This is a genomic window from Xanthomonas sp. WHRI 7945 (assembly GCF_035026585.1).
In genome coordinates this window covers 403110-457340 of the sequence record NZ_JAYIQP010000001.1, presented here as the reverse complement: position 1 = coordinate 457340, position 54231 = coordinate 403110, and the positions used below count along the sequence as shown (strand labels likewise).

General features: G+C 69.8%; 58 protein-coding genes and 2 pseudogenes (2 of these 60 running past the window's edge). 44 read left to right on the top strand and 16 right to left on the bottom strand.

Features of this window, described 5'->3' with window-relative positions; translation table 11 throughout:
- The 3 genes in view from murL to VDQ83_RS01835 are tightly spaced (each overlapping or abutting the next) and all read right to left on the bottom strand, a layout consistent with a single transcriptional unit that may run on beyond the window.
- Positions 1–996: the 5' portion of a UDP-N-acetyl-alpha-D-muramoyl-L-alanyl-L-glutamate epimerase gene (gene murL / locus VDQ83_RS01845; RefSeq protein WP_455433640.1), read on the bottom strand. It extends 360 nt beyond the left edge of the window; 996 of the gene's 1356 nt are visible here — the first part of the coding sequence; the start codon lies at positions 994–996; its stop codon lies off the left edge, out of view.
- Positions 993–1451: a hypothetical protein gene (locus tag VDQ83_RS01840; protein WP_455433639.1), complete on the bottom strand. Its 459-nt coding sequence runs from the start codon at positions 1449–1451 to the stop codon at positions 993–995. The genes murL and VDQ83_RS01840 overlap by 4 nt, the downstream gene beginning before the upstream one ends.
- Positions 1435–4044, bottom strand: a complete 2610-nt coding sequence (locus VDQ83_RS01835) for a bifunctional aspartate kinase/diaminopimelate decarboxylase (protein WP_455433638.1) — start codon at positions 4042–4044, stop codon at positions 1435–1437. The genes VDQ83_RS01840 and VDQ83_RS01835 overlap by 17 nt, the downstream gene beginning before the upstream one ends.
- A 175-nt stretch (positions 4045–4219) precedes the next feature.
- On the opposite strand from VDQ83_RS01835, the gene VDQ83_RS01830 reads away from it, so the two are divergent.
- Positions 4220–5098 carry a PhzF family phenazine biosynthesis protein gene (locus VDQ83_RS01830; protein ID WP_455433637.1) on the top strand — a complete coding sequence of 293 codons (879 nt, stop codon included), beginning with the start codon at positions 4220–4222 and terminating at the stop codon, positions 5096–5098.
- 122 nt (positions 5099–5220) lie between these two features.
- On the opposite strand, the gene VDQ83_RS01825 is transcribed toward VDQ83_RS01830, so the two are convergent.
- Both VDQ83_RS01825 and VDQ83_RS01820 read right to left on the bottom strand, forming a co-directional pair.
- Positions 5221–5874 (bottom strand): glycine zipper 2TM domain-containing protein, encoded by a 654-nt coding sequence (locus VDQ83_RS01825; protein ID WP_455433636.1) that lies wholly within the window; start codon positions 5872–5874, stop codon positions 5221–5223.
- A 261-nt stretch (positions 5875–6135) separates the two neighbouring features.
- Positions 6136–6567 (bottom strand): OsmC family protein, encoded by a 432-nt coding sequence (locus VDQ83_RS01820; RefSeq protein WP_309918203.1) that lies wholly within the window; start codon positions 6565–6567, stop codon positions 6136–6138.
- A 595-nt stretch (positions 6568–7162) separates the two neighbouring features.
- Between VDQ83_RS01820 and VDQ83_RS01815 the strand changes: the two genes are divergently transcribed.
- From VDQ83_RS01815 to VDQ83_RS01795, 5 genes are all read left to right on the top strand, one after another.
- On the top strand, positions 7163–7561 hold the full coding sequence (locus VDQ83_RS01815; RefSeq protein ID WP_263395203.1) for an HU family DNA-binding protein: 399 nt from the start codon (positions 7163–7165) through the stop codon (positions 7559–7561).
- A 153-nt stretch (positions 7562–7714) separates the two neighbouring features.
- The gene (locus VDQ83_RS01810) at positions 7715–8416 is read left to right on the top strand and encodes a tellurite resistance TerB family protein (protein ID WP_309918200.1); all 702 of its coding nucleotides are present in this window, start codon (positions 7715–7717) and stop codon (positions 8414–8416) included.
- Positions 8417–8419: 3 nt separating this feature from the next.
- Positions 8420–8980 (top strand): M23 family metallopeptidase, encoded by a 561-nt coding sequence (locus tag VDQ83_RS01805; protein WP_455433635.1) that lies wholly within the window; start codon positions 8420–8422, stop codon positions 8978–8980.
- A 107-nt stretch (positions 8981–9087) separates the two neighbouring features.
- Positions 9088–9387, top strand: coding sequence for a DUF3861 domain-containing protein (locus tag VDQ83_RS01800; RefSeq protein ID WP_263395206.1), 300 nt, complete (start codon positions 9088–9090; stop codon positions 9385–9387).
- Positions 9388–9665: 278 nt separating this feature from the next.
- A complete protein-coding gene (locus VDQ83_RS01795; RefSeq protein ID WP_455433634.1) occupies positions 9666–10262 on the top strand; it encodes a DUF1439 domain-containing protein in 597 nt (198 codons plus the stop codon).
- A gap of 360 nt (positions 10263–10622) precedes the next feature.
- Here the strand turns inward: VDQ83_RS01795 and VDQ83_RS01790 are convergent, their stop codons facing one another.
- Both VDQ83_RS01790 and VDQ83_RS01785 read right to left on the bottom strand, forming a co-directional pair.
- Complete coding sequence (locus VDQ83_RS01790) at positions 10623–11168, bottom strand: type 1 glutamine amidotransferase domain-containing protein (protein WP_455433633.1); 546 nt, start codon at positions 11166–11168, stop codon at positions 10623–10625.
- An 89-nt stretch (positions 11169–11257) separates the two neighbouring features.
- The gene (locus tag VDQ83_RS01785) at positions 11258–11725 is read right to left on the bottom strand and encodes an SET domain-containing protein (protein ID WP_179566169.1); all 468 of its coding nucleotides are present in this window, start codon (positions 11723–11725) and stop codon (positions 11258–11260) included.
- A gap of 174 nt (positions 11726–11899) precedes the next feature.
- On the opposite strand from VDQ83_RS01785, the gene VDQ83_RS01780 reads away from it, so the two are divergent.
- The 14 genes from VDQ83_RS01780 (at position 11900) to VDQ83_RS01715 (ending at position 26455) form a co-directional block, all read left to right on the top strand.
- The gene (locus VDQ83_RS01780) at positions 11900–12358 is read left to right on the top strand and encodes an SUF system Fe-S cluster assembly regulator (protein WP_179566171.1); all 459 of its coding nucleotides are present in this window, start codon (positions 11900–11902) and stop codon (positions 12356–12358) included.
- 16 nt (positions 12359–12374) lie between these two features.
- Positions 12375–13817: a Fe-S cluster assembly protein SufB gene (gene sufB / locus VDQ83_RS01775; RefSeq protein ID WP_185815763.1), complete on the top strand. Its 1443-nt coding sequence runs from the start codon at positions 12375–12377 to the stop codon at positions 13815–13817.
- Positions 13818–13990: 173 nt separating this feature from the next.
- The gene (gene sufC / locus VDQ83_RS01770; protein WP_455433632.1) at positions 13991–14758 is read left to right on the top strand and encodes a Fe-S cluster assembly ATPase SufC; all 768 of its coding nucleotides are present in this window, start codon (positions 13991–13993) and stop codon (positions 14756–14758) included.
- Entirely contained in the window at positions 14755–16017 is a 1263-nt protein-coding gene (gene sufD / locus VDQ83_RS01765) for a Fe-S cluster assembly protein SufD (RefSeq protein ID WP_455433631.1), read from the top strand. The genes sufC and sufD overlap by 4 nt, the downstream gene beginning before the upstream one ends.
- Positions 16014–17261 carry a cysteine desulfurase gene (locus tag VDQ83_RS01760; protein ID WP_455433630.1) on the top strand — a complete coding sequence of 416 codons (1248 nt, stop codon included), beginning with the start codon at positions 16014–16016 and terminating at the stop codon, positions 17259–17261. Before sufD ends, VDQ83_RS01760 begins: the two co-directional genes overlap by 4 nt.
- A gap of 103 nt (positions 17262–17364) precedes the next feature.
- Positions 17365–17901 carry a GNAT family N-acetyltransferase gene (locus VDQ83_RS01755; RefSeq protein ID WP_455433629.1) on the top strand — a complete coding sequence of 179 codons (537 nt, stop codon included), beginning with the start codon at positions 17365–17367 and terminating at the stop codon, positions 17899–17901.
- Positions 17898–18230: a non-heme iron oxygenase ferredoxin subunit gene (locus VDQ83_RS01750; protein ID WP_263395212.1), complete on the top strand. Its 333-nt coding sequence runs from the start codon at positions 17898–17900 to the stop codon at positions 18228–18230. Before VDQ83_RS01755 ends, VDQ83_RS01750 begins: the two co-directional genes overlap by 4 nt.
- 290 nt (positions 18231–18520) lie before the next feature.
- A complete protein-coding gene (locus VDQ83_RS01745) occupies positions 18521–20827 on the top strand; it encodes a catecholate siderophore receptor Fiu (protein ID WP_455433628.1) in 2307 nt (768 codons plus the stop codon).
- Positions 20828–20896: 69 nt separating this feature from the next.
- Positions 20897–21589, top strand: a complete 693-nt coding sequence (locus VDQ83_RS01740) for a Fe2+-dependent dioxygenase (protein ID WP_455433627.1) — start codon at positions 20897–20899, stop codon at positions 21587–21589.
- 144 nt (positions 21590–21733) lie between these two features.
- Positions 21734–22375, top strand: a complete 642-nt coding sequence (locus VDQ83_RS01735) for a PepSY-associated TM helix domain-containing protein (RefSeq protein WP_263395215.1) — start codon at positions 21734–21736, stop codon at positions 22373–22375.
- A 52-nt stretch (positions 22376–22427) separates the two neighbouring features.
- Positions 22428–22940, top strand: a complete 513-nt coding sequence (locus VDQ83_RS01730; RefSeq protein WP_263395216.1) for a DUF2271 domain-containing protein — start codon at positions 22428–22430, stop codon at positions 22938–22940.
- Between the two features lie 29 nt (positions 22941–22969).
- Positions 22970–23776, top strand: a complete 807-nt coding sequence (locus VDQ83_RS01725; RefSeq protein WP_455433626.1) for a DUF4198 domain-containing protein — start codon at positions 22970–22972, stop codon at positions 23774–23776.
- Between the two features lie 67 nt (positions 23777–23843).
- On the top strand, positions 23844–24827 hold the full coding sequence (locus VDQ83_RS01720) for an FAD:protein FMN transferase (protein ID WP_455433625.1): 984 nt from the start codon (positions 23844–23846) through the stop codon (positions 24825–24827).
- A complete protein-coding gene (locus VDQ83_RS01715; protein ID WP_455433624.1) occupies positions 24824–26455 on the top strand; it encodes a sulfite reductase subunit alpha in 1632 nt (543 codons plus the stop codon). The genes VDQ83_RS01720 and VDQ83_RS01715 overlap by 4 nt, the downstream gene beginning before the upstream one ends.
- 406 nt (positions 26456–26861) lie before the next feature.
- On the opposite strand, the gene VDQ83_RS01710 is transcribed toward VDQ83_RS01715, so the two are convergent.
- The 3 genes from VDQ83_RS01710 to VDQ83_RS01700 form a co-directional block, all read right to left on the bottom strand.
- The gene (locus VDQ83_RS01710) at positions 26862–27572 is read right to left on the bottom strand and encodes a response regulator transcription factor (protein ID WP_455433623.1); all 711 of its coding nucleotides are present in this window, start codon (positions 27570–27572) and stop codon (positions 26862–26864) included.
- A gap of 121 nt (positions 27573–27693) precedes the next feature.
- The gene (locus tag VDQ83_RS01705; protein ID WP_455433622.1) at positions 27694–28305 is read right to left on the bottom strand and encodes a HutD/Ves family protein; all 612 of its coding nucleotides are present in this window, start codon (positions 28303–28305) and stop codon (positions 27694–27696) included.
- A 612-nt stretch (positions 28306–28917) separates the two neighbouring features.
- Complete coding sequence (locus tag VDQ83_RS01700; protein WP_263395222.1) at positions 28918–29325, bottom strand: ComEA family DNA-binding protein; 408 nt, start codon at positions 29323–29325, stop codon at positions 28918–28920.
- A gap of 133 nt (positions 29326–29458) precedes the next feature.
- Here VDQ83_RS01700 and VDQ83_RS01695 point away from each other — a divergent pair, with 133 nt between their 5' ends.
- The 4 genes and pseudogenes from VDQ83_RS01695 to murU all read left to right on the top strand — a co-directional run.
- Positions 29459–30949 (top strand): M20 family metallopeptidase, encoded by a 1491-nt coding sequence (locus VDQ83_RS01695; RefSeq protein WP_455433621.1) that lies wholly within the window; start codon positions 29459–29461, stop codon positions 30947–30949.
- Positions 30950–31139: 190 nt separating this feature from the next.
- Positions 31140–31409 (top strand): GlsB/YeaQ/YmgE family stress response membrane protein, encoded by a 270-nt coding sequence (locus VDQ83_RS01690; protein WP_039956005.1) that lies wholly within the window; start codon positions 31140–31142, stop codon positions 31407–31409.
- A 72-nt stretch (positions 31410–31481) separates the two neighbouring features.
- Positions 31482–32510 (top strand): aminoglycoside phosphotransferase family protein, encoded by a 1029-nt coding sequence (locus tag VDQ83_RS01685; RefSeq protein ID WP_455433620.1) that lies wholly within the window; start codon positions 31482–31484, stop codon positions 32508–32510.
- Positions 32507–33199 (top strand): annotated as a pseudogene (murU, locus tag VDQ83_RS01680) (N-acetylmuramate alpha-1-phosphate uridylyltransferase MurU); the annotation flags it as partial. The gene VDQ83_RS01685 and the pseudogene murU, both read left to right, overlap by 4 nt.
- A 131-nt stretch (positions 33200–33330) precedes the next feature.
- Here the strand turns inward: murU and hda are convergent.
- Genes hda through VDQ83_RS01665 form a run of 3 tightly spaced genes read right to left on the bottom strand, consistent with a single transcriptional unit; the run spans position 33331 to position 36331 of the window.
- On the bottom strand, positions 33331–34050 hold the full coding sequence (gene hda / locus VDQ83_RS01675) for a DnaA regulatory inactivator Hda (protein WP_455433619.1): 720 nt from the start codon (positions 34048–34050) through the stop codon (positions 33331–33333).
- On the bottom strand, positions 34047–35216 hold the full coding sequence (locus VDQ83_RS01670; protein WP_455433618.1) for an AI-2E family transporter: 1170 nt from the start codon (positions 35214–35216) through the stop codon (positions 34047–34049). Before VDQ83_RS01670 ends, hda begins: the two co-directional genes overlap by 4 nt.
- Positions 35213–36331, bottom strand: coding sequence for a DUF2066 domain-containing protein (locus VDQ83_RS01665; protein ID WP_455433617.1), 1119 nt, complete (start codon positions 36329–36331; stop codon positions 35213–35215). The genes VDQ83_RS01670 and VDQ83_RS01665 overlap by 4 nt, the downstream gene beginning before the upstream one ends.
- A gap of 128 nt (positions 36332–36459) precedes the next feature.
- On the opposite strand from VDQ83_RS01665, the gene purM reads away from it, so the two are divergent.
- The 6 genes from purM to VDQ83_RS01635 all read left to right on the top strand — a co-directional run bounded on the left by purM (position 36460) and on the right by VDQ83_RS01635 (position 40809).
- Positions 36460–37485 (top strand): phosphoribosylformylglycinamidine cyclo-ligase, encoded by a 1026-nt coding sequence (gene purM, locus VDQ83_RS01660; RefSeq protein WP_455433674.1) that lies wholly within the window; start codon positions 36460–36462, stop codon positions 37483–37485.
- 5 nt (positions 37486–37490) lie between these two features.
- Positions 37491–38114 (top strand): DUF2238 domain-containing protein, encoded by a 624-nt coding sequence (locus tag VDQ83_RS01655; protein ID WP_455433616.1) that lies wholly within the window; start codon positions 37491–37493, stop codon positions 38112–38114.
- Between the two features lie 10 nt (positions 38115–38124).
- Entirely contained in the window at positions 38125–38565 is a 441-nt protein-coding gene (locus VDQ83_RS01650) for a hypothetical protein (RefSeq protein ID WP_263395230.1), read from the top strand.
- Between the two features lie 3 nt (positions 38566–38568).
- The gene (purN, locus tag VDQ83_RS01645) at positions 38569–39222 is read left to right on the top strand and encodes a phosphoribosylglycinamide formyltransferase (protein ID WP_455433615.1); all 654 of its coding nucleotides are present in this window, start codon (positions 38569–38571) and stop codon (positions 39220–39222) included.
- A 67-nt stretch (positions 39223–39289) separates the two neighbouring features.
- Positions 39290–40123 (top strand): DUF3108 domain-containing protein, encoded by an 834-nt coding sequence (locus VDQ83_RS01640; RefSeq protein WP_455433614.1) that lies wholly within the window; start codon positions 39290–39292, stop codon positions 40121–40123.
- A 2-nt stretch (positions 40124–40125) separates the two neighbouring features.
- A complete protein-coding gene (locus VDQ83_RS01635) occupies positions 40126–40809 on the top strand; it encodes a DUF3108 domain-containing protein (protein WP_263395233.1) in 684 nt (227 codons plus the stop codon).
- A gap of 198 nt (positions 40810–41007) precedes the next feature.
- Here VDQ83_RS01635 and VDQ83_RS01630 read toward each other — a convergent pair whose 3' ends face one another.
- The 3 genes from VDQ83_RS01630 to VDQ83_RS01620 are packed head-to-tail and all read right to left on the bottom strand — an operon-like array spanning position 41008 to position 42892.
- Positions 41008–41343: an EF-hand domain-containing protein gene (locus VDQ83_RS01630; RefSeq protein ID WP_455433613.1), complete on the bottom strand. Its 336-nt coding sequence runs from the start codon at positions 41341–41343 to the stop codon at positions 41008–41010.
- Complete coding sequence (gene murA / locus VDQ83_RS01625; RefSeq protein WP_263395235.1) at positions 41340–42614, bottom strand: UDP-N-acetylglucosamine 1-carboxyvinyltransferase; 1275 nt, start codon at positions 42612–42614, stop codon at positions 41340–41342. Before murA ends, VDQ83_RS01630 begins: the two co-directional genes overlap by 4 nt.
- 47 nt (positions 42615–42661) lie before the next feature.
- Positions 42662–42892, bottom strand: a complete 231-nt coding sequence (locus VDQ83_RS01620; protein ID WP_185815732.1) for a BolA family protein — start codon at positions 42890–42892, stop codon at positions 42662–42664.
- 53 nt (positions 42893–42945) lie between these two features.
- Between VDQ83_RS01620 and VDQ83_RS01615 the strand changes: the two genes are divergently transcribed.
- From VDQ83_RS01615 to mgtE, 14 genes and pseudogenes are all read left to right on the top strand, one after another.
- The gene (locus tag VDQ83_RS01615; protein WP_263395236.1) at positions 42946–43947 is read left to right on the top strand and encodes a KpsF/GutQ family sugar-phosphate isomerase; all 1002 of its coding nucleotides are present in this window, start codon (positions 42946–42948) and stop codon (positions 43945–43947) included.
- A 90-nt stretch (positions 43948–44037) separates the two neighbouring features.
- Positions 44038–44586, top strand: coding sequence for a KdsC family phosphatase (locus VDQ83_RS01610; protein ID WP_263395237.1), 549 nt, complete (start codon positions 44038–44040; stop codon positions 44584–44586).
- Positions 44583–45149 (top strand): LPS export ABC transporter periplasmic protein LptC, encoded by a 567-nt coding sequence (gene lptC, locus VDQ83_RS01605; protein ID WP_455433612.1) that lies wholly within the window; start codon positions 44583–44585, stop codon positions 45147–45149. The genes VDQ83_RS01610 and lptC overlap by 4 nt, the downstream gene beginning before the upstream one ends.
- Positions 45127–45738, top strand: coding sequence for a lipopolysaccharide transport periplasmic protein LptA (gene lptA, locus VDQ83_RS01600; RefSeq protein ID WP_455433611.1), 612 nt, complete (start codon positions 45127–45129; stop codon positions 45736–45738). Before lptC ends, lptA begins: the two co-directional genes overlap by 23 nt.
- The gene (gene lptB, locus VDQ83_RS01595; RefSeq protein ID WP_263395240.1) at positions 45738–46457 is read left to right on the top strand and encodes an LPS export ABC transporter ATP-binding protein; all 720 of its coding nucleotides are present in this window, start codon (positions 45738–45740) and stop codon (positions 46455–46457) included. The genes lptA and lptB overlap by 1 nt, the downstream gene beginning before the upstream one ends.
- A 43-nt stretch (positions 46458–46500) precedes the next feature.
- On the top strand, positions 46501–47955 hold the full coding sequence (locus VDQ83_RS01590) for an RNA polymerase factor sigma-54 (RefSeq protein ID WP_455433610.1): 1455 nt from the start codon (positions 46501–46503) through the stop codon (positions 47953–47955).
- A gap of 63 nt (positions 47956–48018) precedes the next feature.
- On the top strand, positions 48019–48336 hold the full coding sequence (gene hpf, locus VDQ83_RS01585) for a ribosome hibernation-promoting factor, HPF/YfiA family (protein ID WP_003478125.1): 318 nt from the start codon (positions 48019–48021) through the stop codon (positions 48334–48336).
- A gap of 22 nt (positions 48337–48358) precedes the next feature.
- The gene (locus VDQ83_RS01580; protein ID WP_455433609.1) at positions 48359–48814 is read left to right on the top strand and encodes a PTS sugar transporter subunit IIA; all 456 of its coding nucleotides are present in this window, start codon (positions 48359–48361) and stop codon (positions 48812–48814) included.
- A gap of 2 nt (positions 48815–48816) precedes the next feature.
- On the top strand, positions 48817–49767 hold the full coding sequence (hprK, locus tag VDQ83_RS01575) for an HPr(Ser) kinase/phosphatase (protein WP_263398494.1): 951 nt from the start codon (positions 48817–48819) through the stop codon (positions 49765–49767).
- Positions 49764–50642, top strand: a complete 879-nt coding sequence (rapZ, locus tag VDQ83_RS01570) for an RNase adapter RapZ (RefSeq protein ID WP_263395243.1) — start codon at positions 49764–49766, stop codon at positions 50640–50642. The genes hprK and rapZ overlap by 4 nt, the downstream gene beginning before the upstream one ends.
- Before the next feature lie 201 nt (positions 50643–50843).
- Positions 50844–51236: a PTS sugar transporter subunit IIA gene (locus tag VDQ83_RS01565; protein ID WP_263395244.1), complete on the top strand. Its 393-nt coding sequence runs from the start codon at positions 50844–50846 to the stop codon at positions 51234–51236.
- On the top strand, positions 51229–51498 hold the full coding sequence (locus VDQ83_RS01560) for an HPr family phosphocarrier protein (RefSeq protein ID WP_009591660.1): 270 nt from the start codon (positions 51229–51231) through the stop codon (positions 51496–51498). The genes VDQ83_RS01565 and VDQ83_RS01560 overlap by 8 nt, the downstream gene beginning before the upstream one ends.
- Before the next feature lie 58 nt (positions 51499–51556).
- A pseudogene (gene ptsP / locus VDQ83_RS01555) lies at positions 51557–53263 on the top strand (phosphoenolpyruvate--protein phosphotransferase); the annotation flags it as partial.
- A gap of 300 nt (positions 53264–53563) precedes the next feature.
- Positions 53564–54231 carry the start of a magnesium transporter gene (gene mgtE, locus VDQ83_RS01550; RefSeq protein WP_263395246.1) on the top strand. 691 nt of this gene lie beyond the right edge of the window, so only the first 668 of its 1359 coding nucleotides appear in the window; its start codon is at positions 53564–53566; its stop codon lies off the right edge, out of view.

Genomic DNA, 54231 nt, shown 5'->3' with positions numbered 1-54231 from the left:
CTTCGGGCAGACCCCGCACCAGCGGTGCGCCGGGCGTTCGCCGAGGATGTGGAAATTGCGGTTGCAGCTGGAGAAATGCGCGTCGTAGTGGTCGTTCTTGGCGAACTGCCGCGCCACCGCCAGCTCCGACAGCGGGCGCAGCAACGAGTAGTAGCGCAGGTCCACGGCCACGTAACGCTGCACGTGGGCGCCGAACGCCTGCTCGAACGCCCAGCCCTTGGACCATTGGTGGTTGACCTCGCCGGTCCCGGCGATCTGGCTGCCGTAGCTGGCCGAATGCTCGTTGGAGAACACCACCTGGCCGGCGTCGTGCAGCAGCGCGGCGAACACCAGGATCGCCGAGTTCACCGCGGTCACCGGGATATGCCCGTTCCACGCACCCTGCCGGTTCAGTTCGAACAGCTCCGGCGCCAGCGCGCGGCCGATGTTCAAGGTCGGCAGCGCGGTGCGCTCGGCGCAGGCGCGAATCAGCTGCGAACCGCCGATCCAGGCCACGGTCTGCTCCACGCCGGCCGCGCGCAGCGCCTCGATGCTGACCAGCGAATCCTTGCCGCCGCCGATCGCGACCAGGGCATGCGTGCGCAGGCCGAGCGCCGCAGCGTCCTGCTGGTTGCCCGCGCTCACCGGAAAACGGATCCGCTCGCGCAGATCCAGCCCATTGCGGTAGGCGAACTCGCCCAGCCCGTGCAGGTACACGCTGTCCAACAGCGCGGCGGTCTCGGCATCGATCGCGTAGTCGTCGATGACGATGCGCGGCGGTACCGCGGCCTTGTAGTAGCTGACCCCGGCGATCAGGTGCAGCAGGCGCAGCGCGCGCTGCACCGCATGCGCGCGCGCCGCATCCAGCACGAACGGCGCGCCGGGCACGGTGATCGTCTCCACCAGTTCCGGGCCATGGTCGAAGGCATAGACCAGATGCGCGACGCCGCTGTCGGCGTCGAACGCGCAGCGCACGAAGCGGAAGGTGGTGATCTGCTGTTTGTCGAAAGCGGTCATGGACTACCTGCAAGAACGCGCGTGCGACGCAAGTAGCGTCGGCACAGGAAAAATTCGATCATGGAAAACGGCAACGCCGCCCATAGCCATGGCAGGCAGCCGAACAGGAGCGCCAGCGGAAACAGCTCCCAGTTCGAACTCCCGTGCGTGGCATCGGCGGACGCCGCGAACACCACCACGAGATATAACGTCAGCGCCGGCACATAACTGCATGCACCCAGCAGCACCGTGCGCAATGCCATCGCGCCCGCACGGCCGGCAGGCCACCGGCCTTGCCAGCGCCACGCCAACCATGCGCCCGCCCCTGCTGCGATCAGCGCAGGCAGCAGCCATTTGAGGCTGTCGGCCCACTGCAACGGCAGGCTCGTGCCCGTCTGATCGGCCGCGGTGGCCAACATCATCGCCGCGCCGCCGGCGACGGCACTGAGCGCGATGAACTCAGCCTGCAGGCGCATCGATCACATCCTCCCGCGGCAGCTCGCGCTGGTTGTAGGTGCTGGCCATCGCGTAGCCGTAGGCGCCGGCGTCGGCGATCAGCATCACGTCGTCCGCCGCGGTGGCGGCCGGCAGCCGGCGACGCCTGCCGAACACGTCGCTGGATTCGCAGATCGGGCCGACCACGTCGAACACCGCATCGGCGTCGCGATCCAGGCGGCTGAGGTTGGCGACGTCGTGCCAGGCGTCGTACAGCGCCGGGCGCACCAGCGCGTTCATGCCCGCGTCCAGGCCGACCCGGCGGATGCCGTCCTTGTCGATCACCTGGGTGGCGCGGGTCAGCAGCACGCCGCACTCGGCGACCAGATAGCGGCCCGGCTCGACCGCCAGGCGGAACGCCGGATGCACCGCCTTGACCTCGGCCAGGCCCTGCGCCCAGGCGTCCAGGTCGAACGGCTCGTCGTCGGCGCTGTACGCGATCGGCAGGCCGCCGCCGATGTCGATGACTTCCACGCTGCCGATGCGGCGCGCGAAGCCGGCCAGCTCGTCGCACATGCGCCGCCAGTGCTGCGCCGTCTCCACGCCGCTGCCCAGGTGCGCGTGCACGCCGACGATGCGGATGTCCAGGGTGCGCGCGACCTCGACGAATTCGTCCACCCGCGTGGCCGACAGCCCGAACTTGGACGCCTTGCCGCCGGTGTTGACCTTTTCGTGGTGGCCATCGCCGTGGCCCAGGTCGATGCGCAGCCACAGGCTGCGGCCGCGGAACAGCTCCGGCCAGCGCTGCAGCAGTTCGACGTTGTCGACGGTGACGGTCACGCCCAGCGCGAACGCGGCTTCGTACTCGGCCTTCGGCGCGAAGCTGGGCGTAAACAGCACCCGCCGCGGCGACAGCTCCGGCAAGGTGTCGAACACCCGGCGCAGTTCGCCGTGCGACACGCATTCCAGGCCGAAGTCTTCGGCGACCAGCGCCTCCAGGATCGCTGGATGCGAATTGGCCTTGATCGCGTAGTAGCGCTGGTCGATCGGCGCGATCGCCTTCAGCGCGCGGGCACGCTCGCGCAAGGTCGGCAGATGGTAGACATAGCGCGGCGTGCCGGCCTGCGCCAGGCGCAGCAGGTGCGCGCGCTCGGCGTGCCACCACGGCGTGGGCCGCGCGCGCACGCTGCCGGTGATCTCGCGCCAGCGCGGCCCGAACACCTCGGTCTCCTCCACCGGCATCGCGCCGCTGTCGATCAGCTCGGCGTGCAGGATCGGCAGCAGGCCGTCGGCATCGGCCTCGTCGATGACGAAGGTCAGGTTCAGGTCGTTGGACGACTGCGAGATCATGTGCACGCGCTCCTTGCCGAACGTGGCCCACACGTCCGAGAGCTTGTGCAGCAGCGAACGCATGCCGCGCCCGACCAGGGTGATCGCCGCGCACGGCACGATGATCTTGACCCGGCAGATCTCCGCCAGGTCGGCCGACAGCGCCGCAAGCACATCGGTATTGACCAGGTTCTCGCTCGGGTCCAGCGACACGGTGACGTTGGTCTCGGCCGAGCCGATCAGGTCCACCGACAGGCCGTGCTTGGCGAAGCGCGCGAACACGTCGGCCAGGAAGCCGACCTGCTGCCACATGCCGATGCCTTCCATCGACACCAGCACGATGCCGTTGCGGCGGCTGATCGCCTTGACCCCGGGCACGGTGCGCGCGTTGCCGTCGATGCTGGTGCCGGGCAGCTCGGGGCGCTCGGTGTCCAGGATCGCCATCGGCACGCCGCCGTCGCGGCACGGCTTGATCGAGCGCGGGTGCAGCACCTTGGCGCCGGTGGTGGCGATTTCCTGCGCCTCGTAATAGTCCAGCCGGGTCAGCAGGCGCGCGTCCGGCACTTCGCGCGGGTTGGCGCTGAACATGCCCGGCACGTCGGTCCAGATCTCCACCCGGCTGGCGCCGAGCAGCGCGCCGAAGTAGGCCGCCGAGGTGTCCGAGCCGCCGCGGCCGAGGATCGCGGTGCCGCCGTCCTGATGCCGCGAGATGAAGCCCTGGGTGATCAGCATCCGCGCCGGCTGGGCGACGAAGCGTTCGCGCCAGGCGGCGTCGGATTGCCACTGGCAGGACACCGACAGGCGCTTGGACCACTCGCTCTGGTTCGGCTGCGGCGGCAGTGCGTCCAGCCACTGGCGCGCGTCCATCCAGCCGACATCCAGGCCGCTGGCGCGCAGGTAGGCCGCGCCCAGCGTCGAAGACAGCAACTCGCCCTGGCCCAGCACCTCGGCCTGCCAGTCCAGCGTGCGGGCCGCCGCGCGCGGATCGTCCAGCAACCCGCGCAGCGCCGCCAGGCGTTCGCCGAGCACGGCGTCCGCATCCAGCTCCAGTTCGCCCAGGAACTCGCGGTGGCGCTGCTCCAGCGCGGCCACGCGCTGCGCGCTGTCGGCGCTGCCGTCGGCGATCGCGGTCAACTCGTTGGTCACCCCCGACAGCGCCGATACCACCACCAGCACCCGCGCGCCGGTCTCGTCGGCGCGTTTTTTCGCCAGCGTTCCGATCGTGTCCCAGCGATGACGACGCGACACCGAGGTGCCGCCGAACTTGAGGACGATCCAACGATCGACGTGGGGGGAAGATGACATTTCGTGTGTGGGGGTCTGGTGGAGGGAAAGAGGCCCGGAACGCCGGGCGGAACCTGCGATTCTATGTCATGCGCAACGCTCCTGCGCCTGCCGGGAACGCCCATTGCGCGCCGATGCCCGGCATGCGTGTGCGCCCGATTGCTAAGCTGCGCTCCCCCGCACCCGAGCCCCTGCCATGACCGCGCGCCGTTTCCTGCAACTGGATGTGTTCTCCCCGCGCCCCGGCGCCGGCAACCCGCTGGCGGTGGTGCTGGACGCGCAGGGCCTGGACGACGCCGCGATGCAGGCGATCGCGCGCTGGACGCGGCTGCCGGAGACCACCTTCGTGTTCCCGGCCACGCAGCCGGGCGCCAGCTACGGCATCCGCATGTTCAGTCCGCAGAAGGAGGTGCCGTTCGCGGGCCACCCCAGTGTCGGCACCGCGCACGCGGTGCTGGAGGCCGGCATCGCCGCGCCCCGCGACGGCCTGCTGGTGCAGGAAGGCATCGCCGGGCTGCTGCCCCTGCGCGTGGACGTGGCCGACGGCGTGCGCAGCATCGCGATCCGCACCCCGCGCGCACAGGTCGCGGAGATCGCCGCCGCCGCCGATCCGCGCCTGGCCGCCGCGCTGGCCGGCTGGACGCTGGGCGCACAACCGCCGGTGCGCATGGATGGCGGCCGCTGCTGGTGGCTGGTCGAGATCGCCGACGAGGCCGCACTGCGCGGCCTGGCGCCGGACTGGGAGGCGATCGCCGCGCTGGCCGAAAGCACCGCCAGCATGGGCGTGTTCGCCTACGCCCGGGCCGACGGCCGCGCCTACGACCTGGCGGTACGCGCGTTCGTCGGCAACGGCCGGCGCTTCGAGGACGCCGCGTCGGGCGCCGCCAACGCGGTGCTCGCGGCATGGCTGGACCATCGTGCCGTGCTGCCCGGCCGCGGCGGCCGCTACGTGGTCAGCCAGGGCCGCGAGGTCGGCCACGACGCCTTGCTGACGCTGCGCGTGGACGACGCGGGCGAGGTCTGGTCGGGCGGCCAGGTGCAGACCGTCATCGACGGCCATATCGACTGGCGCTGAGCCGATGGGAAAGGCCGCCAGTCTGCAGCGGCAGGCATGGCGGCCTTGGGAGCGTTGGCCGCGACCTCGCGATGGTCGCGGCAGACTGGAGAGGGACGCCTTCGGCGAGGCGTCTTGGCCGATCAGTCGGGCAGCACGTCGACGCGGACCCGGATACGGTCGCCCGGACGCTGCGCGCTGCGGGTGTGGTAGTAGCGGCCGCCGTATTCGTAAGTCACGTCGTAGCCGTCCACCCGGTCGTAGTTTTCGCTGCGGTACGCGACCGGTTCGCAGACGCTGACCGAGCCGGTCTGCACGGTGGTGCGGGCGTTGCTGTCGTAGATCGAACGGCCGGCCAGGCCGCCGACCATGGTGCCGACCGCGGTCCCGACGAAACGCCCATTGCCGCCGCCGACGCGGCTGCCCAGCAACGCACCGGCGATGCCGCCGACCACCGTGGCCGCGCTACGTCCGCCATCGGTGCCGCGGTAACCGTCGCCGCCGTAACCATCGTTGTAGTAGCCGTCGCCGCGGTAGCCGTTCTCGACATAGCTGCCGGAGGCCGGACGCTCGTAGCAGCGCTCGGTGGTCTCGCGCGGACCGCGCACCGGCACGATGATCGGATCGGCACGCACCACGCGGGCGTAATCGTAGGTGCCGCTGCCCGAATAGCCGCCACCGCTCGAATAGCCGCGGTCGCGATAGTCGTCGTAGCGGCCGTAATCCTGCGCGGCGGCGGAGCCGACCACGCCCACGGCGAGCGCGGCGGTCAGAAGACGGGTCGAGAGCTTGTTCATGTCGAAGATTCCAGGCGCGTGGATCGCGCAACCGCATGCTCGGTCCGCGCCGGTGAAACACGACTGAATTGGGACCGGCGCACGGCGACTGTTTAGCGCGGCGACAGCTGACGCCGGACACGCGCCACGCGATGCCCTTGCGCGTGGCGCGACTGGAACCGTTCCCATGGCAGCGACGGGAACGCCGCCGCGCCTGGCGGTAACGCAGGCGCGGCGCGATGCCGCTTCGAAAAACGCCCGGCGAGCGCCGGGCCGGAATGCTCAGCCCAGTTCCGCTTCCAGGCTGATCGGTACGGCGCTCAGCGCCTTGGACACCGGGCAGTTCTGCTTGGCGTCGTCGGCGATGGCGCGGAACTGCGCCGCCTCGATGTTCGGCACTACCGCCTTGACCTTGAGCCGGATCTGCGACAACTGCGGGCCGCCGTCCATCGACAGGTCGACCTCCGCGCGCGTGTCCAGCGAGGTTGGCGGGAAACCGGCGTCGCTCAGCTTGGCCGACAGCGCCATGGTGAAGCAGCCGGCATGCGCGGCGGCGATCAGTTCTTCCGGGTTGGTGCCCTTCTCGTCGCCGAAGCGGCTGCTGAAGGCATAACGGGTGTTTTCCAGCAGCCCGCTCTGCGGCGTGCTCAGCTGGCCCTTGCCGGACTTGAGGTCGCCTTCCCAATGCGCGGTGGCGTGACGCGAAATGCCCATGCGGTGCTCCTGTCGGTGGATGAGGCGGGCACCATAAGGCAGAACGCGTTACGGCCTTGTGCGGCGCAGCGAGCCGAGCGCTGAGGCTGGCAACGCGCAATTCCTGCGCAAAGGCCCTCCGTTCCGCTGCCGGTTCGCACCTGCGCGCAAAAGCATGCCGACCTGCTGCGCGTCTATCACCCCTCCCCGCTCGCGGCACGCGTGCATACAGCGACCACGCCGACCGCGCTGAAGCCTCGATCGCGATCGCACGCATCGCGCCATCGAACCGGACAGCCAACGACAGACCCGGTTCGCCGAGCGCTGGAAAGGACGCCACGCATCCCGATGTCGGGCATCGCCAAGCGGCTCCGGCAGCGTTGCGGCAGCCCATGATCGCGGCGCGAACAGGCGGATCGAGGCGGACCTTGCGGCGGTGCATCGCCGCTTTTCCGGGCGAAAGCCGCCCGGCGAGGCAAAAAAAACCCGGCATGTGGCTTTTTTCCGTGTTTTTTGCCGTTTGCCTATTGGCGCGGCGTAGCACATGCCCTACATTTCGCCATGCCGACGGGGTCGGCGCGACCCAACCACCAATCGTTTACGGAACCAGGACATCATGGCAAAGACCGCGAAAAAGGCTGCCCCGAAAAAGGCAGCGAAGAAAGTAGCCACCAAGACCGCCGCCAAGCCGGCCGCTCCCAAGCCGATCAAGGAAGCCCTGAGCAAGTCGGCCCTGGTCGCCCACATCGTCGAAGCCAGCGGCGTCGTCGCCAAGGACGTGCGCGCGGTGATGGCCTCGCTCGAGCAGGCTGTGGCCGGTTCGGTCAGCAAGAAGGGCGCCGGTTCGTTCACCCTGCCGGGCCTGCTCAAGATCACCGCCGTCAGCGTGCCGGCCAAGCCGAAGCGCAAGGGCATCAACCCGTTCACCAAGGAAGAGCAGTGGTTCGCCGCCAAGCCGGCCACCACCAAGCTGAAGGTGCGCCCGCTGAAGAAGCTCAAGGACGCCGCGCTCTGAGCAGCGACGCCTGATCCAGGCAAGCACACCCGACGAGACGGCCCACGCCGTCTCGTTTTTTTTTGCGCGCTCGCCGCCACCAGCGGCGGGATTGACAGGCCGCTAAGGCGGCGCCCGCTATACCTGCGCCTCCCATCGACAGGAAATGCGTGCATGAAGCTACAGGGCTTTCTCGACCAACTGCTGCAATCGGCGCAGGGCGCCGCCGGCCAGGCCATGGCCAAGACCGGTGCGTCCGCCGCCACAGGCTCCCCCGGCAAGGGCGGCGGCCTCGGCGGCATGCTCAATGCCGACTTCGGCAAGGGCGCCCTGAGCGGCGGCGCGCTCGGCCTGCTGCTGGGCAAGAACCGCACCACGCGCAAGCTGGCCACCTACGGCGGCCTGGCCGCGCTCGGGGTGATGGCCTACCGCGCATACGGCGACTACAAGCGCCAGCAACTTGGCGCCGTCGCGCCGGAAGAACCGCAGACGCTGGACCGGCTGCCGCCGCTGGAAGTGGAACAGCACAGCCAGGCCATCCTGCGCGCGCTGGTCGCCGCGGCCAAAGCCGATGGCCATATCGACACGCGCGAGCGCGAATTGATCGAAGGCGAGTTCACCCGCCTCAACGGCGACGAGGAGGTGCAGCGCTGGCTGCATGCGGAACTGGAGAAGCCGTTGGATCCGGCCGAGGTGGCGCAGGCAGCGACGACGCCGGAAATCGCCTCGGAGATGTACCTGGCCAGCCTGCTCGCCGCCGACGAACAAAGCTTCATGGAGCGCAGCTACCTGGACGAACTGGCACGCCAGCTCGGCATCGACGACGGACTGAAGCAGCACCTGCAACGACAGGCCGCGGCCCAGGGCGACCAGTAAGCGATGACGGCGGCGCCCTCGCCCGCGCGGCGGCTGCGCCGCTGGTTGCTGCGCATCGCGATGCTGGCCTGCGTCGCGCTCGCGCTGGCCTGGGCCTGGCGGCAGCCGTGGGCGCTGCGCGCGCGGGTCGGCTGGGAATTGGCGCGACAGCCGCCACCGAGCGCCCTGCACATGCCGGTGCAAGGCGTGGACCCGCGCCGCGTCGCGGCCACATTCGGCGCACCGCGCGGCCGCGATCGCCAGCACGCCGGCGTAGACATCTTCGCCAAGCGCGGTACGCCGGTGCTGTCCGCTACCCGCGGCATCGTGGTCGCAGTCATGGACCGCGGCCTCGGCGGCCGCCAGGTCTGGGTGATGGGGCCGGCCCGGCAACGCCACTATTACGCGCACCTGCAGGAGTGGGCGCCCGGCCTGCAGGTCGGCGACCTGGTCGAGGCCGGCGACCCGCTCGGCAGCGTCGGCGACAGCGGCAATGCACGCGGCACGCCGCCGCACCTGCACTACGGGGTCTACGCCGAGGGCGGCGCCTACGATCCACTGCCGCTGTTGCGCGCAGCGCACTGAACCGGTCACGGAACAAGCCGCTGGAACAGAGCGTCGCGGCCATCCCTCTCGTGGCGACGGCGGACCGCGCCTATCTTGGGTTCACCACCCGCCCCCTGCGCACGCCCATGACCGCCCCCCAACGCTACCGCATCACCGTCACGCCGATCGAGGCCGACGGGCTGCAATGCCACGGCCGCTGCACCATCGAATTCGAGGCCCGCTGCCGGCAGGACTGGATGCGCCTGCTCGAGGCGGCGCAGCGCCATCCCGGGCTGCACGGCGACGAACGCGCCGCGCTGACCGTCGGCACGCAACTGCTGCGCGGGTTGAGCGAGCGCAGCGACAGCGAGGCCCAAGCGCTGCTGGCACCGCTGCGTCCGTCGCTGGACGCGATCCTGGCGCGGCTGGCGCCAACCGTCGCATGACGGACCCTGCCCGCGCGTGCCAACTCTTGCCTGACCAGGTTCGCCAGGCTGGCAGCAGTGCGCGGACGCCCCGGCTCGACGCTTGCCGTACGTTGCGCCTGTCGCGTCTCGGGACAGCTGCGGGCAACGCCGAGATCTTCCGTTAGCATTCCCAGCGCGTGGCGGGCCGATGCAGCGCCACGGCACGCACGATCCGCCTCCATCGCCCCTCTTTCGCTAATCGCGCATTCACCCGCTGCGGTTATGTTGACCCTCTGACTCTGCCAAGGCGCCCCACCATGAAGCTTCGCCTGCCGACCCTGCGCGCCGTCGCGCTGCTGACTCTCGCCGCCGCGGCGCAACTGCAGGCCGAACCCATGATCCAGGGCAAGCAGGTCAGCGTCGGCGCCGCCGATGTGCAGCAGTACCTGGACGGCAGTTTCCCGCAGACGCACAAGGCGCTTGGCGGCCTGATCAAGATGACCATCCGCGATCCCAAGCTGTCGCTGCCGCCGGGCGACCGGCTGAAGATGCAGTTCGACCTGAGCATGGCCACCGGCGGCGGCGCGCCGACCCCGTTGGGCACGGTGCTGTTGACCAGCGCGCTGCGCTACGAGCAGCAGACCCAGGGCTTCCACCTGCAATCGCCGACCATCGACGACTTCCGCCCGGCTGCCAACGGCGGCAAGCTCGACGCCAACACCCGCGAACTGCTCAACGTGTGGCTGGACGACTACGCGCGCAAGGAACCGATCTACAAGCTGGACCCGGCGCTGGCCGGGGTGATGGGCAACGTGCAGATCGAATCGGCGGCGGTGGAGAACGGCAAGCTGGTGGTGCACTTCAACCAGGACATCGGCAAGCTGGTGCCGGCTGGGGCGTTGTCCGGGCAGTGATGCTGTGCTGCTGCAGGTGATGCGATGACGTTGCGCGCCTCGGACCAGCGCGAGGAAAGAACTGCGCCCTGGTTTGCTGCGAGTCGCGCAAGGCGTCTTGGCCGCGACGATCGACAGTTCTGCCGGAACCGAATCGGTAGCGGACAGCCTCGGGCTGCGGATGCTGTCGCGGCTGAAGCCGCTCCTACAGTGCACCCGGTGAGCTGGCCGCACTCCCTGTAGGAGCGGCTTCAGCCGCGACACTTCTCTCGACTCGATCGATCCGACTGCCTCATTCCCCGGTCGGGGCTGAAGCCCCTCCTACAGAAAAGCGGCGGCCCGAAGGCCGCCGTTTATCGTTGCGCACGCTGGGCGCCAGACTCAGCCCAGCGCCTTGGCCACCGCCGCAGCGAATGCGGGAATGTCGTCCGGCTTGCGGCTGGTGATCAGATTGCCGTCGACCACCACTTCCGCGTCCTGCCAGCGCCCGCCGGCATTGCTCAGGTCGGTCTTCACCGATGGCCACGAGGTCACCTGCTTGTCGCGCACCAGGCCGCTTTCGGCCAGCAGCCAGGGGCCGTGGCAGATCGCCGCGACCGGCTTGCCGGCGCTGGCGAACGCCTGGATGAAGCGGATCGCGGACGCCTCGGTGCGCAGGTTGTCCGGATTGATCACGCCGCCCGGCAGCACCAGCGCGTCGTAGCCGCCGGCATCGGCCTGCTCCAGGCGCTTGTCGACCGGCACGCTGTCGCCCCAGTCCTTCTTGTTCCAGCCGCGGATGCTGGACGCATCGCCGGGCGCGATCACATCGACCTGCGCGCCCCACGACTCCAGCAACCGCTTGGGCTCCTGCAACTCGGACTGCTCGAAGCCGTCGGTGGCCAGGACCGCGACGCGCTTGCCGGACAGGGAAGATGCTGTGCTCATGGGAAACTCCTCTACAGGGGGAGCGTCACCCTAGGAGCGCCGCGGTTGCAGCGTCGTGAGCCGCGCGTCTAGGCCACGTGCAGGCGCGCTCAGCGCTTGGGCTGCAGCATGGTGCCGGTGCAGTTCTTCGAGCCGCAGCGGCATTCCCAGATCTTCTTCAGCCGCGGCGTGTGCCGCTCGCCCAGGGTGATGCCGTAGTTGTAGGTCAGCTCCTCGCCCGGCTTGATCGCGCGCAGCGTCTCGATCACCACCTTGTCCTGGCGGCGGTCGTCGCCTTCGGCCTCGATGATCACCGCCTCGCAGTTCGGCGCGCAGCTGTGGTTGATCCAGCGCGCGTCGTTGCCCTCGTAGTTGGCGTCGATCACGTAGTCGTCGCTGAGCGTGAACAGGAAGGTGTGGCCGGTCTCGACATCGCCGGCCTCGTCGCGGTCCACTTCGGCATGGGTGCGGCGGCGGCCCTTGTACTCGATGACCCGCTCGCCTTTCTTGAGCGGCAGTACGGCGAACACGCCATTGCCATGGATACGGGACTTGCGGGCGGCGATCTTGCGGGGCATGCGGCGGTCCGGAACGGGAAAGCGGTGATTCTGGCGCACATCGGCGGCGATCCCAAGCCCCGCCGATCGCTACCGGCGATGGCGCCGATAGAAAGCATCATGAACGAGCGGCTTGGACGCCGCCGCCGCAAAAGAGTACAATTTCGGTCCGCATTGAAATCCGGCTGTTTCCGCATGCTCCGCGTCACCAAGTTGACCGATTACGCCACCGTCGTGCTGACCGTGCTTGCCGCGCGTCCGGGCGAGGTGCTGAGCGCGACCGAGCTGGCCGAGCAGTCCGGGCTGGAGCCGCCCACCGTCAGCAAGCTGCTCAAGCCGCTGGCCCAGGCCGGGCTGGTCGAAGGCCTGCGCGGGGTGCACGGCGGCTATCGGCTGGCGCGGCCGGCCGACGCCATCACCCTGATCCAGATCGTCGAGGCGATGGAAGGCCCGCTGGCGATCACCGAATGCAGCCACCAGGAAAGCCAGTGCAGCATCGCCCAGAAATGCGGCGTGCGCTCCAACTGGCGGCTGATCAACGACGTGGTCGCCGACGCGCTGCGCGGCGTGACCCTTGCGCAGATGCTGCACCCGCTTCCCTCTTCCGGCGAAACCAGACGGCGCCCGATCGCCGTGCGTTTCGCGACCACCTGACCTGTAGGCAGCCCCCATGGCCACCGAAAACGCTGAAATCCTGGAACGGCTGGGACGTCGCTACGACGCCGGCTTCATCACCGACATCGAATCCGATTCGTTCCTGCCAGGCTTGAACGAGGACGTCGTGCGCGCCCTGTCCGTCAAGAAAGACGAGCCGGAGTGGATGACCGAGTGGCGCCTGGCCGCTTACCGGCACTGGTTGAAGATGCCGATGCCGCACTGGGCCAAGCTCAACATCGCGCCGATCGACTTCCAGGCGCTGAGCTACTACTCCGCGCCGAAGGGTCCCAAGTACGCCTCGCTGGACGACGTGCCGAAGGAACTGCTGGACACCTACGACAAGCTCGGCGTGCCGCTGCACGAGCGCGCCAAGCTGGCCGGCGTGGCGGTGGACGCGGTGTTCGACTCGGTCTCGGTCGGCACCACCTTCCGCAAGGAACTGGCCGAGAAGGGCGTGATCTTCTGCTCGATGTCCGAGGCGATCAAGGAACACCCGGAGATCGTCAAGCAGTACCTGGGCAGCGTGGTGCCGGTCGGCGACAACTACTTCGCCGCGCTCAATTCGGCGGTGTTCTCCGACGGCAGCTTCGTGTTCATTCCCAAGGGCGTGCGCTGCCCGATGGAACTGAGCACCTACTTCCGCATCAATGCCGGCCACACCGGCCAGTTCGAGCGCACCCTGATCGTGTGCGAGGACAAGGCCTACGTGTCCTACCTGGAAGGCTGCACCGCGCCGATGCGCGACGAGAACCAGCTGCATGCGGCGGTGGTCGAGCTGGTGGTGCTGGAAGACGCGGAGATCAAGTATTCGACCGTGCAGAACTGGTACCCGGGCGACGAGAACGGCGTCGGCGGCATCTACAACTTCGTGACCAAGCGCGGCGAATGCCGCGGCGCGCGCAGCAAGATCACCTGGACCCAGGTCGAGACCGGTTCGGCGATCACCTGGAAGTACCCCTCGTGCGTGCTGCTCGGCGACGACTCGGTCGGCGAGTTCCACTCTGTGGCGCTGACCCACCACCGCCAGCAGGCCGACACCGGCACCAAGATGATCCACATCGGCAAGCGCACCAAGAGCAAGATCGTCAGCAAGGGCATCAGTGCCGGCCGTGGCCAGAACACCTACCGCGGCCTGGTCAAGGTGGAGCGCAGCGCCGAGGGCGCGCGCAACTACACCCAGTGCGATTCGCTGCTGATCGGCAAGCAGTGCGGCGCGCACACCTTCCCGTACATCGAGGTCAAGCATCCCACCGCCACGGTCGAGCACGAGGCCACCACCTCCAAGATCAGCGACGACCAGCTGTTCTACTGCCGCGCCCGCGGCATCGACCAGGAAAACGCGGTGTCGATGATCGTCGACGGCTTCTGCAAGCAGGTGTTCCGCGAACTGCCGATGGAGTTCGCGGTGGAAGCCAAGAAGCTGCTGGAAGTGTCGCTGGAAGGCAGCGTCGGCTGACGCCTTACCCTTCTCCCATCGGGAGAAGGTGGCGCGAAGCGCCGGATGAGGGTACGCGCGAAGCCTCGCGCCCCCCCGAACTCCCACGAGACGCTTCGCGCCCCGACCCTCACCCCAACCCCTCTCCCGGCGGGATAGGGGCTATACAAGAATTCTGACGGACCATCATCTCCATGCTCAATATCGAAAACCTCCACGCTTCCGTCGCCGGCAAGGACATCCTCAAGGGGCTGTCGCTGCAGGTGGAGCCCGGCCAGGTGCACGCCATCATGGGCCCGAACGGCGCCGGCAAGTCCACGCTGGGCAACATCCTCGCCGGCCGCGACGGCTACGAAGTGACCCAAGGCAGCGTGCGCTTCGAAGACCGCGACCTGCTCGAACTGGAACCGGAGGAACGCGCCGCGGCCGGCCTGTTCCTGGCCTTCCAATACCCGGTGGAGATTCCCGGCGTCAACAACACCTATTTCCTGCGCGCCGCGCTCAACGCGCAGCGCAAGGCGCGCGGCGAGACCGAACTGGATTCGATGCAGTTCCTGAAGCTGGTGCGGCAGAAGCTCGCCGTGCTGCACCTGAAGGACGAACTGCTGCACCGCGGCGTCAACGAAGGCTTCTCCGGCGGCGAGAAGAAGCGCAACGAGATTTTTCAGCTGGCGGTGCTGGAACCGAAGCTGGCGATCCTCGACGAGACCGACAGCGGCCTGGATATCGATGCGCTGAAGACCGTCGCCGAAGGCGTCAACGCGCTGCGTTCGCCCGAGCGCGCGTTCCTGGTCATCACCCATTACCAGCGCCTGCTCGACTACATCAAGCCGGACGTGGTGCACGTGCTGGCCGACGGCCGCATCGTGCAGAGCGGCGGTCCGGAACTGGCGCTGGAACTGGAAGCGCACGGCTACGCATGGTTGAAGGACCGTGTGGCGCCGGAGGCGACGGTCCGATGAGCGCGCTGCTCGACTCCCTGGCGGCCGCCTTCCACGGCGACGGCGCGCGCCGTGCGCCGCTGGAACAGGCGCTGCGCGAAGGCCTGCCCGGCCCGCGCAGCGAGGCGTGGAAGTACACCTCGCTGCGCGCGCTGGAGCGGCGCAGCTTCAGCCCGGCACCGAGCGCGGCCCCGATGGTGGACGCGTCCATCGTCGCCGGCATTCCCGCGCCGCGGCTGGCGTTCGTCAACGGCCGCGCCAGCGATGCGCTGTCCGATCTGGGCGGGCTGCCGGACGGCGTCGAGCTGCAGCGCCTGTCCACGATCCTGCGCAGCGGCGACGATGCGATGCGCTTCCTCGGCCGCCGCTTCGAGCGCAGCGACGAGGTGTTCGCGCAGCTCAACGCCGCGCTGGCCGACGAAGGCAGCGTGCTGCGCGTGGACGCCGGCGTGCGGGTCGCGGTGCCGTTGCACCTGGTGTTCGTGTCCACCGCCGGCGCCGGCGACCATGCCTGGCACCATCGCCACCTGATCGAATTGCGCCAGGACGCGGCGCTGTCGCTGGTCGAGCATCACCTGCACCTGGGCGAGGCCGCGCACCTGAGCAACACCCTGGCGCATGTGCATCTGGCCGCCGGCGCGCAACTGGCGCACGCGCGGGTGCAGGCGGACGCGTCCGGCGTCACCGCGCTGCTGCGCACCGATGCGGTGCTGGCGCGCGACGCGCAGTACCGGCGCATCGACCTGGAACTGGGCGGCGCGCTGTCGCGGCACGAGCTCAACGTGCGCCTGGAAGGCGACAACGCGCGGCTGGTCGCCAACGGCGTGCTGCTGGGCAACGGCCGCCGCCAGATCGACACCCGCCTGGGCATCGAGCACATCGCCCGCGACACCGCCTGCGAACTGCTGTGGCGCGGCGTGGCCGCGGCGCGCAGCCGCGTCGTGTTCCATGGCGGCATCCACATCCGCCAGGGCGCCGACGGCAGCGATGCCAACCTGTCCAACAAGAATCTGCTGCTGTCCGCCGACGCCGAGATCGACACCCAGCCGGTGCTGGTGATCGACGCCGACGAGGTCAAGGCCGCGCACGGTGCCACCGTCGGCCAGCTCGACGCAAACGCGCTGTTCTACCTGCGCTCGCGCGGGCTGCCGCGCGAGCGTGCGCAACAGCTGCTGACCGCCGCGTTCTGCCACGAACCGCTGCGCGTGCTGGATGCGCCGCTGGCCGAGTTCCTGGTCGCGCGCCTGGACCAGGCGCTGGTCGCCGCAGGCGTGGCATGAGCAGCGCGGCCCCGCTCGACACGGCGCCGGCGCCGGACTGGGACAAGATCCGCAGCGACTTCCCGCTGCTGATGCGGCAGGTGCACGGCAAGCCGCTGATCTATTTCGACAACGCCAACACCGGGCAGAAGCCGCTGCAGGTGATCGCCGCGCTGGACGAGTTCTACCGCCGCTACAACGCCAACGTCAGCCGCGCGGTGCACGCGCTCGGCACCGAGGCCACCGACGCCTACGAAGGCGCGCGCAGCAAGCTGGCGCGCTTCCTCAACGTGCGCGCCGACGAGCTGGTGCTGTGCAGCGGCACCACCTTCGCGATCAATCTGGTGGCCTATTCGTGGGCGCTGCCGCGGCTGAAGGCCGGCGACAGCATCCTGGTGTCGCGGATGGAGCATCACGCCAACATCGTGCCGTGGCAGCTGGTCGCGCAGCGCACCGGCGCCACCGTCAAGGTCGCCGAGATCACCGCCGACGGCGCGCTGGACCTGGACGCGCTGCGCAAGGCGATGACCCCGGACGTGAAGCTGCTGGCGCTGACCCACGTCTCCAACGTGCTGGGCACGGTCAACCCGGTGCGCGAAATCTGCCGCGAGGCGCGCAAGCGCGGCATCGTCAGCGTCATCGATGGCTCGCAGGCCGCGCCGCACCGCGCCCTGGACGTGGCCGCGATCGGTTGCGATTTCTACGCCATCACCGGGCACAAGATGTGCGGACCCACCGGCACCGGCGCGCTGTGGGCGCGGCGCGAGCATCTGCAGGCGATGCCGCCGTTCATCGGCGGCGGCGAGATGATCAAGGAAGTCAGCTTCGACGGCACCGTGTTCAACGATCCGCCGCACAAGTTCGAGGCCGGCACCCCGAACATCGCCGGCTTCGTCGGCCTGGGCGCAGCGGTGGACTACCTGACCGCGCTGGGCCTGCAGCACGTGGAAGCGCGCGAGACCGAACTGCTGGCGCATTTCACCGAGGAACTGCACAAGATCGACGGGCTGCGCATCTTCGGCACCGCCCCCGGCAAGGCCGCAGTGGTGTCGTTCCTGGTCGAGGGCGCGCACGCCCACGACCTGGCCACGCTGCTGGACCTGGAAGGCGTGGCGATACGCTCGGGCCAGCACTGCGCGCACCCGCTGCTGCAGTTCTACGGCGTCGCCGCCACCTGCCGCGCCTCGCTGGCGTTCTACAACACGCATGCGGAGATCGAGCGCTTTGTGGAGGCGTTGCGGAAGGTGAGGAAGTTGTTGGGCTGATGAGCGGGGATTGGGCATTCGGGATTGGGGATTCGTAAAAGCGCCGCCTTGGCGAATCCCCAATCCCACTCCCGAATCCCGGCCGCCAGGCTAAAATCCCCCCATGCACACCCTCACCTTCCGCACCGCCACCGTCGCCGACATCGACGCCATCGCCGCCCTGGTCACCTCGGCCTACCGCGGCGACAGCAGCCGCGTCGGCTGGACCACCGAGGCCGATCTGCTCGACGGCAACCGCATCGACCACGAGGTGCTGCGCGCCGACATCCTGCGTCCGCGCAGCCTGGTGCTGCTGGCCGAGCGCGACGGCGCGCTGATCGCCTGCGCGCACATCGCCGACGACAATGGCGCCGGCTATTTCGGCATGTTCTCGGTGCAGCCACAGGCGCAGGGCGGCGGCCTGGGCAAGATCGTGCTGGCCGAGGCCGAGCGCATCGCCTGGCAGGAATGGCGCCTGCCGGTCATGCAGATGACGGTGATCGACGCGCGCGAGGAACTGATCGCGTTCTACGAGCGCCGCGGCTACCGCCGCACCGGGATCAAGAAGCCCTTTCCTTACGGCGACGCGCGCTTCGGCGCGCCCAAGCGCGACGACCTGCGCTTCGAGCTGCTGGAGAAGCCGCTGGGCGACGCCGCATGAGCGAGACCTGGACCTTCGTCTGCGCCGACGGCGCGCTGCTGCCGGGCGAGATGGCCACGGTGTGGGACGAAGTCACCGCCACGCCGATCGTGGTGTTCAATTTCGACGGCACGTTCTATGCGCTGGAAGACCGCTGCAGCCATGAGGACTACGAACTGTCCCCCGGCAGCTTCGATGCCGCCGCCGGCAGCATCGAATGCGTGCTGCACGGCGCCCGCTTCGACATCCGCGACGGCCGCCCGTTGTGCGCACCGGCCTATAGCCCGGTGCCGAAGTTCCCGGTGAAGTCCGAGCACGGCGGGATCTGGACCCGCGACGACCGCGACTGACCAGGCGCCTGGCCAAACGACGGAATCTCTTTCCTTTCATAAAGTTAGAGACAGAAAAGGCCATGGTGCGGCCGGTATCGGAAGCGACCGCTTCCCCTCGCCATGCGGCGCAATACACGAAAGGTATTGCAAACAATTCGCATTTGCGCGGAAATAGGCGGAATGTCCACGTCAAAGTGACCAGCGGCGACCCGCCATCTGGTCACCCCCGACCTTGCGTACGACCTGCCCTCCGGGCACGGCTGCGTGCGCTGCGGACCACCCTTTCTTCCTGCATAGCCGAACCGTCCATGACCTCTCCGATCAAGAGCCGCAAGCACGCCGTTTCTCGCCAGGTGTCCGCGCAGACCCTCACCGCCGCCGCGCTGCTGGGCGGGCTGAGCCTGCTGTCCTCCCACGCGCTCGCCGCCGATGCCGCGGCGGCCGACCAGCCGACCACCCTCGGCAAGGTCGACGTCGAGGCGCAGCGCGCCAAGCGCTACCTGGTGGAAGCGCCGGCCTCGCCCAAGTTCACCCAGCCGCTGATCGACACCCCGCAGACGATCAACGTGATCAGCAAGGACCTGTTCAACGAGCAGGGCGCCACCACGCTCACCGAGGCGCTGCGCAACAGCCCGGGCGTGGGCACCTTCTACGTCGGCGAGAACGGCAACACCACCACCGGCGATGCGATCTACATGCGCGGCTTCGACAGCTCCAGCAGCATCTTCGTCGACGGCGTGCGCGACCTGGGCTCGATCTCGCGCGACGTGTTCAACATCGAGCAGATCGAAGTCGCCAAGGGCCCGGCCGGTACCGACAACGGCCGCAGCGCGCCGACCGGCGCGATCAACCTGGTGACCAAGGAAGCGAACCTGACCGACTCGGTCAGCGGCGCGCTGTCCGGCGGCACCGACGACCAGCGCCGCGTGACCGCGGACTGGAACCAGACCCTGGGCGCCAGCAGCGCGCTGCGGGTGAACGTGGTGGGCCAGGACAGCGACGCGATCGGCCGCGACCAGGTCAACAACAAGCGCTGGGGCCTGGCCACCTCGCTGGCATTCGGCCTGGGCAGCGACACCCGCTATTTCCTCGACCTGCTGTACGTGAAGCAGGACAACGTGCCCGACGGCGGCGTGGCGACCATCGGCCTGCCCGGCTATTCCTCGCCCGACCCCGCGCGTCCGTGGCTGTCCACCGCCCCGCGCGTGGACAGCGAGAACTTCTACGGCACCCGCTACGACCATGACGACGTGACCGCGAAGATGGCGACCTTCCGCTTCGAGCACGACTTCTCCGACACGGTCAAGCTGACCAATACCGCGCGCTGGGGCCGCAACGAGCAGGACTACCTGCTGTTCGCGTTCATGCCCAACACCGCCAACCTGCGCACGCCGAACCCGGCCGACACCTCGACCTGGACGGTGGCGCGCAGCCTGCCCACCTTCAAGGACCAGCAGTACACCATCGTCACCGACCAGTTGAACCTGCGCGTGGACTTCGCCACCGGCGCGGTGCAGCACAACCTCAGCACTGGCGTGGAAGCCACGCGCGAGGAACTGGAGAGCTGGGGCCACAACATCGTCGACCGCGCCGCCTGGCTGGCCGCCAACCCGGCCAACCTGTACGCCCCGGACTGGAACACCACGCCGCTGGTCACCGCGCGCAACGGCGCGCACAGCAAGGGCACTACCACCACGTTCTCGGCCTACGCCTTCGACACGCTGAAGTTCGGCGACAGCTTCCTGGTCACCGCCGGGGTGCGCGCGGACCGCTACAAGACCGACTTCGACAGCCTGACCTGCACCACCGCCACCTCCACCGCGGTGCCCTGCACCACCGCGGTCGGCGTGGACGCGGACATCTCCGATACGCTGTTCAGCTGGAAGCTCGGCGCGGTCTACAAGGCCGCCGAGAACGTCAGCCTGTACGCCAACTATGCGATCTCGCAGCAGCCTCCCGGCGGCAGCGCGCTGGAGCTGAGCGCCTCGGCCAACAACGCCAACAACCCGCGCTTCGATCCGCAGAAGGCCAAGACCGCCGAAATCGGCACCAAGTGGAACTTCCTGGACGACGGCCTGTTCGTGACCATGGCGCTGTTCCAGACCGACGTCAGCAACGAAATCGCACAGGGCAGCGACGGGCTCTATTACCAGACCGGCGAGAAGCGGGTGAAGGGCGTGGAGCTGTCGGCGGTCGGCAAGATCAGCGACAACTGGGCGATCTCCACCGGCTACACCAAGCTCGACGCGCAGGTGCTGGAAGGCGCCAAGGTGTCGCAGGACGGCAGCACCGACCTGGCCTATACGCCGGACAGCGCGTTCACCGCGTGGACCACCTACACCCTGCCGTTCGGCCTGACCGTCGGCGGCGGCGCCCGCTACTCCGGCGAGATGAAGCGCGGCACCGACGGCGCGGTCGGCACGCCGGCGTTCGTCAAGTCGTATACCGTATGGGACGCGGTCGTGACCTATCCGATCAACGACCACTTCGATCTGCGCCTGAACGTGTACAACGTGTTCGACAAGGACTACGTCGCGGCCATCAACAAGAGCGGCTTCCGCTACACGCCCGGCGCGCCGCGCTCGGCGATGCTGACGGCCAACATCAAGTTCTGACCGCGGCTGCGCCCACCGACGGGCAACGTCCGCCTTCCGCACGGAGGGCGGACGTTGCCGGAGCGACCCATGCTGCTGCACATCCCCGACATCCTCGGCGCCGACGAGCTCGCGCGCTTCCGCCAGGCGCTCGACGGCGCCGACTGGACCGACGGCCGCGAGACGGTCGGCGCCCAGGGCGCGCAGGTCAAGCGCAACCGGCAACTGCCCGACGCCTCGCCGCTCAAGCACGAACTCGGCCAGGCGGTGCTCAACGCGCTGGCGCGCAGCCCGCTGTATTTCGCCGCCGCGTTGCCGCTGCGCACGGTCCCGCCGCGCTTCAACCGCTACGAGGGCGGCGGCGAGTACGGTTTCCACGTCGACGGCTCGGTGATGACCCTGGCCGCCACCGCCACGCAGCCGGCGCTGACCCTGCGCACCGATCTGTCCTGCACCCTGTTCCTGTCCGCGCCGGAGGAGTACGACGGCGGCGAACTGGTCATCAGCGATACCTACGGCGAGCATGAGGTGAAACTGCCGGCCGGCGACCTGATTCTGTATCCGTCCAGCAGCCTGCATCGCGTGCTGCCGGTCACCCGCGGCGCGCGCCTGGCCTCGTTCTTCTGGGTACAGAGCCTGGTGCGCGACAGCCACCGCCGGCAGTTGCTGCTGGAACTGGACACCTCGATCCAGGCGCTGACCGCGGCCGACGCCGACAGCGCGTCGCTGCTGCGGCTGAGCAACGTCTACCACAACCTGCTGCGCGACTGGTCCGAGACCTGACGCGGACGGTCAACGCACGCGGTGCCGATGCGTTGATGGTCTGGCGCGGACCATTCCCGGACGCGCAGGCGGCAGCGGCCGCATACGTAATTGCGACAAATTCTCATCTAGAATGCATTCCGCCCACTCCACCCGACTGCCGCGTTGTCCGACTCCTCCTCTCCCGACCTGGCCACGGCGCAGCAACGCCGCGGCTTCTGGCTGCGCACGCTGCACCAGTGGCACTGGATCAGCTCGGCGCTGTGCCTGATCGGCATGCTGCTGTTCGCCGCCAGCGGGCTGACCCTCAACCACGCCGCGCGCATCGAGGCCAAGCCGCAGGTGCTCAACCGCACCGCGCAGCTGCCCGCAACGTTGCTGCAGCGGCTCGGCGGCCAGGCCGATGGCGATGCGCCGCTGCCGCGTCCAGTGTCGGCCTGGCTGGAGCGCGAACTGGGGTTGAGCCTGGGCCGGCGCCCGGCCGAATGGTCGGCCGACGAGGTGTACCTGGCGCTGCCCGGTCCCGGCAGCGACGCCTGGCTGAGCATCGATCGCGGCAGCGGCGCGGTCGAGTACGAACGCACCGACCGCGGCTGGATCTCCTACTTCAACGACCTGCACAAGGGCCGCAATACCGGCCCCGCGTGGGGCTGGTTCATCGACCTGTTCGCGGTGGCCTGCCTGGTGTTCTGCATCACCGGGCTGTTCCTGCTGCAGCTGCATGCGCGGCAGCGGCGCATGACCTGGCCGCTGGTCGGGCTGGGCCTGCTGATCCCGCTGCTGATCGCCCTGCTGCTGATCCACTGAGTTGTTTCGCCGATCTTCCCGAACCGTTCCTCTCACCACCCTGGAGCCCCGCATGCGCGTCACCCTGACCATCGCCCTGAGCGGCCTGCTGTCGATGCCCGCGTATGCGGCCACGCTGGAACTGGACGTGGAGATTCCCAAGCTCAACGTCGCCGAATATCACCGTCCCTACGTTGCGATCTGGGTGGAGGGCGCCGACCAGCAGGTCGCGCGCAACCTCGCGGTCTGGTACCAGTCCAAGGACACCGCCGAAGGCCACGGCACCAAGTGGCTGCCGGACCTGCGCCAGTGGTGGCGGCGCAGCGGCCGCACCCTGCAGATGCCGGTGGACGGCGTCAGCGGCCCGACCCGCCCGGCCGGCAAGCACGCGCTGGCCTTCACCGACGCGCAGCAGCTCAAGGGCCTGGCGCCGGGCCAGTACACGCTGGTGGTCGAGGCCGCGCGCGAGGTCGGCGGCCGCGAACTGCTGAAGATCCCGTTCGCCTGGCCGGCCAAGGCCGCCACGACCGGCAGCGCGCAAGGCAGCAGCGAACTGGGCGCGGTGCGCCTGAGCGTCAAGCCGTGATCCCCTTTTCCCTCGCAAGGAGCAAGTCCATGAAGCGTTCTCTCGTGCTGGCGCTGGCCATCGCCGCGGTCCTGCCGTTCTCCGCCCTCGCCCACAAGGCCTGGCTGCAACCCTCGCAGACCGTGCTCGCCGGCGAGCGGCCGTGGATCACCGTCGATGCGGCGGTCTCCAACGACCTGTTCTATTTCAACCACGTGCCACTGCGCCTGGACACCCTGGCCATCACCGCGCCCGACGGCAGCGCGGTGCAGCCGCAGAACCCGGCCACCGGCAAGTACCGCAGCGTGTTCGACCTGGAACTGGTGCAGACCGGCACCTATCGCCTGGCCCTGGTCAACGACGGCCTGTTCGCCAACTGGAACGAGAACGGCCAGCGCAAGCGCTGGCGCGGCAACGCCGCCAGCTTCGCCAGCGAAGTGCCGAAGGACGCCAAGGACCTGCAGGTGTCGCAATCGCTGGGCCGGGTGGAGACCTTCGTCACCAACGGCGCGCCCAACCAGACCGCGCTCAAGCCCAGCGGCAAGGGCCTGGAACTGGTGCCGGTGACCCATCCCAACGACCTGTTCGCCGGCGAGAAGGCCAGCTTCAAGCTGCAGATCGATGGCAAGCCGGCCGCGGGGCTGGCGGTGGAGATCGTGCGCGGCGGTACCCGCTACCGCAACGCGCAGGACGAACTGAAGCTCACCACCGACGCGCAGGGCGGCTTCAGCGTGACCTGGCCGGAAGCGGGCATGTACTGGCTGCAGACCACCAGCGAGGACACCAAGACCTCGCTGCCGCAGGCCAAGCAGCGCCGGCTCAGCTACGTGGCGACGTTGGAAGTGCTGCCGCAGTGAGCCCACGCCGTCCAGCGCAGGGCGCCGCGTGCACGCGCTGCGCAGGGCGAGCGCCGGCGGCATGAGCATGCCGTCCGCACTCCAGGCCGACGCCGACGCCGAGATCGCCACGCTCGGCGGGCAGAGCATGGGCACCACCTGGAGCGCGAAGCTAGTGCTGCGCCGCCGCCGCGACCTGCATCCGCTGCACGCGGCGATCCAGGCGCAACTGGACCGGGTGGTCGCGCAGATGAGCACCTGGGAAGCGGACTCGGACATCAGCCGCTACAACCGCGCCGCGGCCGGCAGCGTGCATGCGCTGCCGGCGGCATTTGCCGAGGTGCTGCGCTGCGCGCTGGACATCGCCCGACGCAGCGACGGCGCGTTCGATCCCACCATCGGCGCGGTGCTGGGCTTGTGGGGCTTCGGCGCCGACGCCAGCGGCCGCCGCGTGCCCGATGCGCAGGCGTTGCGCCAGGCGCGCGCCGCCGGCGACTGGCGGCAGCTTCTGCTGGATGAGGCCGACGGCACGCTGCGCCAGCCCGGCGGCCTGCGCCTGGATTTGTCGGCGATCGCCAAAGGCTACGGCGTGGACCTGGCGGTGCGCGAACTGCAGGCGCAGGGCGTGGCCAGCGCGCTGGTCGAGGTCGGCGGCGAACTCTACGGCTATGGCCGCAAGCCCGACGGACAACCGTGGCGGGTGCTGGTCGAGTCGGCGCCGGACGAGGACGCGCAGGCCGCGACGCCGCCACGGGTGCTGGCGCTGGACGGCCGCGCGGTCGCCACCTCGGGTGATCGCTGGCACCGCTTCGAACAGGACGGCCAGCGCTACAGCCATACCCTGGATCCGCGCAGCGGCGTGCCGATCGCGGCGTCGCTGGCGGCGGTCAGCGTGGTCGCCGCCGATGCGATGCGCGCCGATGCCTGGGCCACCGCGCTGAGCGTGCTCGGCGCCGACACCGGCCTGGCCTGCGCCGAACGCGAGGGACTGGCGGCACGCTTCCTGCTGCGCGACGGCGCACGCGTGCAGGAGCGGCTCAGCAGCGCCTTCGCCGCGCTGCTCGACGCATGACGCGGCCGCGGTCGCAACGCAACTGGAACGTCGTCGGTCACGCGGCGACCTTCGCCCTGCTGGGCGCGATCGGCTACGCACTGCTGCGGCTGCACCCGCAGCCATGGTGGACCGGCGCGCCGTCGCAACAGCGCATCGGCTACGCGGCGCTGGCCACGACGGCGTACGCGGCGGCCTGCGTGTGGCTGTGGTGGCGCGGCCGCCGCGGCGCGCGCGGCAGCGGCAAGCAGGCCGACGCGCCGCTGCTGCTGGCCTGGGCCAGCCAGACCGGCTTCGCCCAGCAACTCGCGCTGCGCAGTGCCGAGGCATTGCGCGCGGCGGGCCAGGCGGTGCGCGTGCTGCCCTTGCAGAAGGTCGACGCGGCCGAACTGGCCGACGCGACCCAGGCCTTGTTCGTGGTCAGCACCAGCGGCGAAGGCGATCCGCCCGATCACGCGCTGCCGTTCCTGCGCAAGGCGATGGCGCAGTCGCAGGCGTTGCCGCAGCTGCGCTACGCGGTATTGGCGCTGGGTGATCGCCGCTACGACCACTTCTGCGCGTTCGGCCGCCGGCTCGACGCCTGGCTGCGCCAGCACGGCGCGCATCCGCTGTTCGACCGCATCGACGTGGACAACGCCGACGACGCCGCGCTGCGCCACTGGCAGCAATTGCTGGGACAGCTCGCCGGCGGCAGCGAACAGCCCGACTGGACCCCGCCGGCCTACCAGCGCTGGCGGCTGCAGCAGCGACGCCTGTGCAATCCCGGCAGCGTCGGCGGCGCGGTGTTCGAGCTGGCGCTGCTGCCCGCCGACGGCGCCCTGCCCGCGTGGCAGGCCGGCGACCTGGCCGAAGTCGGGCCGCGCCATGGCGACGCCGCGGTGCAGGCTTGGCTGCACGCCAGTGGCCTGGACGGCACGGCGCCAGTGCAGCGTCCCGGCCAGGCGCCGACGACGCTGGCCGCGCTGCTGGCACGCAGCCACCTGCCGGAGCCGGCGCAGGCCGCCGGCATCGCGCTGGCGGCGCTGGCCGCGCAGCTGCAGCCGCTGCCGCACCGCGAATACTCGATCGCCTCGATGCCCAGCGACGGCGCGCTGCGCCTGCTGCTGCGCCGCGCGCTGCGCGCCGATGGCACGCCCGGCCTGGGCAGCGGCTGGCTGTGCGACGAAGCGCCGATCGGCGCCGAGATCGCCCTGCGGCTGCGTCCGAACCCGAACTTCCATCCGCCCGCCGATCCGGCGCGACCGCTGATCCTGATCGGCAACGGCACCGGCATCGCCGGGCTGCGCGCGCACCTGCGCGCGCGCATCGACGCCGGCGCCACCCGAACCTGGCTGCTGTACGGCGAACGCCACGCCGCGCACGACGACCACTACGGCGGGGAACTGCGCACCTGGCTGGCGCACGGCGCGCTGCAACGGCTGGATGCGGTGTTCTCGCGCGACGCGGGTGCGCACCGCTACGTGCAGGACGCCCTGCGCGCGGCCGCGCCGGACCTGCGCGAGTGGGTGGCGCAAGGCGCAGCGATCTACGTCTGCGGCAGCCTGCGCGGCATGGCCCCCGGCGTGGACGCGGTGCTCGAAGAGGCGCTGGGGCGGCTGGGCAAGGAAACCCTGCTGCTGGAAGGCCGCTACCGGCGCGACGTGTACTGAGCGCGTGTTACCACGGCGCGGACCACGCAGCGCCTGCCAGCGGCCGGCAATCGCATGCGCAACGCGACGCAGCCCGTCGTTCGCTACCGATTGCGATGGCGCTGCAAATCCGGTGCAGGCGACGTTCGCACCATTGGCGAGATGAAACGTTTTTTCATCCGCTCGCGACGCGGCACCGAAGAACGCAGCATGCAGTTCGCTTGGAAGGCCGCTACCGACGCGACGTGCGCCGAGCACGCACGCATTGGCACGACGCCCACACGCCAGCGCCGGCCGCTTGCTCGCGCCACTGACATTCGCGTGCACGTCAGCGATCCCGACCGACGCCGCAAATCCGGTGCCGGCGACGTTCGCACCATTGGCGCGAGATGGGACGTTCTTCCCCCGCTCGCTACGCGGCGCCGGATCAGCGCGCGGCGGGCATGCCCAGCCGGTGCGGCTCGAACAGGTAACCCTTGCCGCGCACGGTGCGGATCCACTGCGGCACCAGCGGGTCGTCGCCCAGCTTCTGCCGCAGCCGCGACACCTGCAGATCGATGCCGCGTCCGCCCTGCGGAACGCTGCCGTCGCCTTCGCCGATCGCCGTACGCAGGTCCTCGCGGCTGAGCACGTTGCCGGGCTGCTCGAGGAACACCGCCATCAACCGCAGTTCGCTGGGCGACAGCGGGATCGCGCGGCCGTCCGGCGCCACCGCCTGGTGCCGGTAGGCATCGACCTGCCATGCGCCATCCTGCGCTGGCGGCGGCACCGGTACGGCACGGGTGCGCCGCAACACGGCGTTGAGCCGCGCGACCAATTCGCGCAGGTCCAGCGGCCGGCTCAGGTAGTCGTCCGCGCCCAGGTCCAGGCCGATCACGCGATCCACCGGCTCGGCCTGGTCGGCCATCATCACGATCGCAATGCCGCCGCGGTCGCGCAGTTGCCGGCACAGGTTCAGCCCTTCGCCGCCACCAAGGCCGGCATTGAGCAGCACCGCGTCGTAGCGCTCGGCCGCCAGCTGCGCATACAGCTGCGCGCCGTTTTCGGCGTCGTGCGCCTGCAAGTTGAAACGGGCCAGATAATCGCGAATCCGGTCGCGCAAGGCCGCGTCGTCGTCCACCACCAATACGTTTGCCAACCACCTGCTGTTGTCCGAGGCCACCTGTGCGTTCCGGTCCACGGCTCCGGGATAGCCGCGTTCGCGCATTGGACGCGCTCGGCGGCAACCCCGCAAGAGCCACGCGCGTGCCGTCGGAAGCTCAGTCGGCGGGCGTCGCTAGCGGCTCGATGCGGATCGCCAGCAGCTCGCCGCCACCGCTCAAAGCGAAGCGCTGCCTGGCGCTGGCCGCCAACCAGGCGCTGTCGCCGGCGGCCAGCGGCGGCAATCCGCAGTCCGCATCGAACTGCGCCTGGCCTGCCAGAAGATGAACGACCCAACTGATTCCTGGCTCGGCGAAGAACAGCATCGGCCCGACCAGCGGCCGGTGCAGCAGTTGCGTGCGCAGGCGGTCGCGGCGCCACATCAGGTTGAAGTCGTGGGTGGGGCCGTCGAGCAGTTCGCCGCGTAGCGGCCGTTCGCCGGCGAAGCGCAGCCGCGCGTACGGCGGCTCCAGCAGATGCACGGCGCCGTCGTCGAAGCGCAGGCGCAGCCCGGCGCCATGCAGCAGCACCAGTTCCCGGTCGATGCCGGGAAAGCTGGAAAAGGCCGCGTCCTGTTCGATCTCGGCGATCGACAGGCGCAGCAGCCAATCGTCGCTGCCGGGCTGCGGCAGGCGCAGGATCTCTCGGGTCCAGCCCAGTCCGTTGCGCCAGCGCTCGCGGCGGTAGTCGTTGGCGGGAATCACCCGCGAAGGAATCGTGCTCCAGTCCATCGGCGCATTCTGCCCGATCGCGGCAGGGCCGGACGCGGCGGCATGGGCGGTACGCCGTCTCCGCTGGCTGGGCGGCGGAACAACCGCATCGCTCAGTCGTATCGAGTGCGGCCTGCAGCCAAAAAGGGGGAGACCGAACTTCAAAGGGGCATCCGCGACGCGGCAGGAGGAGATCACGCGCAACGTGCCCGAGGGAATAAGCGCGGCGCGCCCAACGCTGTGCCTACCTGCGTATCCGACGCGGCAGCGTATGACGCGGCGACCGGGAGCCGGACTGCGCTGGCTATTCTTCGGGTCGGGCCTGCCCGGCTGCCGGATCGCCGCCAGCGGGGTGCACATGACCTTGGCCAGCGCCGGACCGGCCACCGGCGATCGTCCTTGCCGCCCGCCGTACGCCACCAGCGCCTGCGGTCGCGAAAACCATCGCCCAAAAAAAACGTCGCCCGGCTGCACGTCAGTGTGCAACACCGGGCGACGATGTACGTCCGTGTCGGCTTCCTGCCTCCCCCCTGCGCGTCCTGCTCAGCGAGGTCGCGACCGCGCATCCTGCGCCAGCCGTATCTTTCCCTTAAATCCCTTTACTGCCGTAAATCCCTTTACGCTTAAATCCGTTTAACGCCTTTCCACCGGCTTGGCGGCAGCCGTCCTGGCCGTCGTCGGCGTGGTCGCCTTCGTGGCTCCCACTTCGATCCGGTCGTGGTTCCGTTCGACCGTCTTGAGTCCGATTCCCTTCACCAGCGCCAGGTCCTCGGCGCTTTTGAAGGGTCCGTGTGCCTGTCGGTAGTCGACGATCGCCTGTGCCTTGGAGGCACCCACGTTCAGCAACACCCGGTCGATTTCCGCTGCGCTAGCGGAGTTGATGTTGACCTTGTCCGCGGCGAGCGCGGAACCGGTCAGCAGCAACGCCAGGACCAGAGACTTCAGGACCACGATAAAAGACTGCATGGCAACACTCCTTGTGACTTGGATGGGGACTTCACCGGCCTCTCCTGCCGGTGTCGAAAGCATCCCTCGCCACATGGATACAGCCTATCGCCAACGCCCTTTCCAAACAGCAGGTAAACGGCGCGTCAACGTGTAGGAAAAACCCTACACGGGGGCCGCGGCGTAGAATGGCGGCCATCTCTTTTGCGACAAATCCCGGAGTTCCACGATGGACAATGCCAAGATCGACCGTTTCCTGAGCGCGAAGTGGGACGACGACATCGTCCCGCAGCTGGTCGATTACATCCGCATTCCCAATAAGTCGCCGATGTTCGACGCCGATTGGGTCGCGCACGGCTACATGGCCGATGCGGTGACGCTGATGGAGCGCTGGGCGCGGGCGCAGGCGATTCCCGGCCTGCAGGTCGAGGTGGTGCAGTTGGAAGGACGCACGCCGCTGATCTACCTGGAAGTGCCGGCCACCGGCGCCGAGACCGGCGCCGACACGGTGCTGCTGTACGGGCATCTGGACAAGCAGCCGGAGATGACCGGCTGGGACGAGGACCTGGGCCCGTGGACGCCGGTGCTCAAGGGCGACCGCCTGTACGGCCGCGGCGGCGCCGACGACGGCTACGCATTGTTCGGCTCGCTGGCCGCGATCCTGGCGTTGCAGGACCAGGGCATCCCGCACGCGCGCTGCGTGATCCTGATCGAGGCGTGCGAGGAGTCGGGCAGCTACGACCTGCCGGCCTACGTCGACCACCTGGCCGAGCGCATCGGCAAGCCGTCGCTGGTGGTGTGCCTGGATTCGGGCTGCGGCAACTACGAGCAGTTGTGGTGCACGACGTCGCTGCGCGGCCTGGCCGGCGGCAACTTCAGCGTCAAGGTGCTCAGCGAAGGCGTGCATTCGGGCGATGCCTCCGGCGTGGTGCCGTCCAGCTTCCGCGTGCTGCGCGAGCTGCTGTCGCGGCTGGAGGACGAGGCCACCGGCAAGATCACCGTCGACGGCCTGTATGCGGAGATTCCCGAGGAGCGCCTGGCGCAGGCGCGCAAGGTCGCCGACGTGCTCGGCGACGAGGTCTACAGCAAGTTCCCGTTCCTGCCGGGAATGACCCCGATGAACGAGGATCTGACCGAGCTGGTGCTCAACCGCACCTGGCGCCCTGCCCTGTCGGTGACCGGCGCCGACGGCCTGCCGCCGCTGGCCTCGGCCGGCAACGTGCTGCGCCCGCAGACCGCGGTGAAGCTGTCGCTGCGCCTGCCGCCGACGCTGGACGGCAAGCGCGCCGGCGAGCTGCTGAAGGAGGTGCTGCTGCGCGATCCGCCGTACGGCGCGGAGGTGTCGCTGGCGCTGGAGAAGTCGTCCTCGGGCTGGAACGCGCCGGCGCAGTCGCCGTGGCTGACCGAGGCGATCGAAGCCGCCTCGCAGGCGGCGTTCGGCAAGCCGGCGATGTACATGGGCGAAGGCGGCTCGATCCCGTTCATGGGCATGCTCGGCGAGAAGTTCCCCGGCGCGCAGTTCATGATCACCGGCGTGCTCGGCCCGCATTCCAATGCGCACGGCCCGAACGAGTTCCTGCACATCCCGATGGGCAAGCGGGTCACCGCCTGCGTGTCGCGGGTGATCGCCGAGCATCATGCCGCCAGCGTGCGCGGCGAGACCACCGGCAGCGCCGCGGTGGCCGGTGGCGAGCAGCACGGCGAGCACGGCTGCTGCTGAGTGCGTGGCGGCCGCCGGCGACGGCGGCCGCGACCTTGCCGCTGCGCAACGGATCCGCGCCTGGCGCGGCGGGTATGCAAGCCACGCCTGCACGGCCGCTTAAGGCCGTCGCCGGCCGTGCCTGCGTGGACGCCGCGTCGCGGCCGAATCTGGCACGATCGGCGTCACTTCCCCGTTTCGGTACGCCTCCATGCACAACCTGTTCGGCAGCGACAGCTGGCTGTACGTCATCCTGGTCGGCTTCGTGGTCGGCCTGCTGGCGCGCTTCCTGGGTCCGAGCGGCGGCCGTTCCGGTTGCCTGTTCACCGTGCTGCTCGGCATCGCCGGCGCGCTGGTGGCCGGCTGGTTCGGCCACTACATGGGCTGGTACAGCCGTGGCGAGCCGGCCGGCTTCCTCGGCGCGCTGCTCGGCGCGATCGCCCTGCTCGCGCTGCTGCGGCTGTTCCTCGGCAAGCGCTAAGTCCCCGGCGCGGCTCGCCATGCCGGCGCCGCGCGTTTACGCTGTGCGGCTAACTTCCGCCGCGGCGCGCCGATGAGTTCCAGTCCCGATCTTCCCGAGGCCCCCGAGCTGCGCGCCGCGCAGCGTCTGGCGTGGACGCGCTCCACGCTGGACGACGCGCAGGCGACGCTGCAGCGCGCGTCGGTCGACGCCGGTTGGCGCAGCTACTGGCGCAGCCACGGCGCGGGCCCCAGCCGCGTGTTGATGGATTCGCCGCCGGGCCTGGAGGACGTGCGGCCGTGGCTGCGCATGCACGCGTTGCTGCAGCATGGCGGCGTGCGCGTGCCGGCGGTGCTGGCGCAGGACCTGGACGCCGGCTTCCTGCTGCTGGAAGACCTCGGCGGGCCGACCCTGGCGCAGAGCCTGGACGCCGCCTCGGCCGATGCGCATTTCGACGCGGCGCTCGGGCAGCTGCTGCGGCTGCAGGCGATCGCGCCGCCGCCGGAACTGGGCGTGTTCGGCGAGGCGCTGCTGCAGCGCGATGCGGGCCTGTTCGAAGAGTGGTTCCTGCGCCGGCACCTGGGCCTGCAGCTGGACTGCGCCGACCTGGACGCGCTGGAACTGGTGCAGCGCCGGCTGATGGACAACGCGCTGGCGCAGCCGCGGGTGCTGGTGCATCGCGACTTCATGCCGCGCAACCTGATGCCGGTGGCCGACGGTCCGGCGGTGCTGGACTTCCAGGACTGCGTGCTCGGCCCGGTCGCCTACGATCCGGTCAGCCTGTTCAAGGACACCACGGTGAGCTGGCCGCTGGCGCGGGTCGATGCGTGGCTGGCGCGCTATCACGCGCGCGCCTTGCAGACAGGAATCGCCGTGCCGCCGCTGGCGCAGTTTCTGCGCGACGCGGACTGGATGGGGGTGCAGCGGCACATGAAGAACCTGGGCATCTTCGCGCGGCTGAACTACCGCGACGGCAAGGCCTGGTACCTGGACAACGTGCCGCGCTTCATCGCCTACCTCGACGAGGTGCTGCCGCGACACCCGCAGCTGCAGCCGCTGGCGCAGCTGCTGCAGACGCGGATCAAGCCGGCGCTGGCGCAACGCGCGGCGGCCGGCGCATGAAGGCGCTGATCTTCGCCGCCGGCTTCGGCGAGCGCATGCGGCCGCTGACCGAACGCACGCCCAAACCGCTGCTGGCGGTGGGCGGCACGCCGTTGATCGTGTGGCACCTGCGCAAGCTCGCCGCGCTGGGCGTGCGCGAGGTGGTGATCAATACCTCGTGGCTGGCCGAGCAGTTCCCACAGGCGCTGGGCGACGGCAGCGCGTTCGGCCTGCGCATCGCCTATTCCTACGAAGGCGCCACGCCGCTGGAGACCGGCGGCGGCATGCTGCACGCGTTGCCGCTGCTCGGGCCGGCGCCGTTCCTGCTGGTCAACGGCGACATCTGGACCGATTTCGATTTCGCGCGGCTATCGCCGGAACCGGACGGACTGGCGCAGTTGGTGATGGTCGATCCGCCGGCCTATGTGGCGCACGGCGATTTCGCGCTGCATGCAGACGCCACGCTGCGCAGCGACGGCGCGCCGCTACTGACCTACGCCGGCGTGGGCGTTTATCGGCCGGAACTGCTGCGCGACTGGCAGGCGGCATTCGATCCGCCGATCGCGGAACACGCCACGCCGCCGCGCTTCGCGCTGGCGCCGATCCTGCGTGCGCACATGGCCGCCGGCCGCATCCACGGCCTGCACCATCGCGGCCGCTGGACCGATGTGGGGACGCCGCAGCGACTGGCGGAGTTGGATGGCGCGCTGGGTCGCGCGCCGGGAATCGGGAATCGGCAAAAGCTGAGTTCTAGCGACTTCACGCACAGCGCGCGCGGCGGACGATCGAATCCGGTTTAGGAAAGCCTGCCGCCAGCCGCTTCATGCGGACGCAGGCGTGCTCAGTTTTTCCCCATTCCCGATTCCCCACTCCCCATTCCCAGCCTGCGCAAGAACGGCACCGTCACCCGCCGCTGCGCCGCCAGCGATTCGCGGTCCAGCCGCTCCAGCAGCGCGACCAGGCCGGCCAGGTCGCGGCCGGCGTGGGTCAGCAGCCAGTCGAGCGCCGCATCCTCCAGCACCAGGCCGCGGCGTTGCGCGCGCTCGCGCAGCACCGCGGCGCGGCCGGCGTCGTCCAGCGGCGACAGCGCGATGCGGGTGCATTGCGCCAGCCGCGAGCGCAGGTCGGGCAGGCCCAGCGCCAGGCCATCGGGCATCGCCTGCGCGGTGTACAGCAGGGTCACCCCGGCGCTGCGCGCGCGGTTGTGGAAATCGAACAGCGCCACTTCGTCCTCGCGCTGCCCGGCGATCGCCTCCACCCCGTCCAGCGCGACCAGGTCGCGCCCTTCCAGGGCTTCCAGCGCATCGCGCAGGCGGCCTGCAGCGGCCTGCAGCGGCAGGTAGGCGGCGCGGCGCCCGGCCTGCTCGGCCGCCGCGCACAGCGCCAGCGCCAGGTGGGTCTTGCCGGTGCCGGCCGGGCCGGACAGGTAGAGCCAGTCGGCATCGCGGCCGTCGGCGACGGCCTGCAGCTGCGCCAGCAGCCCTGCCGGTGCGCCGACATAGCGGTCCAGGCGCTGCTCCGGCGGAGAGCGCAACGCCAACGGCAGCTGCGGCACGCTCACGGCTGCTCGGGGCCTCGCGGCGGCAGTTCGATCACCGCCGGCCGTTCGGCGCCGCTCTCGAGCAGGATCGTCGGCTTGTCGCCGGCATACAGGTCGCTCTGCCGGTACTGCTCGTGCAGGTAGTGCAGCAGCACGTTGGCCACCGCCGCCACCGGCAGCGCCAGCAGCATGCCGAGGAAGCCGAACAGCTGGCCGCCGGCCATCACCGCGAAGATCACCGCCACCGGGTGCAGGCCGATCTTGTCGCCGACGATGCGCGGGGTCAGCACGTAGCTCTCCAGCAACTGGCCGACGGTGAACACCACCCCGACCAGGATCAGCAGTTGCAGGTCGAAGCCCTTGGCCTGCACCAGCGCCGCCAGGATCGCCAGCAGGATGCCGGTGGTCGCGCCCAGGTACGGGATGAAGCTGATCAGGCCGGCGATGATGCCGATCAGCAGGCCGAGATTGAGCCCGATCAGGCTCAGCCCGCCGGCGTAGATCACGCCCAGCGCCAGCATCACCAGGAACTGGCCGCGGATGAACGCGCCCAGCACGTCGTTGGACTGCCGCGCCAGGCGGCCGACCGTAGCGACGTGGTTGCGCGGGATGGTCGCGGCCACGCGTTCGACCAGGATGTCCCAGTCGCGCAGGAAGTAGAAGGTCAGGATCGGCAGCAGCACCAGGTTCACCACCCAGGTCACCATCGCAAAGCCCGAGCGCGACAGGTAGCCGAAGAACGTCGCGGCGACGCCGCCGGCCTGCTGCCAGTGGCCGCGGATCCATTCGATCAGCCGCTCCGGGTCCAGCCAGGCCATCAGCTGCAATCCGGTCTTCTGCTCGGCCCACGGAATCGCGGTGCCGGTGAACCAGTCGCGCACCTGCGGCAGCACGTCGATGAAGGTGACGATCTGCCGCTCCAGCATCGGCACCAGGATCAGCAGCGCCAGCACCAGCAACAGCAGCATCAGCACGAACACCAGCGTCACCGCCATGTTGCGCGAGCGGCCGGCGCGCTCCAGGCGGTCGACCAGCGGATCGCCGAGCCAGCCCAGCAGCAGCGCCAGCACGAACGGGGTCAGGATCGGCGCCAGCAGCGCCACCACCCACAGCGCGCCCAGGATCACCGCGGCCCATTTCAGGCGGCGCAGGAACAGGGCGATTTCCGCTTCCGGGGACAGCGTCATTTGAGCCGGTACTCCGTGCGCTCGGTATTGAGGATGATCGGGCCGCCCTCGGTCGGCGTGGTCAGCGGCTGCAGCGGGCTGTCGGCGCCGAGCATGCGGTTGAGCCCGGACACGCCGCTGAGCAGGTCCAGGTCCAGCTCCAGGCGGTCGCCGCTGGCCTGGATCGGCACGATCCGCCGCACCACCGAGGTGTTCTGCAGCGCCGAGGACACGCGCAGGTAGTCGTCGGCGCTGCGGATGCCGCTGATCGCCACCCGGTAGACCCCGGCCGGGCCGGTGTTGGCGGCCTTGGCGTAGCGCTTGACCAGCGCATCGGCGGCGCCGTCGGCGCCGGCGGCGATCGCGCGGCGCGCGTCGGCGTCGCTGACCGTCCATTTGGACAGCACCTTGCCGCTGTCGACGAACACCCAGTCCGCGGTCCAGCCGCCGCCCTTGCCGCGGTACAGCTTGCCAACCAGCTGCATCGGCGGGCTGTAGCGCGACGAGGCGTTGGCTACCGCGGCGGTGTCCTGGCGCCAGATCGCGCCGACCAGCGCCTGCTCGGCGGCGCTGCCGGTGGGCAGGCCGAGCCGGTAGCCGCGCTCGATCGCGCGGTCCAGCCCGCTGCGCGCGGCATTGGACTGCTGCACGCCGACCAGGCGCGGGCCGCTGCCGTCGTCGATCGCCAGCCACAGCACCGGCTTGGGCCGCGGCTGCGGCCACAGCGGCAGGCCCAGCGCGGCGGCCAGGCCGTCGACGTCGCTCTGCCGGAAGCGCGCGATCAGGGTGGTGCGGAAGGTCGGCGCGCCGCTCGGCGAGGTGCCCTGGTCCTGCCGGTAGTCGTAGCTGTCGACGAAGTTCTTGGCATTGCGCAGCGCCTGGGTCACCCCCGGCCGCGACATCACCGCGCGATCGCCGGAGATCTTGCCGAGCACCGCGCCCAGCGCGCGCGCCAGGGCGCCGTTGCGGTCGCCCTCGCTCTGGCTGTTGACCGGCACCTCGGCATCGTAGGGACCTTGCGCACCGGCAACGTCGCCTTCGGTGCGCAGACCGGCCTGGGCCAGGGCGGCCGCAGCGGGGAGGCACAACGCGAAAGACAGGAGTAAGGCAAGGCTGCGGCGCATCGAAGGTTCCATTGCTCGGCGTATCCGGGGCGAATTGTTGCCCGAATGCGGTCGTAGCGCCAATGCGGCCTGTTAAAATCGCCGTCTTTCCGCCGACGCCGCCGCCCGTGACCACTTCCCAGCCCCCCGCCGCCGCCCCGTTGACCTACCGCGACGCCGGCGTCGACATCGATGCCGGCAATGCCGTCGTCGAACGCATCAAACCCTTGGTCAAGCGCAGTTTCCGCCCCGAGGTAATGGGCGGGCTGGGCGGTTTCGGCGCGCTGTTCGACCTGTCCGGCAAGTACCGCGAGCCGGTGCTGGTGTCCGGCACCGACGGCGTCGGCACCAAGCTGAAGCTGGCGCAACAGCTGGGCCGGCACGACAGCATCGGCATCGATCTGGTCGGCATGTGCGTCAACGACGTGCTGGTGCAGGGCGCCGAGCCGCTGTTCTTCCTGGACTATTTCGCCACCGGCAAGCTCGACGTGGAGACCACCGTGGCGGTGGTCGGCGGCATCGCCCGCGGCTGCGAACTGGCCGGCTGCGCGCTGATCGGCGGCGAGACCGCGGAAATGCCCGACATGTACCCGCCCGGCGAGTACGACCTGGCCGGCTTCACCGTCGGCGCGGTGGAGAAGTCGCAGCTGCTCGACGGCGCCAAGGTGCGCCAGGGCGACGTGCTGATCGGCATCGCCTCCTCCGGCCCGCACTCCAATGGCTATTCGCTGATCCGCCGCATCTACGACCGCGCCGGGTGCCCGGCCGAGCTGCAGGTCGGCGGCACCACCCTGGCCGATGCGCTGATGGCGCCGACCGCGCTGTACGTCAAGCCGATCCTGTCGCTGCTGCGCGGCGAGCATGCCGGCAGCATCCACGCGATGGCGCACATCACCGGCGGCGGCCTGACCGAGAACATCATCCGCGTCATCCCCGACGGCCTGAGCCTGGACATCCGCGCCAGCGCCTGGACCCTGCCGCCGGTGTTCGAGTGGCTGCAGCGCGAAGGCGCGGTCGCCGACAGCGAGATGTGGCGCACCTTCAACTGCGGCATCGGTTTCGTGCTGGTGGCCGCGCCCGAGCAGGTAGCCGCGCTGGAACGCAGCCTGGACACGCTGGGCCTGGCGCACTGGCAGATCGGCGCGGTGGTGGCGGCCGGCGCCGGCGAACGCGTGCACATCGGCTGAGCCGCATGGCGGTGGCCAAGCGCGCCTGGCTGGCGCTGACCCTGGCGGTGTTCGCCGCCAGCTGGGTGCACCCGTTGTGGCCTGCGGAACAGGCGATGCACAGCTCGCTCGCGGTGCTGGGCATCGTCTGGCTGGTCTGGCACGACCGCCGCTGGCCGCTGCGCAGCGCGCACTTCGCGGCGATCTGCGGCTTCATCAGCGTGCACAACGTCGCCGCGCACTGGCTGTATTCCAACGTGCCCTACGACCAGTGGCTGCGCGCGCTGAGCGGCTGGTCGCCGAACGCCGCGTTCGGCTGGCAGCGCAACCACACCGACCGGCTGATCCACCTGCTGTTCGGGCTGTGCTTCGCGCCGGCGCTGCGCGAGCACGCGCGACAGCGCTGGCCGGCGCTGTCGGCGCGCCAGGCGTTCGTGCTGGCGACGATGGCGATCATGTGCGCCAGCCTGCTCTACGAATGGCTCGAATGGCTGATCGCGGTGCTGCTGTCGCCGGAGCAGGCCGAGTCCTACAACGGCCAGCAGGGCGACCCGTGGGACGCGCACATGGACATGCTGCTGGCGACCCTGGGCTGCGCCAGCGCCTGGCCGTGGCGACGCCCCAAGCGCCTGTCCCCTTCCCCGCACTAGAAGACCGACGATGGCCCTGCCCCCACCCCTTCCCGTTGCCGACATCGCCCACGCCGAGACCCTGCGTGCCGAGTCCGAGCTGAGCACTCTGGCGACGCTGTACGCCGTCATGGCGGGGCTGCAATGCCTGATGCTGCTGCTGGTGGGAGGCTTCCTGGCCTACGGCGTGCATCGCGAGGCCGAACTCAACGCCGTCGGCCAGAGCCCCGACCAGGCCCAGGCCGGCGTGGTCGCGATCGTGCTGTTGTCGATGCTGCTGGCGTTCGGGCTGGTCTCGCTGACCCTGAAGGTGCTGACCGCGCGCGCGCTGCGCCAGCGCCGCCGGCTGCTGCTGTGCAACGCCACCGCGGTGGTGACCTGCCTGGGGTTCCCGCTGGGCACGGGGCTGGGCGTATGGACCCTGCTGGTGCTGCAGCGCCCGGCCGCCATCGCCCTGTTCCGGAAGAGCTAGCCGATGACGATCCGCCTGGCGGTGCTGGTCTCCGGCCGCGGCTCCAACCTGCAGGCGCTGCTCGATGCGATCGCCGCCGGCACGCTGGACGCGCAGGTGGCCGGCGTGTTCAGCGACCGCGCGCAGGCGCCGGCGCTGGCCAAGGTGGCGCCGGCGCAGCGCTGGGCGGCCGTGCCCAACGGCTTCCCCGACCGCGCCGCCTTCGACCAGGCGCTGGGCGACGCGGTGGCCGCGGTGCAGCCGGACTGGATCGTCTGCGCCGGCTACATGCGCATCCTCGGCGACGGTTTCGTGCAGCGCTTCGCCGGCCGCCTGCTCAACATCCACCCGTCGCTGCTGCCCAAATACCGCGGCCTGCACACGCATGCGCAGGCGATCGCCGCCGGCGATGCCGAACACGGCGCCAGCGTGCACTTCGTGGTGCCGGCGCTGGATGCCGGCGCGGTGATCGCGCAGGTGCGGGTGCCGGTGCAGGCCGGCGACCGCCCGCAGGACCTGGCGCAGCGGCTGCTGCCGCGCGAGCACCAGTTGCTGTGCGCGGTGCTGCGGCTGGCCGCGGCCGGGCGCCTGGCTGAACGGGACGACAGGGTCTTGCTCGACGGTCAGTGCCGGTTTAGTCCGCTGCGCCTAGATTGCCAGGACATGCTGATTCCCTGAATACGCCGCGGCCTCCTTTTCCGCTGCCACGCATTCGCGCCCAATTCCCTCCCTCGCAGCCGATCCCATGAAGCCCCTTCCGCGTCAGTTCGCTGTTCTCGCCGTGGCCAGCCTCGGCCTGCTGGCGCCGGCCATCGGCGTGCTGGCGCAGTCGCCGACGCCTGCGCCCGCCACCGCGCCGCCAGCACCGAATACGCCCGCCGTGCCTGCCCCGGCCGCACCGGTCCTGCAGGCCGAGGCCTGGACGCCGCCGCCGCTGCAGCCGTTCGTGGCCACCTATCAGGCCCTGTACAAGGGCAAGGAAGCGGGCGATGCACGCATGCAGGTCAGCCACAGCGGCGGCGACGAATGGCGCGTGGATCTGGGCGTGCAGGGCCGCAGCGGCTTCGCCAGCATCCTTGGCCTGAACCTCGAGCAGAGCACGGTGTTCCGTACCCAGGACGGGCGCTACGTGCCGCAGAGCCAGAGCACGGTGAAGAAGGCGGTGTTCTTCGGCAAGAAGGTCACCGGCGTCTACGACTGGGCGCAGGGCGTGGCGCGCTGGGACGGCGACCTGAAGAAGGACCGCCAGCAGCCGATCCCGCTGCAGCCCGGTGACCAGAGCGCGCTGCTGATCAACCTGTCGATCATGCGCGACGCGCAGCCGGGCAAGACCATGACCTACCGCTTCGTCGACGTCGGCCGGGTGCGCGAACACGTCTATCACGCTGCCGAGCAGACCGAGACGGTGCAGGTCGGCGATCTCAGCTACGACGCGCTGCGCGTGTCGCGCACCAACGGCGGCAAGAATGAGACCATCCTGTGGATCGCCAACGGTGTGCCGACGCCGGTGCGCATCCTGCAGCGCGAAGATGGCGAAGACCGCATCGACCTGCGCCTGACCGAATACCAAGGAGTCTGACCATGACACGCATCGCCCGCCCCCTGTCCGCCCTCGCCGCCGCCCTGCTGGCCATGGCCAGCCTGCCCGCGCTGGCGCTGGAGCCGTTCAAGGCGGATTACCAGGCCAGCTACATGGGCATGCAGGCCAACGGCCTGATGACCCTGGCCAGCGAAGGCGGCAACCGCTGGCGCTACAGCCTGTCGATCAAGAACCAGGTCGCCGACCTGAGCCAGAGCACCGTGTTCGAGGAAAAGGCCGGCCAGTTGCGCCCGCTCAGCAGCGACGACCGCTCGCTGTTCCTGATCAAGAAGAAGGCGGTGACCGCCAACTACGACTGGAGCAAGGCCCAGGCGACCTGGTCCGGCGACGTCAAGGCCGACCGACGCGGCCCGGTCAAGCTGCAGCCCGGCGACATGGACGCGCTGCTGATCAACCTGGCGATCGCGCGCGACGTCAACGCCGGCAAGACTCCCAGTTACCGCATGGTCGACGAGGGCCGCGCCAAGCCGATGACCTACAAGGTGGCCGGCAAGGAGGCCATCACCGTCAACGGCAAGACCGAGCAGGCGACCAAGGTCAGCCGCAGCGACGGCTCCAAGGAGATCATTGCCTGGATCGTGCCGGACATGCCGGTGCCGGTGCGCATCCTGCAGCGCGAGAACGGCCAGGACGCGCTGGACCTGACCATCAAGACGCTGCACTGATCGCGCCGTAGCGCAGGCGGCGGCCGCGCTTGGCGCAGACGCTGCCGAAAGAAAGGCGGGCCGAGCGGCCCGCCTTTTTCTTGCCCGCTCGGCAACGGCACGCTTCGCTGTGTGGCGCCAGCCGCGCCATCGCGCGGAGTAGCGCGCGACGCGAATGCCAACGACTCCGCCAGCGAGACCGCGCTGCGCGCCGGCCGGCTATTTCTTCGCGTCGGCGGCCGGCTTGGCGGCGTCGGCGGCCGGCGCGAACGTCGTGCGGCAATCCACGCGGATCTGCGCGCCGCCGTCGCGCCAGTAGAAGGTGCTGCACTGGCGTGGTCCGTCCTGAGTGCGGTTCACGCCCACCGCGTAGAACGCCTGCGCGATCTCGCCGCGGCTGACCTGGCCGTCGGCGTTCCAGTCCATGTCGCTCTGTTCGATGCCCTGGGTGATGGCGATGCCCGCATACCAGGCGTAGCCGACCCAGGCCAGCACCAGGATCACCACCGCCAGCAGCACCTTGCGCCGGCGGGTGAAGCGGCCCTTGAGGATCATGCGATGCGCCGGATGGATGCGCCCAGCGCCCCCAGCTTCTCCTCGATGTTCTCGTAGCCACGGTCCAGGTGGTAGATGCGGTCGATGGTGGTGTCGCCGTCGGCGACCAGCCCGGCCAGGATCAGCGAAGCCGAGGCGCGCAGGTCGGTGGCCATCACCGGCGCGCCGCTGAGCCGCTCGTTGCCGCGCACGATCGCGGTGTGGCCCTCGACCTGGATGTCCGCGCCCAGGCGCAGCAGTTCGTTGACGTGCATGAAACGGTTCTCGAAGATCGTCTCGTTGATCACGCCGACGCCGTCGGCCACGCAGTTGAGCGCCATGAACTGCGCCTGCATGTCGGTCGGGAACGCCGGATACGGCGCAGTGGTCAGGCTTACCGCGCGCGGGCGCTTGCCGTGCATGTCCAGGCGGATCCAGTCCGGCCCGGTCTCGATCGTGGCGCCGGCCTCGGCCAGCTTGTCGAGCACCGCGTCGAGGGTGTCGGCGCGCGCGCGGCGCACGGTGACGCTGCCGCCGGTCATCGCCGCGGCGACCAGGAAGGTGCCGGTCTCGATGCGGTCCGGCAGCACCGCGTGGCGGCCGCCGGACAGGCGCTCCACGCCCTGCACCACGATGCGCGAGGTGCCGGCGCCTTCGATCTTGGCGCCGAGCGCGATCAGGCAGTCGGCCAGGTCGGTGACTTCCGGCTCCATCGCCGCGTTCTCCAGCACCGTGGTGCCGTCGGCCAGGGCCGCAGCCATCAGCACGTTCTCGGTGCCGGTAACGCTGACCATGTCGAACACGTAGCGGCCGCCCTTCAAGCGGCCGTTGCTGGTGGCCTTGATGTAGCCGTTCTCGACGCTGATCTCCGCGCCCAGCGCCTGCAGGCCCTTGATGTGCTGGTCCACCGGCCGCGAGCCGATCGCGCAGCCGCCGGGCAGCGACACTTCCGCGGCGCCGAACTTGGCCAGCAGCGGGCCCAGCACCAGGATCGAGGCGCGCATGGTGCGCACCAGTTCGTACGGCGCGACGTGCTGGTCGACCTTGCGCGGATCGACGGTGATCGCGCTGCCGCGCGCCAGGGTGCCTTCGTCGATGGTGACCTCGGCGCCCAGTTCGCCGAGCAGCTTCACCGTGGTGATCACGTCGTGCAGCTGCGGCACGTTGGTGATCTCCACCGGCGCATCGGCCAGCAACGTCGCGCACAGGATCGGCAGCACCGCGTTCTTGGCGCCGGAAATGTTCACTTCACCGTGCAGCGCATTGCCGCCGGTCACTACGATTTTGGCCATGGGTCTCGGGGGATCGGAATTCGAAGAGAAAGGAACGAAAGCGCGGCTCAGCCGGCCTGGTCGGGAGTCAGCGTGGTCAGCGCCAACGCGTGGATCGCCCCGCCCATCAGCTCGCCCAGCGTCGCGTAGACCATGCGGTGGCGGGCCAGCGGCAGCTTGCCGGCGAAGGCCTCGCTGACCACGGTGGCCTCGAAATGCACGCCATCGTCGCCCTGCACCTGCACGCGCGCGCCAGGCAGGCCGGCCTCGATCAGTTTACGGATGGTTTCGGCGTCCAACGGGCTTTCCTATATAAAATGATCGGCCATTCTACCCTCCGACCGGCATCCGCATGGCTGTATCGCCCCTGTCCCCCGCTGCGATCGACGACGCCAGCCTGGTCGCCAGCGGCCGCCGCGTGGTCGAGATCGAGCAGGCCGCGCTGGGCGCGGTGGGCGCGCGCATCGGCGCCGAGTTCGCCGCCGCCTGCCGGCTGATCCTGGGCTCGCGCGGGCGCGTGGTCGCCACCGGCATGGGCAAGTCCGGGCACGTGGCGCGCAAGATCGCCGCGACCCTCGCCTCCACCGGCACCCCGGCGTTCTACGTGCACCCAGGCGAGGCCGGGCACGGCGACCTGGGCATGATCACCGATGCCGACGTGGTCCTGGCGCTGTCCTATTCCGGCGAATCCGACGAGATCCTGATGCTGCTGCCGGTGCTCAAGCGCCAGGGCAACGCGGTGATCGCGATGACCGGCCGCGCGCAGTCCACCCTGGCGCGCGAGGCCGACCTGCACCTGGACGTCAGCGTCCCGGCCGAGGCCTGCCCGCTGGACCTGGCGCCGACCTCCAGCACCACCGCCTCGCTGGCGCTGGGCGATGCGCTGGCGGTGGCGCTGCTGGACGCGCGCGGCTTCACCGCCGACGACTTCGCCCGCTCGCACCCGGCCGGCAGCCTCGGCCGGCGCCTGTTGCTGCACATCACCGACGTGATGCACGGCGGCGACGAACTGCCGAGCGTGGGCGCGGACGCCAGCCTCAGCGAGGCGCTGGTGGAGATGAGCCGCAAGCGCCTGGGCATGACCGCGGTGGTCGACGGCGACGGCCGCCTGCTCGGCCTGTTCACCGACGGCGACCTGCGCCGCACCCTGGACAGCCCGCTGGACGTGCGCCAGACCCGCATCGCCGACGTGATGACCAGGCAGCCGCGCACCATCGGCGCCGACCAGCTCGCCGCCGAGGCCGCGCGGCTGATGGAAACCCACAAGATCAACGGCCTGATCGTGGTCGATGGCCAGGGCCGCGCGGTCGGCGCGCTCAACATTCACGACCTGTTGCGCGCCAGAGTGGTTTAACAGTCTGAACTTGTTCACCGCCTGCCGGCGCCCTGCGCCGCTGGCCCTGGCCGCTGGAAAGCCGGCCTCCCCGCCCCGATATAGCGAACGATGCCCTACTCCCCGCTGGCCGACCTCCCCGCCGACCTGATCGAACGCGCCGCGAAAATCCGCCTGGCGTGCTTCGACGTGGACGGCACGCTGACCGACGGCCGCCTGTACTACGACCGCGACGGCAACGAGAGCAAGGCGTTCAACGTGCTCGACGGCCAGGGCCTGGTGCAGTTGCGCCGGCACGGCATCGAGGTCGCGTTGATCACCGCGCGGCCCAGCCTGGCCGCGGAGAAGCGCGGCCAGGAACTGGGCCTGCTGGTGCAGATCGGGGTCAAGGACAAGCGCGCCGGGGTGCAGGCGCTGTGCGACGAACGCGGCCTGAGCCTGGACCAGGTGTGCTTCATGGGCGACGACCTGCCCGACCTGGCGCCGCTGCGCGTGGTCGGCCTGGCGGTGGCCCCGGCCAACGCGCACCCGTGGACCGCCGAGCACGTGCACTGGCTGACCCGCGCCCGCGGCGGCGAAGGCGCCGCACGCGAACTGTGCGACGTGCTGCTGGCGGCGCAAGGCCACGTCCCCTCCCTGCTGCAGGAGCACGGCGCATGAGCTGGCGCACCTGGCTCGGCGGCCTGCTGCTGGTCGCGGCGCTGGTCAGCGGCTGGTCGGCCTGGCAGCAGCGCGGCAAGCGGGTGCCGACCGCGGATTCGGAGGCGCGCTCGGACTATATCGCGCACGATTTCCAGATCGTCACCCTGGACAAGCAGGGCAAGGAATCGATGACCCTGCGCGCGCCGCAGATGGAACGCAGCCGCGCCGACCAGACCATGGCGATCGAGACCCCGCTGTTCCTGCTGCCCGATGCCAACGGCCAGCACTGGGAGATGCGCGGCAAGACCGGCTGGGTCAGCGCCAACGGCGACGAACTGCGCCTGCGCGGCGACGTCGCCGGCGACAGCCCCAAGGTTCCCAGTATCCCGCCCACCACCTTCCGCACCCAGAGCCTGGACGTGTTCCCGAAGACCAGCACCGCGCGCACCGCCGATCCGGTCACCATGACCCGGCCCGGTATGATGCAGTCAGGCGTCGGCTTCGAGGTCGACTTGAAGTCCCGGCAGTACAAGCTCCTTTCCCAGGTCAAGACCCGCTATGAACCCAACGCTGCCCGCTAAGCTCGCGCTGCTCGCCCTGCTGCCCGCTGTGGCGATGGCCAAGTCGACCGACCGCAATCAGCCGATGACGATCGAATCCAACGACCAGAGCGGCAACATGCTCGACGACGACGGCAAGATCCGTTACTCGGGCAATGTCGTCATCGTCCAGGGCACGCTGCAGATCCATGCCAGTACCGCCGACGTGTTCCGCAAGGCAGGCGATATCGACCGTGTCGTGCTGACCGGCAAGCAGGCCACGCTGAAGCAGGAACTGGACGATGGCTCGCCGATGGACGCCGTGGCCGACAACATCGATTACAAGGTCGGCACCGACACGGTGGTGCTGACCGGCAACTACCGCATGACCTCACCCAAGGGCACCAACGCCGGGCAGCGCATGGTCTACAACACCAAGACCGGCGACATGCAGGGCGGCGGCGACGGCAGCCGCGTGCACACCGTGATCCAGCCGAAGAACCCGGCACCGGCCGCCACGCCGGCCGCCGGCGCCAAGCCGGCGACCAAGCCCGCCGCCAAGCCCGCCGCCAAGCCCGCGGCGACGACGCCGGCCAAGCCCGCCACCCCGCCCAAGCAAGGGGGCCAGTGATGCTGCTCGCCGAGGGCCTGCGCAAGCGCTACAAGCAGCGCGAGGTCGTGCGCGAGTTCGCGCTGACCCTGGAGGCCGGCGAAGTGGTCGGCCTGCTCGGCCCCAACGGCGCCGGCAAGACCACCTGTTTCTACATGATCGTCGGCCTGGTCGAAGCGGATGCCGGGCGCATCGTGCTCGACGGCAACGACATCACCGCGCTGCCGATGTACAAGCGCGCCAAGCTGGGCGTCGGCTACCTGCCGCAGGAACCGTCGGTGTTCCGCAAGCTCAGCGTGGCCGACAACATCCGCCTGGTGCTGGAACTGCGCGAGGACCTGGACGCGGCCGGCCAGGAACGCGAACTGGCCTCGCTGCTGGACGAACTGCAGATCGGCCACGTCGCCGAGCAGCTCGGCGCCAGCCTGTCCGGCGGCGAGCGCCGCCGCTGCGAGATCGCCCGCGCGCTGGCCGCCAAGCCGCGGCTGATGCTGCTCGACGAACCCTTCGCCGGCGTCGACCCGATCTCGGTCGGCGAGATCCAGCGCATCGTCACCCACCTCAAGCAGCGCGGCATCGGCGTGCTCATCACCGACCACAACGTGCGCGAAACCTTGGGAATCTGCGACCGGGCGTATATCCTCAACGAGGGCAGCGTGTTGGCGCAGGGAGCGCCGGAAGCGTTGCTGGCCAATAGCGACGTACGCCGCGTCTACCTCGGGGAAACCTTCAGGCTGTGACCGCGCGGGCGTCCCGCAACGCCCTTTCCCGTTCGGTACAGGCATGAAAGCACGGTTGCAGACATCGCTGGGACAGCATCTGGTCATGACGCCGCAGTTGCGTCAGGCGATCAAGCTGTTGCAGATGTCCAGCGCCGAACTGGAAGTGGAGATCGCCGAGGCGGTGGAGAGCAATCCGCTGCTGGAATGGGCCGAAGACGCCGCGCCCACGCTCGATGTCGCCGGCGCCGGCGCCGGCAGCGCCGAAGGCGAGGCCGAGGTCGTGCCGCCGGCCGGCGATACGCTGGACAACGTCCCGCAGCACGACAGCGACGACTGGTCCGACGCCGAACCGGCCTGGAGCAGCGGCAGCGGCGGCTCCTTCGACGACGACGACGACATGGGCAGCGCCGCCGAGCGCGTCGCCGAACCCGACACGCTGATCGACCACCTGCTGTGGCAGTTGCACCTGTCGCACCTGTCCCCGCGCGACCGCAGCATCGGCGCGGCGCTGATCGACGCGCTCGACGACGACGGCTACCTGCGCGAACCGCTGGCCGCCATCGCAGAGACGCTGCTGCCGGACATCGTCGCCGCGGAGGAGGAAATCCTCACCGTGCTGCACCAGATCCAGCGCTTCGACCCGGTCGGCATCGCCGCGCGCACCCTGGGCGAATGCCTGAACCTGCAGCTGGACGTGCTGCCCGCGGACACGCCCGGGCTGGAGCTGGCGCGCACGATCGCCAACGGCCCGCTGGAGAAGCTACCGCGCAGCGGCATCGCCGGCATCGCCCACGAACTCAAGCGCCCGGCCTCGGCGGTGGAGACCGCGGTCGCGCTGCTGCGCTCGCTGGACCCGCGCCCGGGCAAGCAGGTCGGCGAACTCGCCGCCGACACCTACGTGGTGCCGGACTGCGTGATCTGGCGCCAGCGCGGCGTCTGGCATGCGGCGCTGGCCGGCCACGCGCGGCCCAAGGTCACCATCCACCGCGGCTACGAGCAGCTGATCCGCCAGTGCGGCGAAAGCGATGCCGGCTACCTGCGCGGCCAGTTGCAGGAGGCGCGCTGGCTGCTGAAGAGCCTGGAGGCGCGCGGTGAGACCCTGCTCAAGGTGACCCGCTGCCTGCTGCGCCAGCAGGCCGGCTTCCTCGAATTCGGCGAGCAGGCGCTGCGCCCGCTGACCCTGCGCGAGATCGCCGGCGAACTGGGCCTGCACGAGAGCACCATCTCCCGCGCCATCGCCCGCAAGTACGTGCGTACCCCGCGCGGCACCATCCCGCTGCGCGCCTTCTTCGCCTCCGGCATCGACACCGACAGCGGCGGCGAGGCCTCCAGTACCGCCATTCAGGCGATGATCCGGCGCCTGATCGAGGCAGAGAACCCGCGCAAGCCGCTTTCTGACGCCAAGCTGGCCGACCTGCTGAAAAGTGCTGGCGTGCCGGTGGCGCGGCGCACGGTTGCGAAGTATCGTGAGGCCATGAACATTTCCGCTTCCCACGAACGCGTCCGCATCGGTTGAGCGGTTGAGCGTCGGCGGCAGCGGCAATGGTTCATAGGTGAATCCCGAACCAAGGAGTATCCGATGCGTATCGAGACCTACGGCCAGCAGATCGAAGTCACCCCCGCCTTGCGCGAATACGTGGAGACCAAGCTGCAGCGGCTGAAGCGGCATTACGAGGAAACCATCGAGGTCCGCGCCCAACTGGCGCTGCGCAAGCCCGACCACCACGTCGAGGCCACCGTCAACGTTCCCGGCCGCACCCTGCACGCCGATGCCAGCGCGCAGACCATGTACGCGGCGATCGACCTGCTCGCCGACAAGCTCGACCGGCTGATCATCAAGCACAAGGAAAAGAAACAGGACCACCATGCCGCCGAGGTGCGCGACAATATCGTGTGATCCCGCACACGTTGCTCCTGCCATGCCCTTGACCGATCTTATGGCGGCCGTCCGCACCCAGGTGCTGCCGGCCGCCGATCGCGACACCCTGCTGCGCACCGCCGCCGGCCTGCTGGCCTGTCCGCAGGCCGGTTTCGACGAACTGTTCGCCAGCCTGCGCGAGCGCGAGCAGCTCGGCAGCACCGCCATCGGCCATGGCATCGCCATCCCGCACGGCCGCGCCCCGCACCTGGACGCCCCGCGCGGGGCCTTGCTGCGGCTGGACCAGCCGATCGACTTCGACGGCCAAGGCGCGCAGGTCGACCTGATCTTCGCGATGGCCGTGCCGGCGCACTACACCCACCAACACTTGATGCTGTTGTCGGAACTGGCCGAACAGTTCTCCGACGAGGGCTTCCGCGAGGCGCTGCGCCGCGCCCCCGACGCCGCCGCGCTGCACGACCTGCTCGGCGGCACGCCCCAGGCCAGCGCCGCATGAGCATGAACACCAGCATCACCGCGCGCGAACTGTTCGACCAGCAACGCGACCGGCTCGGCCTGCGCTGGCTGGCCGGGCAGAAGGGCGAACACCGCGAATTGGAAGCCGGCAACGCGGTGTCGCGGCGCCCGTCGCTGGCCGGCTATCTCAATACGATCTACCCGAACAAGGTGCAGATCCTCGGTACCGAGGAACTGGCCTGGCTGGATTCGCTGGATTCGCGCCAGCGCTGGGAGACCATCGAGAAGATCGTGCAGGTGCGGCCGCTGGCGCTGGTGATCACCAAGAACCAGTCGTGCCCGGAAGACCTGCGCGCGGCCGCCGACGAATCCGATACGCCGTTGTGGGTCTCGCCCAAGCGCGGCCACGAACTGCTCAACCACCTCTCCTATCACCTGGCGCGCACGCTGGCGCCGCGGGTGATCCTGCACGGGGTGTTCATGGAGATCTACTCGATCGGCGTGCTGATCACCGGCGAGGCCGGCTCCGGCAAGAGCGAGCTGGCGCTGGAACTGCTCAGCCGCGGCCATCGGCTGGTGGCCGACGACGCCCCCGAATTCACCCAGATCGCGCCCGACGTGCTCGACGGCACCTGCCCGGAACTGCTGCAGGACCTGCTGGAAGTGCGCGGCCTGGGCGTGCTCAACGTGCGCGACATGTTCGGCGACACCGCTGTAAAGAAGAACAAGTATCTTCGCCTGATCGTGCACTTGACCCGGCCCATGACCGAACCGACCCCGCATGGCTACGAGCGCCTGACCGGCGATTCCGGCACCCGTCACGTGCTCGACCTGGACGTGCCGCTGATCACCCTGCCGGTAATGCCCGGGCGCAACCTGGCGGTGCTGACCGAGGCGGCCACGCGCCTGCACATCCTGCGCACCAAGGGCATCGACCCGGCGGCGATGTTCATCGCCCGCCACAGCAACCTGCTCGAACGGCGCAACCCATGAACGCGGTGGCGAACACCTCCACCCTGGTGATCGTCAGCGGCCTGTCCGGCTCCGGCAAATCGGTGGCGCTGAAGACCTTCGAGGACCTGGACTACTACTGCGTCGACAACCTGCCGGTGGAACTGCTGCCGGCCTTCGTCAAGAGCCTGGTGCGCGACGACGTCGGCCCCGGCAAGCTGGCGGTGGGCATCGACGTGCGCAGCCGCCACAGCGACCTGGCGCAGCTGTCGCGCTGGCGCGAGGCGGTGGCGCAGTTCGGCCTGGACGCGCGGCTGCTGTTCTTCGACGCCACCGACGAAGCGCTGATCAAGCGCTATGCCGACACCCGCCGCCGCCATCCGCTGTCGCACCTGGGCCTGTCGCTGCCCGAGGCGATCGAGCGCGAGCGCGCGTTGACCGAACCGCTGCGCCGCGAGGCCGACGCGGTGATCGACACCAGCACGCTCAACGTGCACCAGCTGCGCCGGCGGGTGACCACCGAATTCGCGCTGACCCACGAGAACAGCCTGTCGCTGCTGTTCGAATCCTTCGCCTACAGGCGCGGCGTCCCGGCCGAAGCCGACTTCGTGTTCGACGCACGGGTGCTGCCCAATCCGCACTGGGATCCGGAACTGCGCCCGCTGACCGGCCGCGACAGCGGCGTGCGCGACTACCTGGATGCGCAGCCGGACGTGCAGCAGTACACCGCGCAGATCATCGGCTTCCTCGACACCTGGCTGCCGCGACTGCGCAACGACACCCGCAGCTACGTCACCATCGCCTTCGGCTGCACCGGCGGCAAGCACCGCTCGGTCTACCTGGCCGAACGCCTGGCCCGCCACGCGCGCGAACAGGGCTGGCCGGAAGTGGCGACGTTTCATAGAGAGCAGGATTGAGTGGGGCTGGGACTCGGGACTGGGGACTCGGAAAAGCGCGGCGACACCGGTTCATTGATCCCTCCCGTGGCGCATTGAACAGCGGCTTCGTTGATGGCGCCGGTCCGCAGACAACGCCCGCACTCGCGATCGGGTCCCGAGTCCCCGGTCCCGAGTCCCGAGCCATTCCCCGCCCCCTCCCCGACCTGTTAACGTTCGCCCATGGCCTGTGGCATTCTCCTGATCACTCATCCCGGTGTCGGCGCGTCGTTGTTGAGCGTGGCGACCGGATTGTTGCGGCAATTGCCGCTGAAGACCGAAGCGTTCGAAGTGCCGCTGGATGCCGATCTGGACGCGTTGCTGCCGCATGCGTCGGCGGCGTTGCGGCGGGTCGACAACGGCGACGGCGTGCTGGTCGTCACCGACCTGTACGGCGCCAGCCCGAGCAACCTGGCGACGAAACTCGCGCGCCTGGGCACGCCGGTACGGCGCGTCTCGGCGCTGAGCCTGCCGATGCTGCTGCGGATCATGAACTACCCCGAGCAGGGGTTGGACCAGTTGCCCGCGACCGCGGCGGCCGGCTCGCGCAACGGAGTGGTGATCGACGATGCTTGAACGCGAACTCATCGTATCCAACCGCCTGGGCCTGCATGCGCGCGCGACCGCCAAGCTGGTGCAGACGCTGTCCTCGTTCCGCTGCAACGCCACGCTGGCGGCCAAGGGCCGCGAGGTCAACGCCAAGAGCATCATGGGCGTGATGCTGCTGGCCGCCGCGCAGGGCACGCCGGTGACGGTGCGGGTGGACGGCGCCGACGAAGCCGACGCGCTGGAGGCCGTGGTCGGCCTGTTCGAGCGGCGCTTCGACGAGGACAGCTGAGCATGCGGCGCCGGCCGCCGCGCGCCACGACGCCGTCGCGCCGACGCGGGTGCGTGCGGTGAGCCTGCGCATCGCCGGCCATGGCGCCTCGCGCGGCAATGCGCTGGGCCGCGCGCGCGTGCGCCTGCCGCACGCGCTGGACGTGGCCGAACAGCGCATCGGCGCGGCGCAGGTGCCGGAAGAACTGGAACGCCTGCACCTGGCGGTGAACGCCGCGCGCGAGGAGATGCACGGCCTGCGCCAGCGCCTGCACGGCGCGCTAGCCAAGGAGGTCGGCGAGTTCCTCGACCTGCACGCGCTGCTGCTCGACGACCCGGAACTGCTGCACGGCCTGGACGAACTGATCCGCACCGGCCGCTACAGCGCCGACTACGCGCTGCGCCTGCAGCGCGACCGCCTGGCGACCGTGTTCGACGACATGGAAGACGCCTACCTGAAAAGCCGCATGGACGATCTGGACCATGTGATCGGGCGCATCCACGCGTTCCTGCAGAAGCGCCAGCCCGACAGCGCCGGCCTGGCCGGCGAGATCCTGGTGTGCGAGAACGTGGCGCCGTCGGAGCTGGCGCAGCTGCAGGCGCAGGGCGTGGTCGGCATCGTCACCAGCGCCGGCAGCGCGCTGTCGCACAGCGCGATCCTGGCGCGCAGCCTGCACCTGCCGCTGGTGGTCGGCGTCGCCGATGCGCTGCAGAAGATCAACGATGGCGACGTGCTGATCGTCGACGGCGTGCAGGGCGCGGTGATCGTCGAGCCCACCCCCGAGGACCTGCACGACTACCGCAACCGCGTGCGCGACCAGGCCAAGCTGCAGCGCGGGCTCGGCAAGCTGCGCTCCAAGCCCAGCCGCACCCGCGACGGCGTGGACATCGTTTTGCTGGCCAACGCCGAGTCGCGCGACGACGTGGCCCGCGCGCATGCGCTCGGCGCCGATGGCCTGGGCCTGTACCGCACCGAATTCCTGTTCCTGCAGCGCGACGCGTTGCCCGACGAGGAAGAGCAGTTCCGCACCTACCGCGACGCGGTGCTGGGCATGAGCGGGCGGCCGGTGACGATCCGCACCCTGGACCTGGGCGCGGACAAGGCCGACCGCACCGGCCTGACCATGAGCAACGAACAGAACCCGGCGCTGGGCCTGCGCGGCGTGCGCCTGTCGCTGGCCAAGCCCAAGGTCTCGGACACGCAGCTGCGCGCGCTCCTGCGCGCCTCCGGCTACGGCCCGGTGCGCGTGCTGCTGCCGATGATCAGCGCGCGCGAGGAGATCATGGCGATGCGCCGGCATCTCAAGCGCATCGCCGCGCAGCTGCGCCGCGAGGGCCACGCCATCGCCGAGCAGGTGCAGGTCGGCGCGATGATCGAGGTGCCGGCCGCGGCGATCGCGCTGGACACCTTCATCGACGCCATCGACTTCCTGTCCATCGGCACCAACGACCTGGTGCAGTACCTGCTCGCCGCCGACCGCAACAACGAGGCGCTGGGCGAGCTGTACTCGCCGCTGCACCCGGCGGTGCTGCGCTTGATCGCGCAGGTGATCGCCACCGGCCAGGCCCATGCCAAGCCGGTGGCGGTGTGCGGCGAGATCGCCGGCGACCCGGCACTGACGCCGATCCTGCTGGCGCTGGGCCTGCGCGAGTTCAGCCTGCACCCGGCGACGATGCTGGAAGTGCGGCGGGTGATCCGCGACACCGACCTGCAGGCGCTGCGCCTGCGCGGCCCCAAGCTGCTGCAGGCGCGGGATCGGAAGGGAATCGAGCGCTGGTTGGCTGGTTGAGTCGGGACCGGGGACCGGGGACCAGGGACCCGGAAAAGCAACAGCAAAAACAAAGCGGATTCGTCGGATGCGATGCGACGACCGATTGCCTCGTTTCGGCGACGCTTTGCATGGAGGCATGGCCTCTTGCCGCAGTACAGAGAATGCATGCACGCGCGATCATCCCCCGGGTCCCGGGTCCCCGGTCCCTGGTCCCCCACCGCTGTGCTTCCCGCAACATGCAAGCGATAATGTTGCGATGAACATCTGACCGACCGCGTCCTTCGGCGCGCGGCCTTCCACTTTCAGGAGCAGCGCATGGCCGATGCCGTCCGCCACGACAAGACCGCGCGGCAGCTGCGTTTGCTGTCCGATGCGCTGGACAGCGGGCGCCTGGGCCCGGTGCGGCGGCTGGTCAATACGCTGGCGCCGGCCGAGATCGGCAACCTGCTGGAGTCGCTGCCGCTCGGCAAGCGCGTGGTGGTGTGGGGCCTGGTCGATCCGGAAGACGACGGCGAGGTGCTGCTGCACGTCGGCGAGGAAGTGCGCGAGAGCCTGCTCGCGGACATGGACCCGGACGAGATCATCGCCGCGGTCGAAGACCTCGACATCGACGACCTGGCCAACCTGGTCGAGGACCTGCCCGACACGGTCATCGACGAAGTGCTCAAGTCGATGGACCGCGAGAACCGCGAGCGCCTGGAACAGGTGCTGTCCTATCCCGAGGACAGCGCCGGGCGCCTGATGAACCCGGACGTGGTCACCGTGCGCGCCGACGTCAACGTCGACGTGGTGCTGCGCTACCTGCGCCTGCGCGGCGAACTGCCCGACCACACCGACCACCTGTTCGTGGTCAGCCGCCGCCACCAGTACCTGGGCCGCGTCTCACTGGCCGCGCTGGTCACGCACGAGGATTCCACCCCGATCAACCGGCTGATCGACGACGAGCAGCCAGCCATCGACGTGGGCGAAGGCGCCGACGAGGT

What these genes read in the sequence shown, in the direction of transcription:
- VDQ83_RS01840 (WP_455433639.1), bottom strand. Translation starts at nt 1,451, where the DNA reads ATGCGCCTGCAGGCTGAGTTCATCGCGCTCAGTGCCGTCGCCGGCGGC.
- VDQ83_RS01835 (WP_455433638.1), bottom strand. Translation starts at nt 4,044, where the DNA reads ATGTCATCTTCCCCCCACGTCGATCGTTGGATCGTCCTCAAGTTCGGC.
- VDQ83_RS01830 (WP_455433637.1), top strand. Translation starts at nt 4,220, where the DNA reads ATGACCGCGCGCCGTTTCCTGCAACTGGATGTGTTCTCCCCGCGCCCC.
- VDQ83_RS01825 (WP_455433636.1), bottom strand. Translation starts at nt 5,874, where the DNA reads ATGAACAAGCTCTCGACCCGTCTTCTGACCGCCGCGCTCGCCGTGGGC.
- VDQ83_RS01820 (WP_309918203.1), bottom strand. Translation starts at nt 6,567, where the DNA reads ATGGGCATTTCGCGTCACGCCACCGCGCATTGGGAAGGCGACCTCAAG.
- VDQ83_RS01815 (WP_263395203.1), top strand. Translation starts at nt 7,163, where the DNA reads ATGGCAAAGACCGCGAAAAAGGCTGCCCCGAAAAAGGCAGCGAAGAAA.
- VDQ83_RS01810 (WP_309918200.1), top strand. Translation starts at nt 7,715, where the DNA reads ATGAAGCTACAGGGCTTTCTCGACCAACTGCTGCAATCGGCGCAGGGC.
- VDQ83_RS01805 (WP_455433635.1), top strand. Translation starts at nt 8,420, where the DNA reads ATGACGGCGGCGCCCTCGCCCGCGCGGCGGCTGCGCCGCTGGTTGCTG.
- VDQ83_RS01800 (WP_263395206.1), top strand. Translation starts at nt 9,088, where the DNA reads ATGACCGCCCCCCAACGCTACCGCATCACCGTCACGCCGATCGAGGCC.
- VDQ83_RS01795 (WP_455433634.1), top strand. Translation starts at nt 9,666, where the DNA reads ATGAAGCTTCGCCTGCCGACCCTGCGCGCCGTCGCGCTGCTGACTCTC.
- VDQ83_RS01790 (WP_455433633.1), bottom strand. Translation starts at nt 11,168, where the DNA reads ATGAGCACAGCATCTTCCCTGTCCGGCAAGCGCGTCGCGGTCCTGGCC.
- VDQ83_RS01785 (WP_179566169.1), bottom strand. Translation starts at nt 11,725, where the DNA reads ATGCCCCGCAAGATCGCCGCCCGCAAGTCCCGTATCCATGGCAATGGC.
- VDQ83_RS01780 (WP_179566171.1), top strand. Translation starts at nt 11,900, where the DNA reads ATGCTCCGCGTCACCAAGTTGACCGATTACGCCACCGTCGTGCTGACC.
- sufB (WP_185815763.1), top strand. Translation starts at nt 12,375, where the DNA reads ATGGCCACCGAAAACGCTGAAATCCTGGAACGGCTGGGACGTCGCTAC.
- sufC (WP_455433632.1), top strand. Translation starts at nt 13,991, where the DNA reads ATGCTCAATATCGAAAACCTCCACGCTTCCGTCGCCGGCAAGGACATC.
- sufD (WP_455433631.1), top strand. Translation starts at nt 14,755, where the DNA reads ATGAGCGCGCTGCTCGACTCCCTGGCGGCCGCCTTCCACGGCGACGGC.
- VDQ83_RS01760 (WP_455433630.1), top strand. Translation starts at nt 16,014, where the DNA reads ATGAGCAGCGCGGCCCCGCTCGACACGGCGCCGGCGCCGGACTGGGAC.
- VDQ83_RS01755 (WP_455433629.1), top strand. Translation starts at nt 17,365, where the DNA reads ATGCACACCCTCACCTTCCGCACCGCCACCGTCGCCGACATCGACGCC.
- VDQ83_RS01750 (WP_263395212.1), top strand. Translation starts at nt 17,898, where the DNA reads ATGAGCGAGACCTGGACCTTCGTCTGCGCCGACGGCGCGCTGCTGCCG.
- VDQ83_RS01745 (WP_455433628.1), top strand. Translation starts at nt 18,521, where the DNA reads ATGACCTCTCCGATCAAGAGCCGCAAGCACGCCGTTTCTCGCCAGGTG.
- VDQ83_RS01740 (WP_455433627.1), top strand. Translation starts at nt 20,897, where the DNA reads ATGCTGCTGCACATCCCCGACATCCTCGGCGCCGACGAGCTCGCGCGC.
- VDQ83_RS01730 (WP_263395216.1), top strand. Translation starts at nt 22,428, where the DNA reads ATGCGCGTCACCCTGACCATCGCCCTGAGCGGCCTGCTGTCGATGCCC.
- VDQ83_RS01725 (WP_455433626.1), top strand. Translation starts at nt 22,970, where the DNA reads ATGAAGCGTTCTCTCGTGCTGGCGCTGGCCATCGCCGCGGTCCTGCCG.
- VDQ83_RS01720 (WP_455433625.1), top strand. Translation starts at nt 23,844, where the DNA reads ATGCCGTCCGCACTCCAGGCCGACGCCGACGCCGAGATCGCCACGCTC.
- VDQ83_RS01715 (WP_455433624.1), top strand. Translation starts at nt 24,824, where the DNA reads ATGACGCGGCCGCGGTCGCAACGCAACTGGAACGTCGTCGGTCACGCG.
- VDQ83_RS01705 (WP_455433622.1), bottom strand. Translation starts at nt 28,305, where the DNA reads ATGGACTGGAGCACGATTCCTTCGCGGGTGATTCCCGCCAACGACTAC.
- VDQ83_RS01700 (WP_263395222.1), bottom strand. Translation starts at nt 29,325, where the DNA reads ATGTGGCGAGGGATGCTTTCGACACCGGCAGGAGAGGCCGGTGAAGTC.
- VDQ83_RS01695 (WP_455433621.1), top strand. Translation starts at nt 29,459, where the DNA reads ATGGACAATGCCAAGATCGACCGTTTCCTGAGCGCGAAGTGGGACGAC.
- VDQ83_RS01690 (WP_039956005.1), top strand. Translation starts at nt 31,140, where the DNA reads ATGCACAACCTGTTCGGCAGCGACAGCTGGCTGTACGTCATCCTGGTC.
- VDQ83_RS01685 (WP_455433620.1), top strand. Translation starts at nt 31,482, where the DNA reads ATGAGTTCCAGTCCCGATCTTCCCGAGGCCCCCGAGCTGCGCGCCGCG.
- VDQ83_RS01670 (WP_455433618.1), bottom strand. Translation starts at nt 35,216, where the DNA reads ATGACGCTGTCCCCGGAAGCGGAAATCGCCCTGTTCCTGCGCCGCCTG.
- VDQ83_RS01665 (WP_455433617.1), bottom strand. Translation starts at nt 36,331, where the DNA reads ATGGAACCTTCGATGCGCCGCAGCCTTGCCTTACTCCTGTCTTTCGCG.
- VDQ83_RS01655 (WP_455433616.1), top strand. Translation starts at nt 37,491, where the DNA reads ATGGCGGTGGCCAAGCGCGCCTGGCTGGCGCTGACCCTGGCGGTGTTC.
- VDQ83_RS01650 (WP_263395230.1), top strand. Translation starts at nt 38,125, where the DNA reads ATGGCCCTGCCCCCACCCCTTCCCGTTGCCGACATCGCCCACGCCGAG.
- purN (WP_455433615.1), top strand. Translation starts at nt 38,569, where the DNA reads ATGACGATCCGCCTGGCGGTGCTGGTCTCCGGCCGCGGCTCCAACCTG.
- VDQ83_RS01640 (WP_455433614.1), top strand. Translation starts at nt 39,290, where the DNA reads ATGAAGCCCCTTCCGCGTCAGTTCGCTGTTCTCGCCGTGGCCAGCCTC.
- VDQ83_RS01635 (WP_263395233.1), top strand. Translation starts at nt 40,126, where the DNA reads ATGACACGCATCGCCCGCCCCCTGTCCGCCCTCGCCGCCGCCCTGCTG.
- VDQ83_RS01630 (WP_455433613.1), bottom strand. Translation starts at nt 41,343, where the DNA reads ATGATCCTCAAGGGCCGCTTCACCCGCCGGCGCAAGGTGCTGCTGGCG.
- murA (WP_263395235.1), bottom strand. Translation starts at nt 42,614, where the DNA reads ATGGCCAAAATCGTAGTGACCGGCGGCAATGCGCTGCACGGTGAAGTG.
- VDQ83_RS01615 (WP_263395236.1), top strand. Translation starts at nt 42,946, where the DNA reads ATGGCTGTATCGCCCCTGTCCCCCGCTGCGATCGACGACGCCAGCCTG.
- VDQ83_RS01610 (WP_263395237.1), top strand. Translation starts at nt 44,038, where the DNA reads ATGCCCTACTCCCCGCTGGCCGACCTCCCCGCCGACCTGATCGAACGC.
- lptC (WP_455433612.1), top strand. Translation starts at nt 44,583, where the DNA reads ATGAGCTGGCGCACCTGGCTCGGCGGCCTGCTGCTGGTCGCGGCGCTG.
- lptA (WP_455433611.1), top strand. Translation starts at nt 45,127, where the DNA reads ATGAACCCAACGCTGCCCGCTAAGCTCGCGCTGCTCGCCCTGCTGCCC.
- lptB (WP_263395240.1), top strand. Translation starts at nt 45,738, where the DNA reads ATGCTGCTCGCCGAGGGCCTGCGCAAGCGCTACAAGCAGCGCGAGGTC.
- VDQ83_RS01590 (WP_455433610.1), top strand. Translation starts at nt 46,501, where the DNA reads ATGAAAGCACGGTTGCAGACATCGCTGGGACAGCATCTGGTCATGACG.
- hpf (WP_003478125.1), top strand. Translation starts at nt 48,019, where the DNA reads ATGCGTATCGAGACCTACGGCCAGCAGATCGAAGTCACCCCCGCCTTG.
- VDQ83_RS01580 (WP_455433609.1), top strand. Translation starts at nt 48,359, where the DNA reads ATGCCCTTGACCGATCTTATGGCGGCCGTCCGCACCCAGGTGCTGCCG.
- hprK (WP_263398494.1), top strand. Translation starts at nt 48,817, where the DNA reads ATGAACACCAGCATCACCGCGCGCGAACTGTTCGACCAGCAACGCGAC.
- rapZ (WP_263395243.1), top strand. Translation starts at nt 49,764, where the DNA reads ATGAACGCGGTGGCGAACACCTCCACCCTGGTGATCGTCAGCGGCCTG.
- VDQ83_RS01565 (WP_263395244.1), top strand. Translation starts at nt 50,844, where the DNA reads ATGGCCTGTGGCATTCTCCTGATCACTCATCCCGGTGTCGGCGCGTCG.
- VDQ83_RS01560 (WP_009591660.1), top strand. Translation starts at nt 51,229, where the DNA reads ATGCTTGAACGCGAACTCATCGTATCCAACCGCCTGGGCCTGCATGCG.